The sequence below is a fragment of the Mycolicibacterium nivoides genome (assembly GCF_003855255.1).
In the GTDB taxonomy this organism is placed as follows: domain Bacteria; phylum Actinomycetota; class Actinomycetes; order Mycobacteriales; family Mycobacteriaceae; genus Mycobacterium; species Mycobacterium nivoides.
The window spans coordinates 5694396-5752066 of the sequence record NZ_CP034072.1; the positions used below are offsets into that span (position 1 = coordinate 5694396).

The 57671-nt window shown below is 66.7% G+C and carries 50 protein-coding genes, 1 tRNA gene and 1 pseudogene (1 of these 52 only partly in view); 26 read left to right on the forward strand and 26 right to left on the reverse strand.

The window, feature by feature from the left end; all coding sequences use genetic code 11:
* The 4 genes from EH231_RS34475 to EH231_RS27920 form a co-directional block, all read right to left on the reverse strand.
* A partial coding sequence (locus EH231_RS34475; RefSeq protein ID WP_420891936.1) for a DUF7159 family protein occupies window positions 1-961 on the reverse strand: 961 nt, incomplete at its 3' end.
* 221 nt (window positions 962-1182) lie between these two features.
* Window positions 1183-2526, reverse strand: coding sequence for an ammonium transporter (locus EH231_RS27910; RefSeq protein ID WP_090424067.1), 1344 nt, complete (start codon window positions 2524-2526; stop codon window positions 1183-1185).
* Between the two features lie 183 nt (window positions 2527-2709).
* The gene (gene dcd, locus EH231_RS27915) at window positions 2710-3279 is read right to left on the reverse strand and encodes a dCTP deaminase (protein WP_039313451.1); all 570 of its coding nucleotides are present in this window, start codon (window positions 3277-3279) and stop codon (window positions 2710-2712) included.
* A 16-nt stretch (window positions 3280-3295) separates the two neighbouring features.
* The gene (locus tag EH231_RS27920; RefSeq protein WP_090424066.1) at window positions 3296-4282 is read right to left on the reverse strand and encodes a DUF7159 family protein; all 987 of its coding nucleotides are present in this window, start codon (window positions 4280-4282) and stop codon (window positions 3296-3298) included.
* 361 nt (window positions 4283-4643) lie between these two features.
* On the opposite strand from EH231_RS27920, the gene EH231_RS27925 reads away from it, so the two are divergent.
* From EH231_RS27925 to EH231_RS27940, 4 genes are all read left to right on the forward strand, one after another.
* Window positions 4644-4717 (forward strand) — tRNA-Gly (locus EH231_RS27925).
* 237 nt (window positions 4718-4954) lie between these two features.
* Window positions 4955-5203, forward strand: a complete 249-nt coding sequence (locus tag EH231_RS27930; RefSeq protein WP_090424065.1) for a hypothetical protein — start codon at window positions 4955-4957, stop codon at window positions 5201-5203.
* 257 nt (window positions 5204-5460) lie between these two features.
* Window positions 5461-6591 carry a TIGR03857 family LLM class F420-dependent oxidoreductase gene (locus EH231_RS27935; RefSeq protein ID WP_090424064.1) on the forward strand — a complete coding sequence of 377 codons (1131 nt, stop codon included), beginning with the start codon at window positions 5461-5463 and terminating at the stop codon, window positions 6589-6591.
* A 53-nt stretch (window positions 6592-6644) separates the two neighbouring features.
* Window positions 6645-7283 carry a TetR/AcrR family transcriptional regulator gene (locus EH231_RS27940; RefSeq protein ID WP_090424063.1) on the forward strand — a complete coding sequence of 213 codons (639 nt, stop codon included), beginning with the start codon at window positions 6645-6647 and terminating at the stop codon, window positions 7281-7283.
* Window positions 7284-7327: 44 nt separating this feature from the next.
* Here the strand turns inward: EH231_RS27940 and EH231_RS27945 are convergent, their stop codons facing one another.
* Window positions 7328-7960 (reverse strand): rhomboid-like protein, encoded by a 633-nt coding sequence (locus EH231_RS27945; protein ID WP_234941051.1) that lies wholly within the window; start codon window positions 7958-7960, stop codon window positions 7328-7330.
* Between the two features lie 219 nt (window positions 7961-8179).
* Here EH231_RS27945 and EH231_RS27950 point away from each other — a divergent pair, with 219 nt between their 5' ends.
* The 5 genes and pseudogenes from EH231_RS27950 to EH231_RS27970 all read left to right on the forward strand — a co-directional run bounded on the left by EH231_RS27950 (window position 8180) and on the right by EH231_RS27970 (window position 18850).
* The gene (locus tag EH231_RS27950) at window positions 8180-8665 is read left to right on the forward strand and encodes a MarR family winged helix-turn-helix transcriptional regulator (protein WP_090424061.1); all 486 of its coding nucleotides are present in this window, start codon (window positions 8180-8182) and stop codon (window positions 8663-8665) included.
* A 24-nt stretch (window positions 8666-8689) separates the two neighbouring features.
* Window positions 8690-8992, forward strand: a pseudogene (locus tag EH231_RS27955) (arylsulfatase); the annotation flags it as partial.
* A 56-nt stretch (window positions 8993-9048) separates the two neighbouring features.
* Complete coding sequence (locus EH231_RS27960; RefSeq protein WP_090424060.1) at window positions 9049-9672, forward strand: maleylpyruvate isomerase family mycothiol-dependent enzyme; 624 nt, start codon at window positions 9049-9051, stop codon at window positions 9670-9672.
* A gap of 64 nt (window positions 9673-9736) precedes the next feature.
* A complete protein-coding gene (locus EH231_RS27965) occupies window positions 9737-14335 on the forward strand; it encodes a LysM peptidoglycan-binding domain-containing protein (protein ID WP_124713781.1) in 4599 nt (1532 codons plus the stop codon).
* Window positions 14336-14338: 3 nt separating this feature from the next.
* Entirely contained in the window at window positions 14339-18850 is a 4512-nt protein-coding gene (locus EH231_RS27970; protein WP_090424058.1) for a hypothetical protein, read from the forward strand.
* Window positions 18851-18862: 12 nt separating this feature from the next.
* On the opposite strand, the gene EH231_RS27975 is transcribed toward EH231_RS27970, so the two are convergent.
* The 3 genes from EH231_RS27975 to EH231_RS27985 form a co-directional block, all read right to left on the reverse strand.
* The gene (locus tag EH231_RS27975; RefSeq protein ID WP_090424803.1) at window positions 18863-20686 is read right to left on the reverse strand and encodes an ABC transporter ATP-binding protein; all 1824 of its coding nucleotides are present in this window, start codon (window positions 20684-20686) and stop codon (window positions 18863-18865) included.
* A gap of 23 nt (window positions 20687-20709) precedes the next feature.
* Window positions 20710-21624 (reverse strand): hypothetical protein, encoded by a 915-nt coding sequence (locus EH231_RS27980; RefSeq protein ID WP_090424057.1) that lies wholly within the window; start codon window positions 21622-21624, stop codon window positions 20710-20712.
* Window positions 21625-21687: 63 nt separating this feature from the next.
* The gene (locus tag EH231_RS27985; RefSeq protein WP_090424056.1) at window positions 21688-22371 is read right to left on the reverse strand and encodes a VldE C-terminal domain-containing protein; all 684 of its coding nucleotides are present in this window, start codon (window positions 22369-22371) and stop codon (window positions 21688-21690) included.
* Window positions 22372-22642: 271 nt separating this feature from the next.
* Here EH231_RS27985 and EH231_RS27990 point away from each other — a divergent pair, with 271 nt between their 5' ends.
* Complete coding sequence (locus EH231_RS27990; RefSeq protein ID WP_090424055.1) at window positions 22643-23497, forward strand: helix-turn-helix transcriptional regulator; 855 nt, start codon at window positions 22643-22645, stop codon at window positions 23495-23497.
* A 132-nt stretch (window positions 23498-23629) separates the two neighbouring features.
* Window positions 23630-24832 (forward strand): hypothetical protein, encoded by a 1203-nt coding sequence (locus tag EH231_RS27995; RefSeq protein WP_124713782.1) that lies wholly within the window; start codon window positions 23630-23632, stop codon window positions 24830-24832.
* Window positions 24833-24895: 63 nt separating this feature from the next.
* Here the strand turns inward: EH231_RS27995 and EH231_RS28000 are convergent, their stop codons facing one another.
* Complete coding sequence (locus EH231_RS28000; protein WP_090424053.1) at window positions 24896-25612, reverse strand: GntR family transcriptional regulator; 717 nt, start codon at window positions 25610-25612, stop codon at window positions 24896-24898.
* A gap of 177 nt (window positions 25613-25789) precedes the next feature.
* Between EH231_RS28000 and EH231_RS28005 the strand changes: the two genes are divergently transcribed.
* The 4 genes from EH231_RS28005 to EH231_RS28020 are packed head-to-tail and all read left to right on the forward strand — an operon-like array spanning window position 25790 to window position 30170.
* Entirely contained in the window at window positions 25790-26770 is a 981-nt protein-coding gene (locus tag EH231_RS28005; protein ID WP_090424052.1) for a phosphate/phosphite/phosphonate ABC transporter substrate-binding protein, read from the forward strand.
* 6 nt (window positions 26771-26776) lie between these two features.
* A complete protein-coding gene (gene phnC / locus EH231_RS28010; protein ID WP_090424051.1) occupies window positions 26777-27589 on the forward strand; it encodes a phosphonate ABC transporter ATP-binding protein in 813 nt (270 codons plus the stop codon).
* On the forward strand, window positions 27586-29181 hold the full coding sequence (phnE, locus tag EH231_RS28015; protein WP_090424050.1) for a phosphonate ABC transporter, permease protein PhnE: 1596 nt from the start codon (window positions 27586-27588) through the stop codon (window positions 29179-29181). Before phnC ends, phnE begins: the two co-directional genes overlap by 4 nt.
* Complete coding sequence (locus EH231_RS28020; RefSeq protein ID WP_090424049.1) at window positions 29157-30170, forward strand: zinc-binding dehydrogenase; 1014 nt, start codon at window positions 29157-29159, stop codon at window positions 30168-30170. The genes phnE and EH231_RS28020 overlap by 25 nt, the downstream gene beginning before the upstream one ends.
* 74 nt (window positions 30171-30244) lie before the next feature.
* Here EH231_RS28020 and EH231_RS28025 read toward each other — a convergent pair whose 3' ends face one another.
* The 3 genes from EH231_RS28025 to EH231_RS28035 form a co-directional block, all read right to left on the reverse strand.
* Entirely contained in the window at window positions 30245-31000 is a 756-nt protein-coding gene (locus EH231_RS28025) for a glycoside hydrolase family 16 protein (RefSeq protein ID WP_164481263.1), read from the reverse strand.
* Between the two features lie 87 nt (window positions 31001-31087).
* Entirely contained in the window at window positions 31088-31528 is a 441-nt protein-coding gene (locus EH231_RS28030; protein WP_090424048.1) for a cupin domain-containing protein, read from the reverse strand.
* A gap of 49 nt (window positions 31529-31577) precedes the next feature.
* On the reverse strand, window positions 31578-33416 hold the full coding sequence (locus EH231_RS28035) for an Hsp70 family protein (protein ID WP_090424047.1): 1839 nt from the start codon (window positions 33414-33416) through the stop codon (window positions 31578-31580).
* A gap of 450 nt (window positions 33417-33866) precedes the next feature.
* Between EH231_RS28035 and EH231_RS28040 the strand changes: the two genes are divergently transcribed.
* Window positions 33867-34325: a nuclear transport factor 2 family protein gene (locus EH231_RS28040; protein ID WP_170856150.1), complete on the forward strand. Its 459-nt coding sequence runs from the start codon at window positions 33867-33869 to the stop codon at window positions 34323-34325.
* A gap of 3 nt (window positions 34326-34328) precedes the next feature.
* On the opposite strand, the gene EH231_RS28045 is transcribed toward EH231_RS28040, so the two are convergent.
* The gene (locus EH231_RS28045; RefSeq protein WP_090424045.1) at window positions 34329-34982 is read right to left on the reverse strand and encodes a L,D-transpeptidase family protein; all 654 of its coding nucleotides are present in this window, start codon (window positions 34980-34982) and stop codon (window positions 34329-34331) included.
* Between the two features lie 78 nt (window positions 34983-35060).
* Between EH231_RS28045 and EH231_RS28050 the strand changes: the two genes are divergently transcribed.
* Window positions 35061-36524 (forward strand): bifunctional phosphatase PAP2/diacylglycerol kinase family protein, encoded by a 1464-nt coding sequence (locus EH231_RS28050; RefSeq protein WP_090424044.1) that lies wholly within the window; start codon window positions 35061-35063, stop codon window positions 36522-36524.
* Here EH231_RS28050 and EH231_RS28055 read toward each other — a convergent pair.
* A complete protein-coding gene (locus tag EH231_RS28055; protein ID WP_241177817.1) occupies window positions 36478-37152 on the reverse strand; it encodes a phosphatase PAP2 family protein in 675 nt (224 codons plus the stop codon). The genes EH231_RS28050 and EH231_RS28055 overlap by 47 nt on opposite strands.
* A gap of 58 nt (window positions 37153-37210) precedes the next feature.
* Here EH231_RS28055 and EH231_RS28060 point away from each other — a divergent pair, with 58 nt between their 5' ends.
* From EH231_RS28060 to EH231_RS28070, 3 genes are read left to right on the forward strand one after another with little or no spacing between them, the layout of a single operon-like run.
* A complete protein-coding gene (locus EH231_RS28060) occupies window positions 37211-37693 on the forward strand; it encodes a hypothetical protein (protein ID WP_090424042.1) in 483 nt (160 codons plus the stop codon).
* A gap of 52 nt (window positions 37694-37745) precedes the next feature.
* Complete coding sequence (locus EH231_RS28065) at window positions 37746-38741, forward strand: AurF N-oxygenase family protein (RefSeq protein WP_090424041.1); 996 nt, start codon at window positions 37746-37748, stop codon at window positions 38739-38741.
* Complete coding sequence (locus tag EH231_RS28070; RefSeq protein WP_090424040.1) at window positions 38741-40171, forward strand: FAD-dependent oxidoreductase; 1431 nt, start codon at window positions 38741-38743, stop codon at window positions 40169-40171. Before EH231_RS28065 ends, EH231_RS28070 begins: the two co-directional genes overlap by 1 nt.
* Here the strand turns inward: EH231_RS28070 and EH231_RS28075 are convergent.
* Window positions 40147-40881: a TetR/AcrR family transcriptional regulator gene (locus EH231_RS28075; protein WP_090424801.1), complete on the reverse strand. Its 735-nt coding sequence runs from the start codon at window positions 40879-40881 to the stop codon at window positions 40147-40149. The genes EH231_RS28070 and EH231_RS28075 overlap by 25 nt on opposite strands.
* Before the next feature lie 113 nt (window positions 40882-40994).
* Here EH231_RS28075 and EH231_RS28080 point away from each other — a divergent pair, with 113 nt between their 5' ends.
* The 4 genes from EH231_RS28080 to cysC all read left to right on the forward strand — a co-directional run bounded on the left by EH231_RS28080 (window position 40995) and on the right by cysC (window position 46017).
* Window positions 40995-42365 (forward strand): sulfatase family protein, encoded by a 1371-nt coding sequence (locus EH231_RS28080; protein WP_090424039.1) that lies wholly within the window; start codon window positions 40995-40997, stop codon window positions 42363-42365.
* Window positions 42366-42443: 78 nt separating this feature from the next.
* Window positions 42444-43247, forward strand: a complete 804-nt coding sequence (gene stf0, locus EH231_RS28085; RefSeq protein WP_090424038.1) for a trehalose 2-sulfotransferase — start codon at window positions 42444-42446, stop codon at window positions 43245-43247.
* Window positions 43244-44158: a sulfate adenylyltransferase subunit CysD gene (gene cysD / locus EH231_RS28090; RefSeq protein WP_090424037.1), complete on the forward strand. Its 915-nt coding sequence runs from the start codon at window positions 43244-43246 to the stop codon at window positions 44156-44158. The genes stf0 and cysD overlap by 4 nt, the downstream gene beginning before the upstream one ends.
* The gene (gene cysC, locus EH231_RS28095) at window positions 44158-46017 is read left to right on the forward strand and encodes a sulfate adenylyltransferase subunit CysN (protein WP_090424036.1); all 1860 of its coding nucleotides are present in this window, start codon (window positions 44158-44160) and stop codon (window positions 46015-46017) included. Before cysD ends, cysC begins: the two co-directional genes overlap by 1 nt.
* Here the strand turns inward: cysC and EH231_RS28100 are convergent.
* Window positions 46001-46807 (reverse strand): alpha/beta fold hydrolase, encoded by an 807-nt coding sequence (locus tag EH231_RS28100; RefSeq protein ID WP_090424035.1) that lies wholly within the window; start codon window positions 46805-46807, stop codon window positions 46001-46003. The genes cysC and EH231_RS28100 overlap by 17 nt on opposite strands.
* A gap of 53 nt (window positions 46808-46860) precedes the next feature.
* A complete protein-coding gene (locus EH231_RS28105) occupies window positions 46861-47628 on the reverse strand; it encodes a trans-aconitate 2-methyltransferase (protein ID WP_090424800.1) in 768 nt (255 codons plus the stop codon).
* Between the two features lie 47 nt (window positions 47629-47675).
* Between EH231_RS28105 and EH231_RS28110 the strand changes: the two genes are divergently transcribed.
* Complete coding sequence (locus EH231_RS28110) at window positions 47676-48554, forward strand: amidohydrolase family protein (protein WP_090424034.1); 879 nt, start codon at window positions 47676-47678, stop codon at window positions 48552-48554.
* A 23-nt stretch (window positions 48555-48577) separates the two neighbouring features.
* A complete protein-coding gene (locus EH231_RS28115) occupies window positions 48578-49768 on the forward strand; it encodes an alpha/beta hydrolase family protein (protein ID WP_124713783.1) in 1191 nt (396 codons plus the stop codon).
* Here the strand turns inward: EH231_RS28115 and eccE are convergent.
* The 9 genes from eccE to eccCa form a co-directional block, all read right to left on the reverse strand.
* Window positions 49724-50644 (reverse strand): type VII secretion protein EccE, encoded by a 921-nt coding sequence (gene eccE, locus EH231_RS28120; RefSeq protein ID WP_090424032.1) that lies wholly within the window; start codon window positions 50642-50644, stop codon window positions 49724-49726. The genes EH231_RS28115 and eccE overlap by 45 nt on opposite strands.
* Complete coding sequence (mycP, locus tag EH231_RS28125; protein ID WP_090424031.1) at window positions 50641-52014, reverse strand: type VII secretion-associated serine protease mycosin; 1374 nt, start codon at window positions 52012-52014, stop codon at window positions 50641-50643. The genes eccE and mycP overlap by 4 nt, the downstream gene beginning before the upstream one ends.
* Before the next feature lie 7 nt (window positions 52015-52021).
* Window positions 52022-53437, reverse strand: a complete 1416-nt coding sequence (eccD, locus tag EH231_RS28130; protein ID WP_090424030.1) for a type VII secretion integral membrane protein EccD — start codon at window positions 53435-53437, stop codon at window positions 52022-52024.
* A gap of 2 nt (window positions 53438-53439) precedes the next feature.
* The gene (locus tag EH231_RS28135; protein WP_090424029.1) at window positions 53440-54354 is read right to left on the reverse strand and encodes an ESX secretion-associated protein EspG; all 915 of its coding nucleotides are present in this window, start codon (window positions 54352-54354) and stop codon (window positions 53440-53442) included.
* A gap of 16 nt (window positions 54355-54370) precedes the next feature.
* Window positions 54371-54658 (reverse strand): WXG100 family type VII secretion target, encoded by a 288-nt coding sequence (locus tag EH231_RS28140; protein WP_019342950.1) that lies wholly within the window; start codon window positions 54656-54658, stop codon window positions 54371-54373.
* 29 nt (window positions 54659-54687) lie between these two features.
* Window positions 54688-54981, reverse strand: a complete 294-nt coding sequence (gene esxG / locus EH231_RS28145; RefSeq protein WP_029106090.1) for a type VII secretion system protein EsxG — start codon at window positions 54979-54981, stop codon at window positions 54688-54690.
* A gap of 61 nt (window positions 54982-55042) precedes the next feature.
* The gene (locus EH231_RS28150; protein ID WP_090424028.1) at window positions 55043-56623 is read right to left on the reverse strand and encodes a PPE family protein; all 1581 of its coding nucleotides are present in this window, start codon (window positions 56621-56623) and stop codon (window positions 55043-55045) included.
* 1 nt (window position 56624) lies between these two features.
* On the reverse strand, window positions 56625-56936 hold the full coding sequence (locus tag EH231_RS28155) for a PE family protein (protein ID WP_090424027.1): 312 nt from the start codon (window positions 56934-56936) through the stop codon (window positions 56625-56627).
* Window positions 56936-57671 carry the end of a type VII secretion protein EccCa gene (eccCa, locus tag EH231_RS28160; RefSeq protein ID WP_090424026.1) on the reverse strand. Its footprint extends 3251 nt past the window's final position, so 736 of the gene's 3987 nt are visible here — the last part of the coding sequence; its start codon lies beyond the right edge, outside the window; the stop codon is at window positions 56936-56938. The genes EH231_RS28155 and eccCa overlap by 1 nt, the downstream gene beginning before the upstream one ends.

Consider the following 57671-nt stretch of genomic DNA (forward strand, 5'->3'; position numbering starts at 1 on the left):
CCGGAGCGGGCCGCTGATCGACCGTCGGCCGGATGCTCACCGCGAGCGAAATAACCAGGGCCACAACGCCAACCACGAACACCGAGGTCAACGCGGAACCGACCAGCAGGAACGGTTTGCGTTCCTCGTCCAGCGGCATCTCGTCGGCGACGAGGTCCACCCCGTCGATCGAATCGGCACCGACCGGGGCCATCTCGGTGGCCAGACCGGCCAACCCGTAGGCGCTGCCGGCGGTGGTGCCGTCGGGATCTTGCGAATAAGCCAGGCCGACCGTGGTGGCCTCGAACGCCGGAGCATTGGCCGACGCGAGTGCCGCGCCGCGGGCCAGCGCCATCTCGGGCTCGTCCGGGGCATTGATCGGTAGCGACACCAGGTTTTCCAGATGCGCCTTGACCGAGGCGACGTCCACTCCGGAGCCGAGGACGAACATGCCGTCCGGCGCGGATTCGGCGGCGTCCACCGCGGCGGCCATATCGGTGAGCACGGCCATGGCGTCGGCGCTGTGCAGGGACCGGCCCAGCACCTTGACCACCGATCCGTCGTCGGTCTTCACCACCGACAGCGTCGCGGTGTCACGGTCGATGAACAGCAATGCCGTGGTGTCATAACCGACCGCGCGACCGACCGCCTGGGCCAGCGCTGCGGCGGCGTGCCCTTCGGAGACCAGCATGACGTCGTCGATGCCGTGCGCGGACAGCGTGTCGCGCAGGGCGGCCGCGTCCGAATGGTCGGTCCAGGTGACGCCGATCGACTTCAGATGGTGCCCACCGGTGGTGGCGCTTTCCTGGGTTCCGAGGATGGCGGCGACGACCTGATCGGCCGCACTGATGGTTGCCGAATCATCAACAGAGGTGACGTCGAAGACGTCATGATCGACGGTAACTCCGTCGGCTTTCTCCCCCTCGACCAGCACCATGCGGACTGTCGTAGGTGCCATCGCCACACCCAATACGATGTCCACCAAGCCCTCCAATGTGTTTGCTACACAGCGTTTGTCGCCATTACGCACACATCCCGCACGAGCCGACAACTAGAACCTTCATCGGTGCAACCTGTTCGATCGTTACACCCGTGCGCATTAGCTACCGCGCTGAGATTCCGGTCGGACCGCGACGGCATGGTGCGTGCCGGCGCCGGTTAGTTAGACCCTACTCGGCATTACGACAAACGGCGCCGGCCGGTTCATCCCGCGCTGTCCTCCTCGGCCGGATCCGGGCGCTGTTCACGGTCTCCGAACTGGCCCAACTGCCCCAGCGTGCCGCCGAACAATCCGGGTCGGCGCGGAGGCATATGCCCGTGCACACCTTCGGCGTACGCGGACTCTGCGTGCTGGGTGAAGTCGACGCCGGTGGTCTCGTCCTCGGGGCTGAGCCGGAATCCCATGAACCGGTCGATGGCTTTGGCCAACAGGTAGGACATCGTGAAGGCGTAGGCGGCCACCACGACGGCGGCCAGCAGCTGCTTGCCGAGCTGGGTCAGCCCGCCGCCGTAGAAGAGGCCCTGCGGACCCGCGGTCATCACCTCGGTGGCCAGGAATCCGATCAGCAGCACACCGACCACACCGCCGACGAAGTGCACGCCGACCACATCGAGCGAGTCGTCGTATCCGAACCGGAACTTCAGGCCGATCGCAAAGGAACACACAACGCCGGCGGCCAGGCCGACCACGACCGCGCCGAGGGTGTTGACGGTGCCGCACGACGGGGTGATCGCCACCAGGCCGGCCACCACGCCCGAGGCGGCGCCGAAGGTGGTGGGCTTGCCGTCGCGGACCTGCTCGACCGTGAGCCAGCCCAGCATGCCGAGGCAGCCCGCGACCAGGGTGTTCAGGAAGATCGCCGCGGCGGTGCCGTTGGCCGCGAGCGCCGAGCCCGCGTTGAAGCCGAACCAGCCGAACCACAGCAGGCCGACGCCGAGCAGCACGAAGGGCAGGTTGTGCGGGCGCATCGCGTCCTGCTTGAAGCCGATGCGGGGGCCCAGCACCAGCGCCAGCGCCAGGGCCGAGGAGCCGGAGACGATCTCGACGACGAGGCCGCCGGCGTAGTCGAGCACGCCGAGGCCGGCCAGCCAGCCGCCCGGACCCCAGACCCAGTGCGCGACGACGGCGTACACCGCGACGGCCCACAGCGGGACGAACAGCATCCAGGCGGCGAATTTGGCCCGGTCCGCGATGGCCCCGCTGACCAGAGCGGCAGTGATGATCGCGAAGGTCAGCTGGAACGTGGCGAACAACAGCTCGGGCACCGCGCCGTGGGCGGTGCTCGGGGTGATGCCGAGCATGCCGAAGTGCTGCAGGCCGCCGATCAGACCGCCGCCGGCGTCATCCGAGAACGCCAGGGTGTAGCCGACCAGCAGCCAGGCCACCGTGACCAGCGGGATCGAGATGAAGCTCATCATGATCATGTTGAGCACGCCGGTGGTGCGGACCATGCCGCCGTAGAAGATGGCGAGGCCGGGGGTCATCAGCAGGACCAGCGCGGTACTGGCGAGCAGCCAGGCAGTGGCGGCCGGATCGATTTCGGGCACGTCGAGCTCCTTTGGTCTCGACGAGAATGTCGGGCGCGCGTTTCAGCCAAGCGGCGAGCGTGTTTCAGCCGTGTTTCCGACTTCTCACCCGCTGCTCACGCGCTCTTACGCACCGAAGGTAGGCCCTATGTACATAGAAGGGCCGAAACTCGTACACAAGGCCCACGGTGGGCGGCGTAGGCCCTACGACTTGATGAAGTTCAAATGCGAGCGCGAAGGTGTCGGACCGCGCTGGCCCTGGTACTTCGAGCCGACCTTGTCGCTGCCGTACGGGTGCTCGGCCGGGCTGGTCAGCCGCAGCAGGCACAGCTGACCGATCTTCATGCCCGGCCACAGCGTGATGGGCAGGTTGGCGACGTTGGAGAGCTCCAGGGTGATGTGCCCGGAGAAGCCCGGGTCGATGAACCCGGCCGTCGAGTGCGTCAACAATCCGAGACGGCCCAAGGAGGACTTGCCTTCAAGGCGCCCGGCCAGGTCGTCGGGCAGCGTGCACACCTCGAGCGTCGAGCCGAGCACGAACTCGCCCGGGTGCAGCACGAACGGCTCACCCTCCGCGGGTTCGACCAGGCTGGTCAGCTCGTCCTGCTGTTTGGCCGGGTCGATGTGGGTGTAGCGGGTGTTGTTGAAGACCCGGAACAGGGTGTCCAGGCGAACGTCGACGCTCGACGGCTGCACCAGGGCATCGTCGAAGGGCTCGATGGCCAGGCGTTTCGCAGCGATCTCGGCCCGGATGTCTCGATCGGAGAGCAGCACCCGACGAGCGTATCGGTTAGCGACGGACCACCTGCGGCAACGGCGGCAAGGCGGTGTCGGCGTCGGGCGCCAAGGATTTCCCGGCCGCCCTCCCAACCAGTGGCACCACCTTGCGCACGACGGTGTGGATCGGCGGCTCGGGCGGTGAGACCGGCGCGGCATGTTCCACCGGGGTCGACGCCTGCGGCGGCGAGTTGCCAGTTCCCCCGCGCATTGTCAGCGCCAGGAACACCGAACCCGCCACGATCAGCACCGCTGTCGCCACGACCATCGCCAAGGTGTGCGTCAGAGGGTCACGCTTGACTGCCGGCGCGGTCTCGTCGCGACGGTCGGCGCTGGCGAGCAGCGCACCGCGGGCAAGCAGCAGGGCGGCATCATCGCCGAGCACCACGGACCGCGCCATCACCGAATTAACCTCCTCGACAAGGCTTTCCGCTTCCGGAGCCGATCCCGCGATCGCGACCTCGGCGATCGATTCGGGGAAGCTGTCGCACAGGCCGCGCAGGGCCAACACCGCGGTGGCCGCGTCGGGTCCGTCGAGACGGCGGCTACGCAACCGGCGGGTGCCGTCCTCGCCCTCAGCACCGATCGCGGCCAGCATCGTGACCTCCGGTTCCACCACGCACAGCGCGATCGAGTCGCAGTCCGCGATGTGGGCGGTGTACTCGGCGGCCGCTTCGAGCGCATCAGCGCTGGAGGCCACCTCGACGTTGGTGATGCCCTGCTCTTTGAGAGCGTCCAGGAGCTGTCTGGCCTCGCCGGCCACCGCGTCGGTCCAGGTCAAGGCGATGCGGGCGACGGTGTACCCGTTGGCTGGGGCGGCGGCGCGGGTGTCGATCACCGCGTTGACGATGTGCTCGCGGAAGTCGGAGCGCTCGACGCTGACGCGGTTGTCCGGGTCGAGCGAATCGTGGTCGATCACCGAGCCGTCGCCGTGGGTGCCCTCGATCAGGAGAAGCCGGGCGTCGTGCGAGGTCATGGCGATACCGATGACAACATCCATGGGTTGAATCCCTTGATTGATTCGGCCCGGGCTGCGGGCCTGCTCGCTCCATTCAGCACCGGATGGAGCCCACGAGAACCGACGGTAGAGAGCGCACCTGAGAACTTCCGGGCGAGGTTTTACGCGACTCTCAGGGTGGCGCGTGAACGGCAATCGTGTTCTGGGGTGGAATGTTTCGCCACAGCGCCCGACGCACCCAGTCGGCACTGGGCAACCGCGACCACCTGCGCCGGCAATCTTCGCCGCCCGGCGGTCTCCACTGTGCGGCTGCTGCGGCGTCAATTTCTTAGACTCGCCGGGGCGATGCCCGCACCGCCTTGCCCACAACCCGGGCCGAGTTGCTATCCTTCGTCAGCACCATGCCGATGTAGTTCAATGGCAGAACATCAGCTTCCCAAGCTGAATACGCGGGTTCGATTCCCGTCATCGGCTCCACACATGCAGATCAGCGATGTTTCGCGAATTGCCGACAAAATCCAATCGGCAAAATCCCGTACTTTCCCAGTAAATTCGATCCGCAGATCGTGGTGCCGGCCCATTTCTCCAGCACAGCATGGGTATCCGGCCCCGCCGTCACCAAGCAAGTCTGGCGCGCGATCATCGGCAACGACATGGACCACACGAGTAGCATTACTACTTGTCGGGGGCCATCATCGGCCGGAGGTACCGATCATGTCCTACGCGACCCGCTTACTCGTGGTTATTGCCGCAGCAATACTGACGCTGGGCTTCAGCACCACCGTCGCCAATGCCGACCCGCCAGCACCCGGCACCGCATGCGGTCCCGACAAGGTGATCACGTCCGTCAACACCTGCGAGCCGCTCAACTCATCGTGCACGGGGTATGACGGCATGGTGATTGGGCGGGTGGCCGCTGACGGCCGTTGCGTGATTCCGGGGCTCGACGGCACCCGGTGGTAGGCCGGACCAGTAGCGGGCGAGTCGTCACGGACCGTCGATGATTGCAACTGCTTAAGCATCAGAAGGCCACGAGAGTGGTTGCAGCACAATACTTCAACGAACGACAGCGGACGGCATTCTTCACCGTCGTGCACGCGCTTGATCTTGCCAGTGCCCGGCTCACACTGCCGCACCCTCCCATTCATTGAGAACCCTCATTGACAATGATCGTCGCCGTGGATGACAGTGCTAGGCACCGACGCAATGAAAGGCACGTAATGACCACTGCCCCGCAGGTCACGGAATCATCGAGTAGCGAGAGCCAGCTCGATCAGCTCAACGAGCTCGGCTACTACGCCGTGACCCGGCACCCCGCGGATGTCCGGGTGGTGCTGCCCGAGGCCCGTACGGCCGACGCGCTCGGACTGGGCTCCTGCCACATCGGCGAACGCTTCACCGTGAAAGACCCGGCGGTTCTCTCAGGCGCGGTGGCGGGCTGCAGCACCACCCTGGGTATCGCGCCGTCGACCAACTACCACACGCGGCATCCCACGGTCACCGCGACGATCGGCTCGACGATGCATGCCCTGACCGAGGGCCGCTTCGCCATGGCGTTCGGTCGCGGGATGGGTGCGTACTGGAACGCGATCGGTCTGCCGGTGGTGACAGAGGCCCGGCTGCGCGACTTCTTCGGCGTCCTGCGCCGGCTCTGGGCCGGGGAGATGATCCTCAACCACGATGGCCCGGCCGGGAAGTGGCCGTTCCTGCGCCACGCCAGTGGCCTGCCCGACGGACCGCCTATCGGTTTGGTCGCGGTCGGCCCCAAGACGATGGAACTCGCCGGGGAGATCGCCGATTTCGTTGTGCTCCATACCTTCTTCTCCGACGAGGCGACGACGTCCTCGGTAGCGGCGGTTCGCCGGGGTGCGGAACGAGCGGGCCGGGATCCCGACAGCGTCCGTATCTGGGCGTGTCTGGCGACGGTCTGCGACACGCTGTCGGAGGAGGATCAGTTGCGTCGCGGTGTCGGGCGACTGGCGACCTACCTGCAGGCGTACGCGGACGTGTTGGTGTCGGCCAATGGCTGGGATCCTGCCGTCTGGGAGCGAATCAAGCAGAGCGAACTGTTCACCGATGCGGCCACGGCCGGACCGATCGACGCCAGTGCCTCATTCGAGACGTTGCAGCGCATCGCCGAGTTGATTCCGGCCGAATGGTTGGACTCGGTGGCCAAGGGATCGCCGAAGGAGTGCGCGAAAACCATTGCCCGGCAGTATGACCTGGGTACCCACTCGGTCATCATGCACGGGGCGAGCCCGCAGGAACTCGAACCCGTCGTGCAGGCCTACCGGGCCAACCGGCCCACGCTGAGGCGCGCGGTCGCCGCGAACCCCGGGAGGTTTGCCTGAACGCCCACGAATCCCCGCAGGCCGCGCGCGCTCAAGAACAATGGCGTGCCGCGGTGCCCTCTACGGTCCAGTCGGCCGCAGGCACCCGGCTGAACAAGCGCGGCCTCGAGACCCGGGCACGCCTGCTCGATGTCGCCATCCGCTGTCTGGCCGACAGCGGTGGCGAACCGGTGTCCGCAAATCGCGTCGCTAAAGATGCTGGTGTCACCTGGGGCACCGTGCAGCACCAGTTCGGCGACCTGGACGGTCTGTGGGTCGCGGTGATCACCGAGATCCATTCCCGCAGTTGGGCATCCAATGCCGACGCACTACCGGCCCGCAGCGGAACACTGCGGGAGCGGGTGGCCGCAGCCATCGACTCGGTCTGGACCTACCTGGACACCACCGAGGGGCGGGCGCTCACAGCACTGCGCACCTCGCTGCCGCCGCGCCGTTCCGATGTCAGCTCCGAATACCCGCAGACGGCAGCGGCTTTCGCGGCGCGCGAACTCGATTGGATTCAGGGCTTTGACTATCTGATGGACGGGCTCGACCTCGATCCGGACCAGTTGCACCGGGTGCGGTGCCTGCTTCCCGCCGCGATCCGCGGCCTGAGCAACGAGCGTGAAGTGGGCTTCACCTCGGATCTCGAGATCGCCCGCGCCACGTTGACCGACGCGGTGGTGGCGTTGCTGTCCCAGTCCAGCGCATAGGACGCCGTGCCGGTTTCTACGCCAGGGCAGTTGATCGGCCCAAGTCACGGCCCTGCGGTAGAAAACGACGAAGCCGGACGCCTCCGCGTGAGCGGATAGCAGCACAGGCCGATCAGCAACGCCGACATATGCCCGATCGCGGTGAAGTTGATATTGCTGACCAGGGCAGCCCCGAAGTAGATGAACGCCGCGCCGAGGTAGACCCACCGCCAGGGCCGCACGATGCGATAAGCCAGCACGCCGCCCACCCCGACGAGGAAGTAGCTCACCCCGACGTCGCGGACGTGGACGAGCCGTTCGGGTGCGAGGTGATCGTGGATCGCCAGATACAGCAGGCCTTCGCTGATGTAGGTGGCCAGCACATGGGCGATCAAACCTACTGTCAGCCAACGTATTTGACCGAGCCAGCGTTCGGCCGGCGCCAGAATGAGACTGAACAGCACGAGATATGGCGTCCAGTAGCGGCCGTCGATCCAGAACAAGCTGGTGACCAGCACGTAGAGCGGGTCGGTCCCCAGGTGGTGGATGTTCGTCGAGCTCTCGACCAACAGGTCGTGCAGCTGCCGCCCATGCGTCTGACGCTGGATGATCGTGGTGACCAGCAGGACGGCCAGCCACGCATAGGTCAGCGGGGCGCTGCGAACGTATCGCCACACCGCCGCCGGCCATGACTTCAGGCGCACGGTCCCCAGTATGGGCGCGACGGCTGGACGATGGCCGAGATTGTGCCGGGCCGGAATCCGCCCGCATCAGCACGGTAGCGAATCACCTTGAGATACCGCCTTTTTGCTCGCAGATGTATCCAAAATTGACGGGCACTGGCACGCAGCGCGAATATTCGATGCCGAGGAAAGGACTCCCAACCACCAGGGCCCTTCACATGGAATACTCGCTGGATGGGCAGCGCGGCGCAGCACGAGGTGACCCGAACTCCTGTCGACGAACTGTCGGCATTCGAAGTGGGAACCCGAGATCTGGTGGGCGTGGCGCTGCGCAGTGTGGGCCAACTCGAGATCTCACTCCCGCAGTTCCGGCTGCTGCTGGTTCTGCAGGAGCGCGGGAAGTCGACGTCGACCGAGTGCGCCCAAGCGCTCGGCGTGGTCGGCTCGACGGTGACCCGGCTGGCCGATCGGTTGGATGCCTCCGGTCATCTGGTCCGCGGTGACGACCCTTCGAACCGCAGCGTCGTCACGCTGGCGCTGACCGACCGCGGCCGCAAACTGGTCCGCCAGGTGACCACCCGACGCCGGCGCGAGCTGAGCCGAGTGCTCGACCGCCTCGACCCGACCGAGCGCGCGGCGTGCGCATCGGCGTTGCGGAGTTTCCACGAGCTGCTCATCGACGACGACGGCGACGACCTGAACCGTCCGATCCCGCTGTAGGAATCTCACCCGGATCGAGCTAACTACCCCGACACCACGCCGGTGCCCGAGGGCGTGGCGGCCAACATCCGCGGCCGGTCCTGCAAGATCATCGCCGATGTCGACCTGGCAAAGGATGCGCAGGGAGTGCTGTTCGCGCACGGTTCACGCTTCGGCGGGCACGCCCTGTTCGTCAAGGACAACAAGCTGCACTACGTCTCCAACTTCCTCGGTATCAAGCCCGAGCAGGTGTTCGTGTCCGGCCCGCTGCCCGAGGGCAAGCATGCGCTGGGCATGGAGTTCAAACGCGAAGGAGCACCGGTGCTGGGCCAGAGTGCTGTCTCGACGGTGTACGACATGGGCACGACTATCTTGATCAGGGAACCCTGACGATAGGAGCGGCCGTGGACTCCGACACGATCTGGCGCAACGTCGATGAACAGCGCGGACAGCTCGCCGATCTCCTCGACACTCTCGAACCGCAACAGTGGTCGACACCGTCACTGTGCGCGGGCTGGACGGTGCGTGAGGTCGCCATCCACATCACGCAGTCCCACGCGACCGTCGGTGAGATGTTGCCGGCCGCGTTCAAGTCGGGCTTCCGGTTCGACGCCATGGTCCGCCGGGCAGCGCAGGACGATCCCGCCGAGCCGGCCGCCATCACGGCGCGGCTGCGCGCCATGGCAGGGTCGCGGAAGCGGCCGCCGCTGACCAAGGAAGTCGATCCGCTGTTGGACATCCTGATCCACACCCAGGACATCTGCATCCCACTCGGGATCGACCGGCCGATGCCCGTCGACGCGGCCGTCGCGGTCGCGGAACGGCTGTGGCACATGAAGTTTCCATTCGCCCCGCAACGCGACCTGCCGGGCTATCGCTTCGTGGCGACGGATGCCGATTTCGCCGTGGGCCCCGAGTGGGGTGGGCGCCGGGAGGCGCCGATTCATGATCTCGTGCTGATGTTCGCACGGCGGCGCGACGTGCCCGATGCCGAACCTGAGGTCGACGGCGAGCCCGAGGCCGATTAGCCGGACGAGAATCGAGTAGTCCTCTACTCACGTAATTCGACCGCCTCGGTGTGACGCTCTGTGCATGGCGACATCAGTCGGCTGGGATCGGGATCAGGTGGCAGGGCCGGGCGCCGCCTCACCGGACAGCGATATCACCGCAGTATCCCGGTTCCGCGACAACATGGAGGTCTGGTGGACCGGGCCGGATAACGTTGTGCACGGCGGCTTCTGGTACGACGACGGCCAAGATTGGAAGGGCCCGTATGCCCTGCCCGGGCCGGTCGGCTCGACACCTGCCGGCGGACTCGCGGCGGCATCGCGGATCAACACCAGCATGGAGGCGTGGTGGATCGGCGCGGATACCTCGGTCCGCGGCGCGTTCTGGTACGACGACGGCAAGGGGTGGCGCGCGTACCACGATCCGGTGGCCCTCCCTACCGCGGCGGCCCCCACCAGCGGCATGGCCGCCTTGTCGCGCATCGACACCAGCATGGAGATCTGGTGGATCGGGATCAACGGTTCGGTCCAGGGCGCCTTCTGGTACAAGGGCCAGCACAACGATGCGTGGCAACGCTACGAGCTCGCACCCCTCGGCAAGGCCGCCCAGACCAGCGGCATCGCGGCTGCCTCGCGGATCGACACCGCGATGGAGATCTGGTGGGTGGGCCCGAAGGGCTCGGTTGAAGGCGGCTACTACTACGCCACCGACACCAAGCCCTGGCAGACGTACACCCTCGCGCCGGAAGGCAGTGCGTCGCAGACGCACAGCATCGCCGCGGTAGCGCGCAGACCCAAGAGTATGGACGTCGTCTGGATCACCCGCGATGGCGGCGTCGCGGGCGCCTTTTGGAATGAGGGCGACGACTGGGCCCCGTACCCCGACGCCATCGCGGAGGCGGGCAGCGCCTCGACAACCGGCGGTCTGGCCGCCGTCTCTCGCACCGAGTCCAGCATCGAGGCGTGGTGGATCGGGACCGACGGCTCGGTGCAGGGGGCAGCCTGGAACGAGGGTGTGGGCTGGCGCCGCTATGACGACCCGGTATCAGGGCCCGGCACGGCGTCGAAAACCAGCGGCCTCGCCGCGATGTCACGAACCGAAGCCACCACCGAGGTGTGGTGGATCGCCGACGACGGCTCCGTTCAACTCGCGGTCCGGGACGAAACCAGCGGCCCGTTCTCCTTCCGCATCCTGCGCCCGGACGACCTGGTGCACCTGGAGATCGACGTCGTCGGCTGCCGGTTGAGCACCGCCTCGAGTGTTGTACCGACGCCGACTCCGGTGGCTGACACCTACGTGGTGAAAGCCGGAGATAGCCTGTGGGACCTCGCACGACGGTTCTACAACGACCCGTTCAAGTACCACCTGATCGCCAAGGCCAACCATCTCGTCAACCCGAACCTGATCTTCGTCGACCAGCGGTTGACGATCCCCCGGCTGACTCCACCGCCACCACCCCGCTCGCAGATCGTCGCGGTCGAAAAGGACGCGCACATGATCGTGCACTTCGGGGTACAGAACATCTTCGAGGAATGGTTCCCCAAGACCTCGTTCCCGAACGATGACCAACAGCCGTCTGCGGTATCGCGGGCTCGTGCCGCCAACTCGTCACGGGTGGTGTTCGAACTACCCCCAAAGACCCGCATCGACTACACGGCCTCGGGCGTTCTGGCCGCACTGAGCACCTTTGGATTGCGGGTGGCACCGCTCGCGCTACCGCGCGCCACAGCGACGGATGCACGCCCCGACTCCGCGAAGGGTGCGAACGGAGTCCCGACTGCACCCAAACCGGATCAGACCGCGATCGAAGCGCCGTACCGACTTGTGTTATCGCCCAACCAGAAGTACGGCGGGTTCACGCATTCAGCGGAGGCTCACACCGCCGAGGGCGACACGTCGCGAGTTGAGCTCTGGCATACCCGCCTCGGAGTCCGCACTACGAAGGACAACGCCTTCGTCCGTATCGACGAGGACGACGCCGAACACCGGACGGTGCGACCGATCTGGACCCGCGACCGGGACACGAACCCGGTGCCGCCTGCCACCGGCTTCAACGGGTCGCTGGCACCGGATGATCGCGGCCTCATCGTGGCCCAGAGCGCCGACGCACAGGAGGTCGAGCCCGAGCCCTTCGCCGTCAACCGGCTGTATCTGAGTTCGCTTGGCGCCTGGTTGGATTGGCGGGTTACCTGGGACGAGTCGCTCTATCCCAACAGGCCCAAGCTCAGCGCATACCGGCATCTGGCTACACAGGGCCGCGATCAGTATGTGCGCGTCGAGAAGCCCATCTATCTCTTCCCGTTCGGACATCGCGCCACGATGATCACCATCACCGAGCGCAAGATCAAACTGAAAACCGCGGACCCGGCGGCCTACCTGTACCAACGCACGTACATCGTGCTGCGCGAGCGCACCCGCCGCTACGACGACGCCAACGGCACAGTCAGGCCCCCGACCAATCTGCCGTTCGTGTCGGTATCGATCGACCCCGCGGTGTCACCTGACCTCGACGAGATCAGCGCGCCCGCGCTGCCGTTCGTCCCGGCAGTCGGCGGGAAGTCGTTCGGTTGGAAGATCACCGGAGTCGACCATGCCGGGCGCCAGATCACGATGACGACGGCGTTGGTCGCTGTGCCCCGCAACGGCACGGCATTTGGAAAGGCACTCGAGACCTGGCAGAACAAGGTCGTCAAGGAAACGCAATTTCCGGAGCTGGTCCACCCGATTGACGTGGGCGGTGCGGAAGTGGCTTTTGCACCGGAGACCAACCGCGGCGATACCACGTCGCGCGTGCAGTACATCGAGTTCTCCGGTAGCGCGACCGACGACACCAGCACACCGTCAATGCTCAAGGCCCACATCGCGATTCCATCGCTCACGACCCTCAACGGCGGCAGCAAGCCGATCGGCGTGACGTATCGCAAAGAGTATGTCGACAACGGCTTCCCGGCCAACCAGTCGGAGATCTTCCTGAACCTGGACCCGGCCGACACGACCAAACTCGACTTCTCCGGCGGCAGCGACAAGGGTGGCGGGTTCATCGAACCCAGCACCGCGATCACGGCGCTGTCACGCAAACACGGAGCGGTCGGCGACAACGGCACCAACACCGTGGGCCCCGGGATCGACCAGGGAACGTTCGATCCGGCGAAGTTCATCGGCAACGCAGGGCCGAAACTGTTCGGTCTGCTCAGTCTGGTGGACATCCTGCAGACCGGCCGACCGCTGGACGAGGCGCCCAAGCTCATCGCCAACCAGCTCGGCTTCGCCGCCTCTGTGCCCGCCGAATACGCCAACCTGCAACTCGCCCTGCAGAAATCCGTCAAGACTCTCCAGTCCGACGTCGGCAATCCGGGCACCCCGGATGCCCTCAAGCAACGATCCCAGGCTCTTCTCGCTCAGGCCAACAGCGCCCTGCAGGCGCTGAACGGACACACGCCGGATCACCTGGTGCAGGCCATTGCCCAGGCGGACATGGGTAAGGCCGTCACGGAGGCCAACGCGATCCTCAGCACGCTCACCAAGACCAGAGACCTGGCAGGTAGCCCGGATCTCGCGGCCTTCCTGCGCTCGATGGTCCAACGGTCCCTGCAGTCACTGGAATCGGTTCTGAAAATTGCCCAGTCCGCCGACAACCTCCGCAAGGCACTGAAGACAGCCAGCGAGGGCGGCGTGGTCCGCTACGACTGGTTTCCGCAGATCAAGGGCTGGCCGGGCCAAAACGACGGCGACCACATCTTCCACCCCAACGACGTGAATGGCCTGGCGATCTCGGTCGAGGTACGCACACCCAAAGACGGCAAACCGCAATCGGATATCAGCGCACAGCTTCGCGACTTCGAACTGAGACTGCTACCTTCCGACGATCCCCTGATCACGATGAGGTTCGGCCGGCTGGGATTCCGGGTGGCCACCGGTGGCAAGCCGGAGGTCGACGTCCTGTTCACCAACATGACGTTCGGCGGCGTGCTGTCCTTCATCGAGAAGCTGCGCCAGGTCATTCCGTTCGACGGGTTCGCCGACCCGCCCTACGTGGATGTCACCCCCGAAGCCGCCCGGGCCGGGTTCGACCTGGCACTGCCCAGCCTGGCGATCGGGGTGTTCAGCTTGGAGAACATCCGACTGGGCGCCGACTGCCGGGTGCCGTTCCTCGGCGAGGCCGTCACCGTCGGCTTCTTCTTCTGCACCAAGGAGGCCCCGTTCCGGCTCACCGTACTGGCGATCGGCGGTGGCGGCTGGGTCGGAATCCGGTTGGCTCCGAAGGGCCTGGTGCTGCTTGAGATGGGTCTGGAGGCCGGCGCCTCGCTGAGTGTCGACCTGGGCGTCGCCTCGGGCTCGGTGTCGGTGATGATCGGTGTCTACCTGCGTCTGGAAGATGACGAGGGGAAGCTGACCGCGTATTTCCGGATTCGCGGCGAGGTGGAGGTACTCGGCATCGCCTCGGCATCCATCACGCTCGAACTGTCCATGACCTACAACACCAAGACCGGCAAGCTGACCGGGCGGGCCAGCCTCGTGGTCGAGATCGAGGTCGCGTTCTTCTCCGCGTCGGTCGAGATCACCTGTGAACGCACAATCGCCACCCGCGACGGTGATCCCGCACTGATCGACATCATGCCGCCCGACGAGGGTGGGCAGGACATGTGGGAGAACTACTACACCTCGTTCGCGATCGGAGCGTAGACCATGGCGACCACCACCACCCGCGTGATGACCACGGTGCTCCCGTACTCGGTCGATCCGAACGGCACATTCCATGTGTCCGTGTTGTTCTCGCACCGGCTCGCCGGAAGCACCAAGCTGTCCGACTATCCGGCAATGGTCAACTGGGTGAAGTCCCTCGAGACAGCGACTTTCACGCTGCACACCGATGCCCTGGATCCGGTGCGGTGCAAGCCGTTACCTGGCGGCAGGGACGAAAGTGTTTGGCTGAAGGCATTTCCGGCCGACACCACCACTGTCGCCGATTTTCCGAATCCCACGGTCACGCAGAATGACTGGAAGAGCTACCCGGCCCACCGCACCCCGGATCATGCCTTCGATGCCCACAACGCATCGGCGTGCGCCTCTCCGGTCAGCAGGCCGGCGGCCACCACTGCCCCGCTGGCCGCGGAGCTGCTGACCACCTTCGGTGACATCACCGAACTGCGCGGGTTGATCACTGCATTGCTGACCTACCGCCGCAACCGGGACGACGAGCTCGACGACTTGGAGGACGCGCGGACCCGGACGGTGCAGGGGGCGCTGTCACCGATCAAGCCGGCACCCGACGCCGGCCCACCCGCCGGCGGCGGCGGGGGTGGCGGAGGTGGCGGGCCACATCTCGGCATCCAGGAGGCCGAGGCGTCGATCACCCCACGCAGGTCGCCGATCGACCTGCTGCTCTCGACCGAGAACATCGACAACCACATCACGAATTACATTGCACAGCTGGATGACAGCACCGCCAACACTCCGATCAAGAAGATGCTGCGCGACGTGCACGCCGCCGTCGGATACTACGACCGGCCCGAAGAGCAGCCACACGATTCCGACAACCTGGAATCCGCCGACGTGGCACCGCCCCGCACACCCCACCCCGATCCGGACTTCCATGAGCGGGCCGCAGCAGCCTGCAGCGTAAAGACTCTGGCCCGAGCACTCGGCCTGGTGGTCGATCTCGAGGTCCACAAGGATGATCTGGCGAAACTGGCTACAGCAACCAGGATCTGGTGCGACGTCAAAGTCGCACAGACCGAGAAGTATGTCTCCCCCGTCACCCTGTGCACCACGTCGGGCACGCAGTTCCTCGCGCAGGCCATGGAGCCCGATCGCTGGGCCGGCGGCCGGTTGCGACTGGGAGACGAGGACCGCTACCGGGTGGTGGATCTGGACCCCGACGCGGGCGGCATGTCCGTGGAGCAGATGCTGCGCAGCGTGCTGCGGGCGCTGGCGATCGAGGCCAACGGCGACGGTGGCTCTTTCTCTCCGCCGAGCGTGCGGGCCACGGGATTCGCGGTCGCCGAGATCAATCGCCCGGCCCGGCTCAAGGATCAGCTCGACAACAGTCCCAGCGGTGAGCCCGCAATCGATCAGGCTGGTGCGCAGCCCGGCCCCGACCTCAAATTCGAACACTTGCTGCGCGGCACCCGACTGGAGGTGTGGGACGACCTCACCAAGAGCTGGCACAGTCTGCATGAGCGCTCGGTCGTCGCGTCGTTCGGCAAGAACGAGATCTTCAAGTCCAACGAGGATGTCGGGCACCTACAGAACCCGCCGTTGAGCCAGGTGCCGGGCGATCGGGCCAACAATCCCTTCTACGTTCACGAGGTGCTGGCCGGTTGGGACGGTTGGAGTTTGTCGGCGCCACGCCCGGGAAAGCTGGTGATTCACAATCCTTCCGATCATGCGGAGCCGGGCAAGGAGCGAATCACCGACCAGCCGGAATCGACCGCGAAACCGGGGCTCGGGGTGCGGTCGAACGCCAAGCACGCGTCGCTCCCGGCGTTGCGGTACGGCTCCAGGTACTCGTTCCGCATCGCGGGAGTCGACCTCGCCGGCAACAGCGTGCCGATGAACAAGGACCTGCCTCCTCAGGTGTCGCAGGGCCAGATCCAGGCCGCGCAGGCACATCTCGACGGTGTACGCGCGAAGACCACAGCCCGGGACAACGCGAGTGTCACCGCGGACCTGCGGGCACAGGGCAAACTGCGGGCCCCGACGCTGGGCACCGGCAGCGGGGTGCGCGCCGACACCGAACGTGCGATGGCGTCGGTGCTCGAGAGCGCGTCGTCGATACGGACCCGCCCGGAGTTGGACACCTCACCGGAGGACCTGGCACTACTGATCGCCGATGCCGACGCCGCGACCATCACCGTGCCCAAACCGTTCCTGCGCTGGGATCCGATCACCGCGCCGACCTTCGTACCCCGCGCGGCCTACGTGACCGGTGAGTCCCTGCAGCGCATGGTGATCCGCACCGGATTGACGGGAACGCCCGGTGTGACCGAGCGCCACATCGTTCCGCCGAAAGGCAGCGAGCTCGAAGCCGAGCAGGACGGGCGCCTGGACCGGCTGATGCGCGAAGGCAAGGTGGCGCAGGCCTATGCGATCGCACTCAAGGAACGCGGCAGCCTGTTCTACAAGGAAGTCCAGGACATCCACAATCCGAAGGGCAAGATCATCCAGCCGGGCATCAAGCTGCTTTCGATGCCCAACGTCACCGATGGCAAGACGCTGGAGCAGATCCAGGATCCTGAGGTGCAGCCAGCCGCCGGACAGTACATCGTGCACGACGTCGACAACCTGCTGGTGCCCTACCTTCCGGATCCGATGACCGACGGTGTGACACTGATGTTCTACGAGGCCGGCGCCGATCACAAGTTCACCAATCCTCGGGTACTGCAGTCGGTCACGCTCAAGTACGCGGGCGACTGGCCGTTGCTGCAGCCGCTGCGCCTCGTGCTGCACAACGCACCCCGACTGGACGCCGAGCAGGACGGCAACATCATCCACATCGGTCTGCCGCCCGGTGAACAGGTCGCGGTCAAGGTGTCCTCAACACTCGACGACGCCCATCTGAAGAAGATGGGGCTGTGGGTCACCAGCCCGATCAATGATCCCGATGTTCCCGAAGCCGATCGCGAGGTGTTGGCGGCGGCAGCCCGCGACGGTTGGCTGTGGTGGCTCACCCCGGATGAGGACCTGCGCCTCGTGCACGCCACGGCCCGGCCGGCGATACCGCCGACGATCTCACGGCTCATCGCCGAACCCCGGTCGGCCAATGTCGTCGCCGCCAATCTGGACGGTGTGCTCGACGTCCACGGGGCCAGCACCGACAAGGTCGAGCTGCGTGCGGAATGGACCCAACAGATCGACGATCCGAACGCACCGGAACCAGTCGCCCGGACCACGCGAGAAGTGGTCGTCAAGCACACCATCAAGGAGAACGAACGCTTCTCGCTGCTGACGTTCAACCCCAGCGCCGCCAAACACATCGGTACCCGTGACGCCGAGGTACCGGTCAGGCGCGCCGTCCACACCCTGCCGGATACCAAGGCGCGTAAGGTGACCTATCGGTTGCACGGATCGTCGCGGTATCGGGAGTTCTTCGTTCCGGACGAGCTACCGGAGATTGACGACCCCGGGTCGCTGGGCAACCCGGTCGAGGTCAGCATTCCAAGTTCGGCAATCCCGGCGCCACCGGTGGTCCATGACGTGATTCCGATGTTCCTGTGGGAGCATGCAACTGAACCCGAGCACCCGTTCGCGATTCGGCGCAGCCGTCGCAGCGGGGTCCGGATCTGGCTGGACCGGCCGTGGTTTTCCAGTGGCGACGGCGAGATGCTGGCGATCATCGCAACCGGCGATCCGGAGCTGGCGAAAGACAAGACCGACAGTGTCAGCCTGTGGGCCCGCGACCCGATCCTGGTCAGCTCCAAGATCGCCAATTCCTATGAGGTGCCGGTGCTCACGGCCTGGCAGCAGCGGGCGGTTCAATTGAACCTTGAGCCCGAGAGCCTTCCGGGTCGGCCCGAACTGCATGTGGTGAAGCCCGGCAGCCCGACTGCCGGCGACAAGGTGATCAACGCCTACGCCTACACCCCGGAGTTCGACGCCGGCCGCCGCCGCTGGTTCGTCGACGCCGTGTTCGAATCGGCCGGTGCCAACTGGCCGTTCCTGCGCCTGGCCGTCGCCCGCTATCAACCGAATTCGATTCCCGGGATGGAATTCTCCCAGGTGGTGGCGACCGACTTCGTCCAGCTGCCGCCCGAGCGGATCGGCACGCTGAGCCGGCCGGACAAAGATCACGTCCGGATCAGCATCACCGGCATCAGCTCGGTGACCAACGCACCCGGACTCACGCTGCCGGCGACCCGCCCTGACAAGCCCGAGCAGCTCACACCTCTGCTGACCGCGTCGCACCGCGTGGTGGCGACGTTGCAGACTCGCGGCAAGACGTCGGGCTCGGATCTGGAGTGGAAGAGCGGAGCCGAGGTGCCGTGCGAGCTGGCCGGCATCGACGCGAAGACCTTCAAGGCGACCTGGACGGCCGAGTTGGCGTTGGAGCCCCCGGAACAACTGCTGACCCCCGGCAGCGCCGACGACCTGCGGGTACAGATCGAGGAGTACGAAATCCTTTCTGCCGATGAGACACCCGGAACAGCGGGCCTCACCCCTGTCGAACGGTTGGTCTACGCCGACCACTTCTACCTGTAGCCGGGTCGCCCGTCAGCCCCCGTTCTGCACCTCGTGCAGCCGTTTGTACAGGCCATCCTGGGCCATCAACGTCAGATGATCGCCGCTCTGTGAAATGCGCCCGTCTTCGAGGACCAGGATCCGGTCGGCCACCGCGGCGATGAAATCCAGATCATGGCTGACCACCACGCAGGTGCGGTCCTTGGCGTAGCCACGGATCACTCCGATCATCCGGGCCCGCTCGTCGACGTCGAGGTTCTCGGTCGGCTCGTCGAGCAGCAGCACCTCGGGCCGGCGCAACAGGCAGCGCGCCAGGGCGATCAACCGCTTCTGCCCGCCGGAGGGGATCTGGACGTCTACCACCGTGTCATAGCCGTCGTGCATCTTGGTGGTGATGACCGAATGGATGTGGGCTTGGGTGCAGGCTTCCTCGATGTCCGCGTCGGTGGCCTCCGACCGAGCCAACCGGATGTTCTCCCGGATGGTGTCCTTGGTGAAGAACGGGAACTGAGCGAGTTTGGACACCTGTTCGCGCAGCGACTCGATGGTGACGGTCGAAATATCATTGCCGTCCAACAGGATCCGGCCATGTTGAGGATCCCGGAACCGCAGCATCAGGTTGAACACCGTCGACTTGCCCGATCCGATACCGCCGACCAGTCCTACTGTCTCCCCCTCGGCGATCGAGAACGACAGCCCATCGACGATGTTCCGACCGGGCGTGTAGCCGAACGTCACGTCCTCGAAAATCAGGTTCCCATGCACCTCGCCCAGCGCTACGGCGTCCTCGGCTTCGCGCACCGAAGGCTTCGTGTCCAGCAGTTCGTAGGTGGACGTCACATTCGGCGCCAGGGACTGGTATGTGGTGTACGCCCCCAGAACCCGTTGTGCGGCACTGAACATCACCGGAACCACACCCGCGAAGACCAAAAGCCCCGCGAACGTCAGTCCGAAGTGCGTGCTGAGTCCCACACCGACCAACAACACGATGACCGTGCTGAGGGCCACGAAGATCTGTGAACCGTTGACGGTGGCCTGCATCCAGACCACCGAGGCCGCCGACCCCTTCGCGGCTTCCTCGGACACCGCATGAAATCGCTTGCTGCGGACCGGTTGTGCATTGAACATCTGGATCTCGGCGATCCCGCTGATCGTCTGCTCAACCTCGGCGGCCATCGCCCGCTCAGCATTCATCACGCGCCGCATCACCGCCTGTACCTGGCGGCCGACGAACCTGAGGGTGATCAGAGCCAGTGGTGTCAGCACCAGTGCAGCCACCGTCATCTGCCACGAGATGGCCAGCAGGTAGCTGATAACCACCACCAACACCACCACATCGATCAGTGGCGGCAGCAGACAGTCGGTGAGAAGCCGTTGCACTCCAGCGGATTCCGTCATCACCCGGTGCATCAACTCCCCGCTGCGCGAGGTGAGGAAGAAGTCCAGGGACAGCGACTGCAGGTGGTCGTGGACGCGCTGCCGGATGTCGACCAACAGGATCCGCTCGACCCTCGCGCCGATCCCGGCGTTGATGAAGTACATGAGCTGGGTCATGATCAGCGAGCCCGCCCACACCACCAGCAGCACCACGAACGGCACCGGCCCGGCGAGCGATTTCAGCAGCCCGTCCTCGCGGGCCACCAGTGGGCCACTCAGATCCCATACGCCGCTGAGGTTTCCGCTGTTCCCGGCATCGGCGATGACCTGCACCATCGGCCCGAAGGCGGCCACCGTGACGTAGGGCAGCGCGGATGCGATCACCCCGATCACCACCAGCAGGGCCAGCACGCCCCGGACCGCGCGCAGCATGCGCAGGCTGCGCCACACCACATGCAGCGACGACGCCACGTCGGCCACGCGCACCCCCTTTTCCGCGAAGGCTAACCCTCGGACGAGTCGCTGTCTCGCGGAACGTCCGGCAGCCCGGGTGGCGCATCGTCATCGAAGAAATGCCGGATCGCGGTGAACCCGCCGTGCCGGTACGCCTCGTAGGCCCAGATCGCGGCAATGATCGGCACCGGGCCGAATGCCACCCACCATCGCGCCGAGGGCGGCACCAGTTCGGCGATCACCTGAGAGCTGGGTTGATCGTCGACGACGGCGGGCAACCATTCGTGCAACAGGATGGTCAGCATCCGGGTTGCCTCGAACGGGCCCGCGACGGTGGCCAGCACCCAGCTCAGGGACGCGATGATCAGCGCCCACGGCCAGGCCAGCAACAGCGACTGATCGTCGACGATGTCGGCGGCCGAGCGGATCGATTCGGCGACGAACGCGAAACCCAACGCCACCAACAGCACACCAATCTGGGCGGCCAGCAGATCGTCGAGTACCGAGTTCGCCAGTTCATCGCCGCTGCGCGTCGGCAGACCGAACGCCAGCGAGAGCAGACCGGCCAGCAGGGCAAGCAACATCAGCGCCGAGGTGGAGTCGTCGATGCGCATGAAGGAGTCGGTCAGGATGCGCATCACCAGGCGCGACGAGGACGACGGCCTGGTGCGGTAGAGGATCATCACCACCAGTCCGGAGATGAAGATCGAGATCAGCCAGGCCACCACGGCCGCGCAGATGATCACGAGCGCGAGTGAACCGATGACGGGGACGAGTTGCTCGTTCGCGGTCTCCCCGTTGCGGACCACCAGCAGGGGCACCACGCCGATGGCCACCACTCCCAGGGCGCGTACCAGGATCGGCAGGGTGAATCCGGCGATGTCACCGGCATCGAGGTCAGGATCGGTGCGGCGGATCGCGGCGATCTCGGCGCTCATCACAGATCGCGCCCGGCGGAACGACATTCTGCGCGCCACGATGCGAATCTAAACGGCGCAATGCTCCCCGGTCTTGGGGACACGCACGACTCAGCGCAGGTAGAGCTCGCCGCCGGTCGGGTAGCCGCCACCCTTGGTAGTCAGGTGGACGTGGTCGTAGTGGCCGTAGCCGCCGGACTTCGCCCCGCCGTCGGGCGTGTAGTACGTACCCCGCCAGATGGCGTCCTGCAGGGCGAACCGGTCGGCGTTCTTCAGTGCGTACGCGACGATGCGGTTGCCGAGGTCGATGCCGTGCGCACTGCTCGGGTTGGGGATCATCACGTCGAGGGCCAAGCCGTTGGGGTGCCAGCGCAGTGCGTCCGGACGAACGCCGCCGATGTCGCGGATCTCGGGGAAGTCGGCGCTGACGGCCCGGGACGCGAGGATGGTTTTGACCTGCAGGCCGCGCTCCGGGGCGTCACCGATGGGCAGCAGCTGCGGGATGTTGATGACGCGCCAGCGAGAGGCCGTTGCAGGCGGCGCCTGCCCTGCGCTCAGGCTCACGGTCTGTGCGACAACCGTCGACGTGGACGCCGACGGCGCGGCCACGATCTCCATGCAGCACGGCGTCTCGGGGGCCGGCGCAGGCGCGGCGACAGGTTTGACGGTGTCGGAAAACGGGGATGCAGGAGCAGCGCTGCCGCCGGCGAAGAACGCAGCGACCGGCGCAATGATCGCAGCCGCTACAGCCGGCAGTTTGCGCTGGCTGGGGCTAGCTAATGCGTGTCGGCCCACACGGGCACCATACGGGCACTTCTCACGGGTCGCAGCAACCACTCCCCCGTTCTGAGAGTTTCCTTAACTGACTGTCAAGCACATTTGCGGCGTGTTTTTGCAGGTCAAAGGTCACGAATTGGTCACGGGCGCACGGTGTTCTTAAGGGCGCCTTTCAGCGTGGTGACGGGTGCATAAATTCAAAAACACCGCCACGGCGCGCCACCCGTCGCTACGCTCCTCTCCAGATTTACGCGGTCGCAAGTCGCCCAGGAGGTTGTTTCGTGTGGCGATGAAGCTGTGGAACGACGACCGGCCGCTCACCCGGCGCGTCGTGTTGGGCGAAAGAGCCGTAACCACCCGCGGCATGTCGCTGCGATTCGCCACTGAGCAGATCGACACCACGACCGACTGGTGTTGTTTCGATGGCTCCCGCCATCTGGTCTTCGTGCACCGCGCCGGACGCCTGCGGTCGATGGAGACCGATCTGGACTGGGGCCCCTCGGGCCGAGCGCTGCCGAGCGTGGGTGACATGTGGGTGGTGCCGGCCGGCGACAAGTGCGCGTCGTTGGTCGAAGGCGACACCGCCGAATACTGCGAGATCGCCATTCCGGATCACCTACTCGGCGAGACGACGTTGATTCCGCGCGTCAAGCATCACGACCCACTGGTCCATCAGATGGTGGAACGTATCTACGACGTTGCCGAACGTGATGACGCGCTCGCGCGCCTACTCACGGAGTCGATCGGGGAAACCCTGAGACTTTTGATAACCGACAACTATGCCGAGGCGGTGCAGCGGCGCACGGAGTACCGGGCCAACATACTGGATTCTGCTACCCGCGCGAGAATCGTCGAGTTCCTCGAGGACAGCATGGACTCAGAGATCAGCCTCGAAACGCTTGCGCGGCATGCAAAGATGTCGGTGGGCGGCTTTATCAAAGCGTTCCGCGCAGCGTTTCACACCACGCCATACCAGTACTTATTGGACCTTCGGATCGACCGCGCCAAGACGTTGCTACTGAACACACCGCGCACCGTCACCGAGATCAGCGCGATCGTGGGGTTCTCGACACCGAATCATTTTGCCACCGCGTTCCGGCATCGCGTGGGAGTGTCGCCCAGTACCTACCGCAATCTCCGCTGACGCACGGCGCGCGGGCGCCCGGGTCAACTATTCAAACGCGAAAAATAATGCGAATGTCGTTCGGCGACTTTCCAGATACCTTCGCGCCGTCAGCAACAGCTGACGTCCCCGCTGTTCGCGAAGGAGACCGAGTTGACGCTCGCTCTACGCCCCTATGTGACCGCCGGCGTCGCCCTCGTCGGCGCCAGCATTATCGCAGCCACACCGGTTGCTGCGCCCCCACCAACAATCCAGGCCCATGCAGTCCAGCTCACCGCAGCTATCGACAACCCCATCGAGGTCTTCGCCCCGGTGTTCACCGCGGCAACCACTGTCGTCCAGAACGCCGTCCAAGCCGAACTCGACGATCCGTTCCCCATCGTCAACGGACTGGTCGGAAAGTTGTTGGCGGACGGCAAGACGCTCGGCGACATGGCCAATGCACTCGGCCAGTCTTACTCAGGGCTGTTGACCGCCCTCCCGGGAGCACTCACCACCTACGCTCAAAAGATCGCAGCCGGCGATTTCACCGGAGCGGTTGGCGCGTTCATGCCCATTGCCATCGGACCGTTCTTCACCACGTTCACCCAGCTTCTGAAGTTCCAAGGCTTCGTGCAATCGCAGTTCGAGGTCGCCGGGAAGTTGACCAATGCCGCCATCATGGGCGCCTGGTCACTCGGCCCCGGGCAGCTCTTGTCGGTGTACGGCGTCATCGGCGCGGTGACGGGCACCCTGGACGAACTCGTGAAGGCAGTGCCGACCGGTGATCCCGCCCAGATCGTCAACGTCGTCCAGCACGGCATCGCCAACATCGCGACCAAGGCACTCGGCGCCGTCGATATGTGGAGGTTCTCCTTCGACTCCACGCGCCAACAGTTCCGCGACATCCTCAACCCACCGCCGCCTGACCCCGAAGAGCTCACGACCATGGTGACCTCGAAGGTGCCTGCGCTGTCACTGCCCACTGTCGAGGCTCCCGCAATCGAGGCGCCTATCGCTGAACATGTGAGCGAAACCGCAAGCGGCACAACAGTGAGCGATCCGGCAGCGTCATCGGCGACAGACGCAACCGAAGCAGATCCGGCCGCAGTCGACTCTGACACTTCAGTGGAAACAGTCAAACCCGCCGTGCGCGAGAGTCTCGTCGCCGTTCCCGGAAAGCTCGGCACCCTCGGCAAGGCCAACAGGCCTGCGGCGAAGGTGGCCTCCGATGTTCGCGACGGAATTTCTGCCACCGTCAACAAGATTGGCGAGAACGTCAAGAAGGCATTCGCCAAGCCCGAGAAGGCGCCAGCGAGCGCGTCCACCGGTGCCGATAAGAGTTCCGGTACCGGAAACTCGGGGGATGCCAAGTAGCACAGACACAATCGACCCTCGCTTGGCGGCCGGGCGAGGGTCGATTGCTCTGCCCATCCGGCTCTATGGCGCGGTCATCACCGCGGTGAAAGTCATCCGGTCACCCCGATACAGGGAGCGCCGCTGCTCGATCGGAATTCCGTCCTGGTCATACGACACACGGTTGAGCAGAAACATGGGTGTCCGACTGTCCACGGTGAGCAGTGCCGATTCCCGTGCATCCGGCAGTGCCGTCTCGATGGTGTCGACAGTCCGCTCGAAATGAATGCCCCGGCTGCGGATCTCAGCGTAGAGCGACTCGCGGTAGTCGAAAGCCTCCCGTAAACCCGGGTATCGCGCGGCCGGCAGCTTGGTGGTCTCCAGGCCCACCCGGATGCCGTCGGTGGTCAGGACGCGTTCGAGCTGCAGGATGGGTGCGCCCACCTCGATGGCGAGCTGTCCCGCCAGGACGTCGTCGGCGACGAGGTCGCTCCAGCCGACCAGGATGCGTCCGCCGCTGCGGCCCTGCTCTTTGGCGGCCTCGGTGTAGGAACCCATGGACAAGGGCTGCAGGATCTTGGGCGCCGCGACGATGGTGGTTCTGCCACGACGTTCAATACGTCCGGCCAACAACAACTCTCGCAACGCCTGCCGGACTGTCTCACGGGCGACGTCGAATCGCTCGGCAATCTCCCGCTCCGCGGGGAAGGGGTCTCCGACCTCCAGGTCGTCGAGCAGTCGCTCCAGTTGCGCGCGGACAACCTGGTGCTTGAGAACCCGGGGTTCTGCACTCGCGGACACCCGCTCACAGTACCAAGCCTTGGTATAGACCAAGACTTGCCGTGTTGTTAACCTCCTCGCCAACTTGGATGCACCCGCTGGTATAGACCAACACACAGGGTGTGGGGCATGGCAGTGGCACCCCTCCGTCGGCGCACTGCCCGTCAACCGACCCCGCCCCGAAAGGTCCCGCGCGCCATGAAGTTCCGCACTCCGCGTTCCTCTGCTCGCATCGCTGCCGTGGCAGCCGCCTGTACCGCGCTCGTGTTGTCCGGCTGTTCCGGCTCCGATTCCCAGTCCGACGCCAGGACCGCCCAGGGCTTCCCGCAGACCCTCACCCTGGCCGCGATTCCGGCCGAGAACTCCACTGACCTCAAGGCCAGCTACCAGCCGCTGATCAAGCTGCTGGAGAAGGAGACCGGCGCCAAGGTGGAGTTCGTGCAGGCCTCCGACTATGCGGGGGTGGTCGAGGGCATCATCGCCAACAACGTCGACCTCGCCTTCTTCGGGCCGTTCGCCTACGTCGTCGCCGGTGTCAACGGAGCCAAGATCACCCCGGTCGGGGCGGTGATCCAGGATCAGGGCGCCAAGCCCGGCTACCAGTCCTACGGTCTGACCCGCAGTGGTGAGGCGAACATCAACGGCCTCAAGGACTTTGCCGGCAAGAAGGTCTGCTTCGTGGACCCGAGCTCGACGTCGGGATTCCTGTACCCGACCGCCGGGCTGATCGAAGCCGGAGTGATCAAGTCCGGCTCCGAGGGCGACCTGTCCGCGGCGATGTCCCCGATCTTCGCCGGGGGCCACGATTCCTCCGCGCTGGCGATCGCGAACGGCGACTGCGATGCCGGCTTCGCGTTCGACACCATGGTGGACAAGACCATGATCGCCAAGGGCGACCTCAAACCCGGTCAGCTCAAGACGGTGTGGAAGTCGGAGACGATCGCCGGGTCGGTGTTCGCGGCCAACGACTCGCTGGGCAGCGAAGCCATCGGCAAGCTCAAGACCCTCTTCGCCGACAAGGTCAACGTGCCCAACCTTGAGGCAGAAGGTTTCTGCCAAGGCGACGCCTGCCGGATCACCGACGAGCGCGCCTGGGGCTTCGTGCCGGTCGAGGATTCGGACTACAGCGGCGTGCGCCACGTCTGCGACGTCACCGGCTCCGAGAAGTGCAAGGGCTGAAGCCCGATGAGCACCAGCGGACCCCACCACCCCGTCGCGGGCGATGATCTCGTCGTCATCGCCCGCGACGTCACCAAACGATTCGGCGACACCCTGGCCCTGGACCACGTCAGTCTCGAGGTGCGGCGCAGCGAGATGCTGGTGCTGCTCGGCCTGTCCGGGTCCGGCAAGTCCACCCTGCTGCGCTGCCTCAACGGGCTGCACCCCGTGACGTCGGGCAGCGTCGAGGTCGGCGGCACCCATGTCGACACCGCATCGGCCAAACAGCTACGCGCACTGCGCCGCAACGTGGGGTTCGTGTTCCAGCACTTCAATCTCGTCGGGCGGTTGAGCTGCCTGGAGAACGTCCTGATCGGCGGCCTCGGCCAGCTGCGCCTCCCCCGCTACGGCGCGCTGACCTACCCCACGGCGATGCGCGCCGAAGCCCTGACCTATCTGGACCGGGTCGGCCTGGCCGACTACGCCGAGCGGCGCGCCGACACCCTCTCCGGCGGCCAACAGCAGCGGGTCGCGATCGCCCGCACGCTGATGCAGAAGCCCGGCCTGCTGCTGGCCGACGAGCCCGTCGCCTCGCTGGATCCCGAGAACGCCGGCGTCGTCATGGATCTGCTGTTCCGGGTGTGTATCGAGGAGAAGCTGACCGTGGTGTGCACGCTGCACCAGGTGGACCTGGCGTTGGGCTGGGCGCACCGTCTGGTCGGTCTGCGCAACGGCCAGAAGATCCTGGACCGGCCTGCGGTCGGGATGTCCCGCGACGACGTCATGGAGATCTACCAACGCGTCGACCCCGCAGCGCATTCGGCGGCCCGGCCGTCGTGAGCACCGACCTCACCGAGCGCCCGGCCCCGTCCGCCCCGCCGGTCCCTGAGCGCAGGCCGCTGCCCGGCCTGTTGCACCTGGTCGCGGTCGCCGCTGTGCTGGCGACGATCGTCGCCGCCTGGTCGATCGACTTCGCCCCCGCCACGCTTCTGGACGGGTTCGACGAAGTCGTCGCGCTGCTGGAGCGGATGATCCCGCCGCGACTGGACGATCCGGGGCGCATCGGCGGACTGGCGGTCGAGACCCTGCTGATGGCCGTGCTGGGGACGGTACTCGCGGCGATAGCCTCCGTGCCGCTGGCCTTCCTGGCCGCCCGCAACACCACACCGCATCCGGCCGTACAGACCGTGGCGCGGGCGATCATCACGTTCTGCCGAGCCATGCCGGACCTGCTGTTCGCCGTGCTGTTCGTCCGTGCCCTCGGAATCGGCGTACTCCCGGGCATTCTCGCGCTGGCCATCCATTCCATCGGCATGCTCGGCAAGGTGTTCGCCGATGCCATCGAGCAGACCGACCCGGGCCCACGTGAGGCGGTGCGCAGCACTGGTGTCGGCTATTTCCGCGAGATGCTCAACGCCGTCGTCCCTCAGGTCGTGCCGTCCTGGATCGCCACCTTCATCTACCGCATCGACATCAACCTGCGGATGTCGGTGGTGCTCGGCTTCGTCGGCGCCGGAGGCATCGGCTTCGCATTGCAGGATGCCTTGCGGGGTCTGATCTATCCGCGCGCACTGGGCATCGCCTGCGTCATCCTCGCGATCATCGCCGCCATGGAACTGCTGTCCATCGTCATCCGCCGGATGCTGCTCGATTCCGCGCAATCGAACCCGGCCCGGGAGCGCGCTGCGCGGTTCGTGTTGGGCGGGGCCCTGATCGGGGTCTGCGTGGCGGCGTTGGTGGTACTCAAGATCAATCCGGTGTCCCTGATCACCTGGGTGGGGCCTGCCGTTGAAGTGTTCGCGCGGATGATCCCGCCCAACTTCTCGGCTCTCGGCAGCGAATTGCTCGCCGCCGCAGGTCAAACCGTCGCGATCGGTGTGGTGTCGACGGCCATCGGTGTCGTGCTGTCGATCCCGGTCGGCATCCTGGCCGCCCGCAACGTCACTCCCCATCCCGCGGTCTACTGGGGGGCCCGTGGCTGGATCCTGTTGGTGCGGTCCGTGCCCGAACTGATCCTGGCCGTGGTGTTCGTCGCGGCATTGGGGCTGGGACCGGTCGCCGGCACCTGTGCACTGGCCATCGGATCGATCGGCTTCCTGGCCAAACTGGTCGCCGACGCCGTCGAGGAGATCGATCCCGGACCGCTGGAGGCCGTCCGGTCGGTCGGGGGCGGCTGGTGGAAGACGTTGTTCGCCGCGGTGATTCCGCAAGCCATGCCCGCGATGGTCGGATCCAGCCTGTACCTGTTCGACGTGAACGTGCGAACCTCCACCATCCTGGGCATCGTCGGCGCGGGCGGTGTCGGCTACCTGCTGTTCGAATCGATCCGCACGCTGAACTTCGATGTTGCCGGCGCCATCGTCATCGTCATCTTCGTCATCGTCTACGCCATCGAAAGGTTGTCCGGATGGATCCGATCCCAGCTCGTGTGACGGCCGCCGCGGTCTGGACGGGCTCCGGCGTCGACGTACGCACGGTGCCGATCCCCGACCTCGGTCCGGGGGAGGTGCTGGTCCGGGTGCGGTTGGCCACGGTCTGCGGCAGCGACCTGCACACCGTCACCGGCCGACGCAGCGCGGCCTGCCCGTCAGTCCTGGGCCATGAGGCCGTCGGCGATGTCGTCGCCGTCGGCGCGGGAGCGGATATCCCAGTCGGCCAACGCATTATCTGGTCGGTGACAGTGGTCTGCGGCGTGTGCAACCGCTGCCGGTCCGGCCTGAGCGCCAAGTGTCTGTCCGTACGCAAGGTGGGCCACGAGCCGTTCGACGGGGACTGGCCGTTGTCCGGTTCCTATGCCGCACACCTGGTTCTGCCTCGCGGAACCACGATCGCCGTTGTCCCCGAGACGCTTTCCGATGCGGTCGCCGCGCCGGCCGCGTGCGCGACGGCGACGGTGATGGCCACCTTGGAAGCCGCCGGTGAACTGACTGGTCGACACGTACTCATCAACGGAGCGGGCATGCTGGGCCTGACCGCGGTCGCGGCGTGCACAGCGGCTGGAGCCGACGTCCAGGTCGTCGACCGCAACGCCGACCGCATGGCGCTGGTGCCGGACTTCGGCGGCCGCGCGTCCGACGGAGGGCCGGTCGATGTCGCCATCGACTACACCGGTTCTTCCGCGGCGGTCAGTGCCGCGCTGGGCCGTCTCGACATCGGCGGCACCCTGGTGCTAGCGGGTTCGGTCACCCCTGGGCCGGCATTGGCGGTTGATCCGGAAACCGTTGTGCGGCAATGGCTGACCATCACCGGCGTCCACAACTACGAGCCCCGGCACCTGCATCAGGCCGTCGACTTCCTCGACCGCACCCGCGAGCAGTATCCGTGGGAAGCACTCGTCGTCTCCCCGGTGCCGCTCAAGCAGATCGCGTCGGCGTTACGCTCTCCGCCTTCGGGCAAGCTCCGGACAGCAATCTGTCCCTAAACGCCGAAACTACGGGTTCTGACGTGAAATCACTGAAAACACGACATAACCCGTAGTCTCGGCGCGAAAGAAAATCAGCCCTGGAAGACGCGGATCCAGTCGACCAGCATCTCGGCCGGGTAGTTGCCGCCACTCGGATCGCGGCCGCCCGAGCCACCGACGGCGATGTTGAACACCGGAACCAGCGTGTAGCCCGGGTCATTGAAAGGCCAGTCGTCCAACGAGTTCGCCGGAACCGTGAAGAAAGGTTCCATGCCGGGGGCATAGTCCTTCCAGAAGTACATGCCTGTCGGCGTCCACGACATCCGCCAGGTGTGCCACCCGCTGTCGATGGGGTGCGGGTCGGTGGCGAACGATTCACCGTCCAGACGGGCGTGCACCGTGCTGCCTGAGGGCCAGTCACGGTTGCCGTACCACTCCACCAGGTCGACCTCGCCGCCGCGGACGGGATCGTCGTTGAGGAGCCAGAACGCGGGCCAGGCGCCGTCGGTCAGGCAGTTGAGCTTGACCCGGGCCTCCCAGGTCGTGCCGATGCCACCGCGCCAGTTTCCGACGACCTTGGCGCTGGCGTACTTCTCCTGGATGGTGGTGCCCGGGCCGCGCGTCGCACGGATCACCAGGTTGCCCTTGCCGTCCTGGAACGCGTGCTCGGTATCGGTGACGTAGCGGCCCATGTTGAACGGCTTGTCCCACTCGACCGGATTCTTGATGGTCTCGCGCTCGGGCACCAGGTGCCACCACGCCGGGTCCGGCGGGGAGCCGGCCGGGCCGGGCAATGCAGCCGCTGCCACCCCCAGACCCATCATGAACATCACACTGCGACGATCCATCTCAGGCACAGCAGAACCTTAACCGAACTCTTACCCCGATACCGGACCCCTGCCCAAAGTTTCGCGGTATCAGATGTGTTTCCGCAGCTAGGGACACAGGGCTGGCGCGTCGTCACGCACCGGGGCGTCGGCGGGCAGGGTGTAGGTCACCACGACATCGGCGTCGGTGGTTCCCTCATTGGTCACCCGATGGGGCACCCCGGCCGGAACGACCACCGCCTGGCCCGCCGTGTACTCCACGGGTGCACAGTCGGCCGCGGTTTGCACTACCACCGCACCCTCGTTGATCACCGACTGTTCGGGACCGGAATGGGCATGCCAACCGCTGCCGGCTCCGGGTTTGAGCAACAGGCTCTGCACATACAACGTGGTGGGCTGTCCTGCGGTGACCACCCAGATCGGCGCAGTGGTGGTGCCTTTACCGAGATCGGTGCGCACCACGTCGCCTTCGGCGGGGGTTGCTGCAGCCGGAGCGGCCGACACACAGGCGGTGATGACGCCGACGACGACGGCATGGATGCGGTTCATGGTGCCTCCCGATTGTTGATCGAAAGGTAGCCCGCTCAAGCGTATTTCGTCACGGATAAGGCTGGAACGGATTCTGCGGCTGCTGCTGGTACGGGTACTGCGGCTGCTGCGGATAGGGGTTTTGTGTCTCTCCCCGGTTGGGCACCTGGATCGGAATCGGCACCGGGACGAACGGCACCGTGACGTACGTCGTCGTCATCGGGTTCGTCGTCGTGGTGGTCGTGGTCGGCGTCGTCGTGGTGGTCGTCGGCGGCGTCGTGGTGGTCGTTGTCGTTGTCGTCGTGGTGGTCGTGACGGGAGGAGGCGTGGTTGTCTGCGTGACGACACGCGTCTCCGTCACCGGCGGTGGCGGCGCCTGCGTCACCGTGACCGGCGGCGGCGCCTGGGTGACGGGCTCGGGCGCGGGTGGCGGCTCGACAGGGGCCGGCGGTGGGGCTTCGACCGGGCTGGGCGCCAGCTCCTGCGGAGGCAGCGGCTTGGGCTCGGGCGGCTTGACCTCCGAACTCGGCGCGGTGCCCGTCGCACTGGTCAGCGCGTACGTGACCCCACCGATGGCGACGACGACCAGCGCCGCGGCCACCGCGAAAACGGTCAGCGGCAACCGCTGCCAGCCCCCGCCCGGCTGTTCGATCGGACCCGTCGGGGGCACGTACTGCACGGCCGGACGCGCCGCGGTCTCGCTGCCGTAGGAGTCCACCAGGTCGGGCCCGGTGTAGGGCACCACGTCGTCGCCCGCGTCATCTTCAGACCAGGCCAACGCGCGGAACGTGGAGGAACCCTCTGAACCCTCTGCGCCGGAAGGGATTCCGGCCGTCGGTGCCACGGCCGCCACACCCAGGGTGGGCGCCATACCGGTCTGCGCATCGGCATCGGCGAGGTAGGCAGCCGACAAGGCCGCACCGATCGCGGCGTCCAGCGCGGGCTGCGGAGTGGTCACCACCACGGCCTGCGAATGCTCCGAAAGCTGTTGGGTGACCAGGGGAATGCTGGCACCGCCGCCGATGGTCACCACCGCCGAGACCGCCGGCCAGCCGATCCCGTTGCGCTCCAACGCTTTTTCCAGCTCGCCCAGCACACCGGCGAGCGGAGCCCGCATCAGCGACTCGAGTTCTGTGCGGGTCACCCGCACAGTGGCCGAGTAACCCGGCAGTTCGACCCCGAGATCGGTCGCGGTGTCCGCCGACAAGCGTTCCTTGGCCTGACGGCATTCCTCACGCAACCGGGCCAGCGACCCGACCGCCGCGGTGCCTGCCGGATCGATGCCGCCGGCCTGCGCGACACCCTCGAGCACATGTGTCAGCAGCGCCTGGTCGATCTGGTCACCGGAGAAATCGGGATAGCGGGTGGTCTCGTCGATCGGCTCGAACGCCGACGCGGCGTCGGCCAGCGTGATGCTGGTACCGCCGCCACCGAAGTCCAGTAGCGCCACCACGCCGTTGGCCGGCAGGCCCGGGTTGGCGCGCAGGGCGGCCAGTGAGGCGACGGCGTCGGGGACGAGTCGCGGTGGCCTCCCGTCGCGGGAGAAGCTGGGATTCGTGCGCAGCGCATTGCGCAGGGCACGCAGTGTGGGCGCTCCCCAGTGCGCGGGCACGGCGATGGCCATCTGATCGGAGGGTCCGCCGGCGAGCTCCACCATCGCATCGAGGGCCTCGACCAGCAGGGTGTCAGCAGGATAGGACGCGCCGTCAGGAGCCACGAGGGGCACGGGATCGCCGACCCGCTCGACAAATCCGCTCAAGGTGACACCTGAACCGGATTCGGGCATGCCGACTTGCGGCGTCCGGTCTGTCGACAAGGTCAACACCGAACGCCGGCTGACAGGTTGATTGCCGACACGCGCCGCAACCAAGTTGGTGGTCCCGATCGACAACCCCAACGGGCCGCTCATAACGCACGCCACGATAGCCGCAGCAGAGCCCCCGGGCTGTCCGACACTCCGCAACGGCCAGGCCAAGCACGTTCCGCCGGTGCACTTTTGATCACATGAGCAACGCTAATGCGGCACACAGGAACAGCGATGGTCACCGTCGATACAGACTAGATGGACGGCCTGGCAACCATTTGGCGGCGAGTGCGCAGAGTCGGGCAGATGTACCCCAGCCCCTGCGACGAATGTGTAGCTCCTCGCGCCGAAACCGCATCTCGGCCGCAAAATTCTACACATTCGTCGCAGTGTCCGGGAGGGTACTTACACCCACGGCGCCGTCGCCCAAAGCTCTTTGACATCAACGCCTCTAAGCGCGGCCGGACTTGGCCGCTCCGCCGCAACACCCTTCACGTTCCTCACAGTGGACACAGAGGGTATTGCACCCGCACGCGGTGTGCTCAAATGTCGGGCATGGGTGACATCGACGACATCAAGCAAGTCAAATACCGGTACCTACGTGCCCTCGATACCAAGCACTGGGACGAGTTCGCCGACACCCTCACCGAGGACATCGCCGGCGACTACGGGCAGTCCATGGGCAAGACGCTGCATTTCACCGACCGCGACTCACTGGTCGAGTACATGAAGAGCTCGTTGGGCCCCGAGGTCATCACCGAGCATCGCGTCGCGCACCCGGAGATCGAGGTGAACGGCGACGAGGCGACCGCCACCTGGTACCTCCAGGACCGGGTGATCGTCCCCAGCATGAATTTCATGCTGTTCGGCTCGGCGTTCTATCACGACCGCTACCGGAAGACCGCCGACGGCTGGAAGATCAGCGGCACCGGATACGACCGCACCTACGACGCCACGCTGTCGTTGGAGGGACTCAACTTCAAGCTGGAACCCGGTACCGCCCTTAATATCTGACGGCTACTTCGCGACGGCGATCACGGCGCCTGGCCGTAGCCACTGCATGATCTTCACCAAGGTGGCGTCATCGATCGCGACGCAGCCCGCCGTGGGCCCGCCATCGGTGGTGTGCACGAAGAACGCGCCGCCGTTGCCGGGCACCCTGGCCTTGTTGACGCCCATCACCACAGCGTGCTTGTACTGGGGAATCTGCAGGTTCTCCGTCCCGCTGCTCGGGTCGGTGTTGAACGGGCACTGCGCCTTCTGACACACCTGCATGGTGTTGTAGGTCGGGCTCTTCATGTCGCCGTCCCACCAGTGGTCGGGGCCGACCTGGACGTACTGCAGGCCACCACCCGGATTGGGTGCGGTACCGAACGCGAAGTCGAGGGTGAAAACGCCCATGGGCGTCTTCATTTCACCGTCATGGGTCTCCGGGGCCATGCCATTGGCGCCGATGTGGGCCGGTATCCCGGCGCCGATCGGCTGCCATCCTGCGGGCCCGCGTTGCCAGACATCCATCTTGGCCTTCGAACCACCCACGCCGACAACCGAAATCACCTGGGTGGCGTTGCCGACCGAGGGGGCGAACCAGGGTGGGTCGACGGCACCCGCGGTGGGTGCGCATGCCAGTGCCAACACCCCGGCACACAGCAGGGCAAGCAGTCGGCGCATCCGTCCATCGTCGTCGCCGTCCCTCTCGTCCGGATAAAGCTTGAAGCACGATCCGGTCGCGACGGTTACGTTGGCGCCATGGACGTGCGCGCGATCGGCAAGGGACTGGGAACGCTGGACCGCGAGGTCTTCGAGGCGGTGGCCGAGTCACCGAGCCCGCTACTGGACGCCGTGATGCCCAGGCTGACCAGGGCTGCAGACCATTCCAAGCTGTGGTTTGGCATCGCGGTCGCAATGGGCGCGCTGGGCAGCACGTCGGTGCGGCGCGGGGTCGCGCGCGGTGTGGTCAGCCTGGCGGTGACGAGCCTGCTGACCAATCAGGTGGCCAAGCGGATCTGGCAGCGGCCCCGGCCGGATCACCGCCTGATCCCGGTGGCGCGGCGGATCCGGCGGATGCCGACATCGCATTCACTGCCGTCGGGCCACTCTGCGAGCGCGGCGGCCTTCGCGGTGGGGGTCGGCCTGGAGTCCCCGGCGGCCGGCCTGCCGTTGGCGCTGCTGGCCGGCCTGGTCGGGTTGTCCCGGGTCGCCACCGGTGCGCACTATCCCGGTGACGTGTTCGCCGGATTCGGCATCGGCGCCGCGATCGCGGTCCTCGGCGCCCGCGTCGTACCCACCGTCCCCGCTGCCACACTGCCGAAGTCCGATCCACTACGGTTCCCCACCGAGCCCCGGCCGGACGGCGCCGGCGTCGCACTGGTGATCAACCCGGCCTCCGGCGACGGGACCGGCGCGCGAATCATCGATGAGGTCCGAAAGGCCTTGCCACACGCGGAGATCATCGAACTCGGCGATGACGATGACATCGAGGAGGTGTTGCGGGAGACCGCCGCCCGTACCGACGTGCTCGCGGTGGGGGGCGGCGACGGCACGGTGGCATGCGCGGCAGGCATCGCCGTCGACGCGGGTGTTCCGCTTGCGGTGTTCCCCGGCGGGACGTTCAACCACTTCGCCAAGGACATCGGCTGCGAATCGGTGGCCCAGACAGTCAAGGCGATCACCGAAGGCTCCGCGGCCTATGTCGACCTGGTCTGCCTCAATGAGGAACGCATGGTGATCAACACCGCCAGCATCGGCGCCTACCCGAAGTACGTGCGCACGCGGGAGAGGCTCGAGCACCGGATGGGCAAGCGGTTGGCCGGGATGTACGCGCTGTACCTCACGCTGCGCCGGGAAGCGCCGGTCCGGATCAGCTACGACAACAAGACCCTGGAGACCGAGTTGTTCTTCCTGGGCAACTCGACGTACTTCCCGTCCGGATTCGCGCCGTCTCAGCGCCCACGCCTCGACGACGGGCTGATCGACGTGCGGATCCTTGAGACCGGGCGACGCTTCAGCCGCCTGCGCATCGCGACGGCTGTCGCCCTGGGCCGGCTCGAACGCAGCCCGCTGTATCACGAGCTACAGGTGCCGCAGTTCCGATTCGTCGCCGTCGACGGGCCCACCACCGTGGCCCATGACGGCGAGGTCGGCGAGGCGCTCAGCGAGGCCAGTTTCAGCGTGCGTTACCGGGCGCTGCCGGTGTTTCGTCCACTGCCGTGACGGTTGCCGGATACGGCGGGCACAGCAGGTAGACCGCCACGAACCAGGCGTAACCCAGTGCCCAGCCCGCCACCACATCCGAGGGGTGGTGGACGTTGAGCACGACCCGCCCCACCCCGATGGCGACGACCACGAGCACCCCGGCCGCCACCCACCAGCCCCGCAGTCGCGGGTGAAGCGTCGGCCACGCGACGACCGACACGGCCAGCACCGAGACCATCACGCCCAGCGCGTGCCCAGACGGGAACGAGGTCGAGAGCGCGTGGACCAGTGCGGTGGCCGGGCGCGGACGGTCCACCAGAAACTTGGCCAGCTCGGTCGTCACCGCACTGAGCTCAACCGTCAAGAGCAGGAACAGCGCGATGCGCCGTCGCCGCCGTACCAATGCGACCACGATCATCACCAGGCCCACCAACCGGAACGCAAACGGGCCGAGCGCCGTGCAGAACACGTCCCATGCCGTCACCCAGGCGGGGTGCGCCGCGCCGTACCGGTACGGGCCTGCCAGCCCGGCGTCGTCCAGGTCGGCCAGCCAAGTCCACTGCATCGCGTAGCCGATCCACAGCGCCGCGAACACCGCGACAGCCACTACCGCGCTCACGATCAGCCACCTGGCCCCGGTTTTCACCAGATCATCTCTACCAGCTCCAACCGATTTGCCATGTTTGCGCGCTACCGTCGAAGACATGGCACTGATCCTGCGAAAGCTGATGCACATCGGCGCTCTTCCGGAGGGTCTGCGGGCCGAAGCCGAAGCCGAAGGCATCCTCTTTCTCGCCGAATACGTCCCGGTGACCAGGCGCTTCACGGGAACGATCCCGGGCAAACGGTCTACGGGCAGCGTCGCAAGCTACGCCGGTGCGCTGGTCCTGACGAACTACCGCGCGCTCGCCACCATGTCCACCCTGCCCATGCTTGCCGGTCGCAGCATCGACCAGCCGTGGTCGGCGCCCCAGATCGGTGCGATGCACGCCGAGCTCGACCCGTCCGGGCTCACGCTCACGGCCGATGTGGCCGAGATCGACCGGCGCTGCCACGGCCATTTGTCACTGCACTACAAGACCGCGATACCGGACGAGGTCCTGTCACAACTGCCACGCCGAACCATGGCCTTCGATGTGGGGGCGGAATACGTGTTCCGCGCGGTCGGGGTGCCGTACCACCCGTAGGTCCGCGCAATTCGCTATTTACCGGGACCCGAAGTCTCGGTAAATTGTCGCCATGGCTTCCACCTCGTCCGACGCCGCACCTCTGGATGCGGACTACCAGGATCTGTTGCAGACGCTGTCCGAAGGTTCCGTGCGCCGCCGCTTCGACCCCTACCTGGACATCGCGTGGGACTCCCCCGATTTGGCCATCGACCTCGACGATCCTCGCTGGGTGCTGTCACCGAACGTCGACCCGCTCGGCGCCACCGCGTGGTACCAGTCCCAGCCGCTGGCCCGGCAGATCGAGATCGGCCGCTGGCGGACCCTCAACTCGGTCAAGGTCGGCGCCGCCTTCGAGAGCATCCTCATCCGCGGGTTGATGGCGTTCATCATGAAGCTGCCCAACAACTCCCCCGAGTTCCGCTACGCGTTGCACGAGATGACCGAGGAGTGCAACCACATCCAGATGTTCCAGGAGCTGGTCAACCGCAGCGGTGTAGACGTGCCGGGCATGCGGCCGCTGTTCCGCCGGTTGTCGCCGTACATCGGCCTGGTCGGCCAGTACTCCCCCACCGCGTTCATGGCGGGCATCCTGGCCGGTGAGGAGCCGATCGATCATTTCCAAAAGGGCCTGATCCGCGAGGGCGCCAACATTCCGCCCGCGGTGCTGCGGACCATGCAGATCCACATCGCCGAAGAGGCACGCCACATCTCGTGGGCGCACGAATTCCTCAAAACCCATCTGCCGGAACGGTCGTGGCGGATGAAGGCGTTCGCGAGCGTCGCATTCCCGCTGACGCTGCGCTGGCTGGCACACGAGATCGTGGCTCCCCCGAAGTCGTTCGGCGAGGAGTTCGGGATCCCGCGCGCGGTGATCAAGGATGCGTTCTGGCGCAGCCCGCACTCACGCAAGATCTTGTCCGGCTACTTCGGCGAAATGCGTTCCCTCAGCGAGGAACTCGGCTTGATGAACCGAGTCGGCCGGTGGGTGTGGAAACGCTGCGGAATCGACGGCGAGGCCGCCCGCTACCGCGGTGTGCCGGACCGCGAAGCGGTTGCCCTCGCCTGATGCCCCACGTCATCACGCAGTCCTGCTGCAGCGACGCGTCGTGCGTCTACGCCTGCCCGGTCAACTGCATCCACCCCACACCCGACGAACCCGACTTCCACACCGCGCAGATGCTCTACGTCGACCCTGTCGAGTGCGTCGACTGCGGGGCGTGTGTGACGGCATGCCCGGTGGACGCGATCAAACCGCACACCAAGCTGACCGGCGCGGAGGACGTGTTCGCCACGATGAACGCCGATTTCTACGCCACGCCCCGGCCCAGGCCGATTCTGGCGCCGGTGGTCCCTCCGCTCGAGGTTCGTACCGGCGCTGACCTGCGCGTCGCGATCGTCGGATCCGGACCGGCCGCGATGTACGCCGCCGAAGAGGTGTTGACCATTCCCGGTGCCCGGGTCCGGATCTACGAACGGCTCACCCGGCCATACGGTTTGGCCCGTTTCGGGGTGGCACCCGATCATCGACGAACCCGCGGGGTGACCCGCCAGTTCGACCACATCGCCGCCGACCCACGTCTGGAGATGCGGCTCGGTGTCGAGATCGGCAGCCACGTCACCCATGACGACCTGCTGAATGAGCATCACGCCGTCATCTACGCCGTCGGTGCCTCGACGGACCGGCGCCTCGACATCCCGGGCATCGAGCTGCCCGGCGTCACCTCGGCCACCGAGTTCGTCGCCTGGTACAACGACCATCCTGATCACACCGGCCGGTCCTTCGACCTATCCCACCGTCGCGCGGTCATTGTCGGCAACGGCAACGTCGCCCTCGACGTGGCTCGCATCCTCACCATCGACCCGGACCTACTGGCGGACACCGAGATCGCGCCGCACGCACTGAAAGCTCTGCGCGACAGTGCGATCGAAGAGGTGGTCGTGGTGGGCCGGCGCGGGATCGAGCAGTCCGCGTTCACGGTCCCCGAACTGGTCGGACTGTGCTCGACACCGGGTGTCGACGTCGTCGTCCGTGACGAGGACCTGCGCACCCTGCCCGCGTCGGACCCCAGGTCCGCGATCTTGCGCGCGGGGCCACACGGAACGGGCAATCGCCGGATCGTGCTCGAGTACCTGTTGTCGCCGACCGCGATCCTCGGCCAGTGCGCGGCGACCGGCGTGGAATTCGTCCACAACGAACTCGTCGCCGCGCCCGACGGTTCGACCCGGGTGAAATCGACTGGGCTGCAACAGGTCATCGAGGCCGGCCTGGTGCTGACCTCGATCGGGTATCGCGGTATGCCTGTGCCGGGGCTGCCGTTCGACGACGACACTGCCACGGTGCCGAATGACGGCGGCCGGGTGCCGGGCGTCCCGGGCGCGTTCGTCACCGGGTGGATCAAGCGCGGGCCGACCGGTTTCATCGGGACCAACAAGTCCTGTGCGCAGGAGACCGTCCGCAGCCTGATAGCCGATTACAACGGTGGGCTGCTGGCCTGACGGTTCGTCAGCGCGGCGATCACCGACGTCAACTCGTCATCGCGGTTGATCTCCAGCCCGCTCGCGCGCGCCGCACCGTCCAGGACATACCAGGCGAAATCGGCCAGGTGAGTCACGAGTTCTTCCCGTGACCGCTCCGGCGCCGCACCGCGGGTCCACGCCGACAAGGTGGCTTCCACCATCGTCACCACCGCGAACGGGACTGTCTTGAACGCGCTGTCGTCCACCCCGATGGTCTGCGCGATCGTGGCGATGATCCCCTCGGACTGCCTGGTCATGCGGAGCTTGAGCTCGCTGACCGCGTCCAATGAGCCATCGCTGTCGAAGGTCGGCCCACGCCGGACGAACTCGTCGAGCCGCGGGTGGTCGAGCATCCAGTCGGCCACCGCCGCCACGGTGCGGGTCAGGATGTCGCGCAATGAGCCGTTGCTGACGTCGAGGTTGGTGTCGAGAACCGCCGCGAAGTCGTCGAACACATACGACCGGACACGTCGCTCGAGCTCTTCTTTGCCGGCGAACTGGCGATATACCACCGACTTCGCCACCCCGGCACGATCCGCGATACGCACCATCGAGATCTCGGCGCCCGGTGGATTCTCCTCGATCAACGCGACCGCTGCCTGCAGGATCTGGGCCCGCCGCTCGGTGTTGTGCTGCTCCCAGCGGGCCTCATAGCCGCTGACCGCAGCAGGTTCGGTGGCGGTCGGCATGGCCTCCACCCTACCGACGACGCGGCGACGAATAAGTAGCTCTCGGTGATCCAAACGGTTGCGGAAGGAAGGTTCAGGCTGTTCGGTCGTAGAGTAGACGGAAAGGATGTGACGTGACGGAGCCGCAACGGCAGAACCTGCTGGTCGTGCACTGGCATGACCTCGGCCGCTATCTCGGCGTGTACGGCCACCCGGATGTGGCCAGCCCACATCTCGATCGGCTCGCCGCCGAGGGGATCCTGTTCACCCGCGCACACGCCACCGCGCCGCTGTGCTCACCGTCCCGGGGTTCGCTGTTCACCGGCCGGTACCCGCAGAGCAACGGCCTGGTGGGCCTGGCCCACCACGGTTGGGAGTACCGCGCCGGAGTGCGCACCCTCCCCCACCTTCTCGCCGAATCAGGTTGGCACACCGCACTGTTCGGGATGCAACACGAGACGTCGTACCCGGCGAACCTCGGTTACGCCGAGTTCGACGTATCGAATTCGTTCTGCGAGTACGTCGTCGAGCAGGCCACCGCGTGGCTGGCCGATGCTCCGCAACAACCATTCCTGCTGACCGCCGGATTCTTCGAGACGCACCGCCCGTATCCCCATGACCGGTACGAACCGGCCGATTCGGTGTCCGTCGAAGTTCCCGACTACCTGCCCGACACCAGGGACGTGCGCGACGATCTCGCCGAGTTCTACGGGTCGATCGCGGTAGCTGACGCGAAGGTCGGCGAACTGCTCGACGCCTTGGCCGCCGCCGGCCTCGACGAGAGTACGTGGGTGGTCTTCATGACCGACCACGGGCCGGCGCTGCCCCGGGCCAAGTCGACGTTGTACGACGCGGGCACCGGCATCGCGCTCATCGTGCGTCCACCGCGGGGTTCTGCCGTTGCGCCGCGCCGCTATGACGAGTTGTTCAGTGGGGTCGATCTGCTGCCCACCCTGCTGGAGTTGCTCGGCGTCGATATCCCCGGCGACGTTGAGGGGCTGTCACACGCCAGCAACCTCACGGCAACCTCAGAAGAAACGGATGAAGTCCGTTCCGAGGTGTACACCACAAAGACCTATCACGATTCTTTCGACCCCATTCGTGCGATCCGCACAAAGGAATACAGCTATATCGAGAATTACGCGGCACGGCCATTGTTGGACCTGCCGTGGGATATCGCCGACAGCCCACCCGGACGGGTGCTCGGCGACCGGGTCCTCGCGCCGCGGCCCGAACGCGAACTGTATGACCTCGTCGCCGACCCGACCGAGCGCAACAACCTGCTCGGACCCGACGCCACCGACAAGGACGAGGCAATCGCGGAGAACCTCGCCCTATTGCTGAACGACTGGCGCCAGAAGACCCTCGACGTCATACCCTCTGAATTCGCGGGTACCCGCATTTCGGAGCGTTATACCCAGACATATCTGAGCATCCACGGCCGTCCCGCCACCAGCCGATCCGCCATCGCCGCCGACCGCGGCATCACCGATACCCATCAATAGTTTTCATCTCGGTGAATAAAAACTCTTGACGCTTCTTCGAATAGGCGCCGCAAATCAATGATGGTTAGAGTCTCGCCCATGTCAGATCATCCGACTGCCTACCTGGTGCTCGCTTCCCAGCGCAGCGGCAGCACCTTGCTGGTGGAATCCCTGCGCGCCACCGGTATGGCCGGCGAGCCCCAGGAGTTCTTCCAGTACCTGCCGACCACCAGCATGTCGCCGCAGCCCCGGGAATGGTTCGCCGGCGTCGAGGACGAGTCGATCCTGCGCCTGCTCGATCCGCTGGTCGAAGGAAAGCCGGACCTGGCCCCGTCGGAGATCTGGCGCGACTACATCCGCACGGTCGGCCGAACCCCCAACGGGGTGTGGGGCGGCAAGCTGATGTGGAACCAGACCCCGTTGCTGCTGGAGCGCGCCGAGGGCCTTCCCGAGCGTTCCGGGCCCGGTTTGCTCTCCGCGATCCGCGACGTCATCGGCAGCGACCCGGTGCTGATCCACGTCTACCGTCCCGACGTTGTGTCTCAGGCGGTTTCGTTCTGGCGCGCGGTGCAGACCAGGGTCTGGCGTGGCCGGCCCGATCCGGTACGGGATGCGCGCGCCGAGTACCACGCCGGCGCCATCGCGTACGTGATCAAGATGCTGCAGGCCCAGGAGGAGGGATGGCGCTCCTGGTTCGCCGAGGAGAACATCTCCCCCATCGACGTGCCGTATCCCTACCTGTGGCGCAACCTCACGAACGTGGTGGCCACAGTGCTGGAAGCGCTCGGCCTGGATCCGCGACTGGCACCGCAGCCGGTGCTGGAACGCCAGGCCGACCAGCGGTCCGACGAATGGGTGGATCGCTACCGCAGTGACGCCGAGAAGGAGGGGTTGCCGGTATGACGGTCACTGATCTTTTGCATGTCGACGAACTGCGCCTGCTGGAAGCCGAGGCGGTGCACATCATCCGCGAGGTGGTCGCCGAATTGCAGCGCCCGGTGCTGCTGTTCTCCGCGGGCAAGGACTCCATCGTCCTGCTGCGCCTGGCCGAGAAGGCTTTCCGCCCTTCACCGTTGCCGTTCCCGGTGCTGCACGTGGACACCGGGCACAACTTCCCGGAAGTCATCGAGTTCCGGGACCGCCGCACCACCGGCGTCGGACACAAGCTGCTCGTCGGGTCGGTGCAGGAGACGATCGACAGTGGACGGGTCGCCGATCCGGGCCCGGGAGCCTCCCGTAACCGGCAGCAGACCCGCACGCTGCTCGACGCACTGGAGGCCGGCGGATTCGACGCGGCGTTCGGCGGCGCCCGCCGCGACGAGGAGCGGGCACGTGCCAAGGAACGCATCCTGAGTTTCCGTGACGAGTTCGGTCAGTGGGATCCGCGGGCCCAGCGCCCCGAACCGTGGTCGCTGTACAACGGCCGGATCCGCAAGGGCGAGCAAGTACGGGTGTTCCCGCTGTCGAACTGGACCGAGCTGGACATCTGGCGCTATATCGAACTGGAAAACCTTGAGCTGCCGTCGATCTACTTCGCCCACGAACGCGAGGTCTTCGAACGTGACGGCATCCTGCTCGCGGTCTCGGAGTACGCCCAGCCGGCCGGTTCTGAGCGGGCCGCCGTCGAGTGGGTGCGCTACCGCACGGTCGGCGATCTCACCATCACCGGAGCCGTCCGGTCGGAAGCCACCACCATCGACCGGGTGATCACCGAGATCTCGGCGGCCACCGTCTCCGAGCGCGGCGAGACCCGCGCCGATGACCGGACGTCCGTCGCCGCGATGGAAGACCGGAAACGGGAGGGCTACTTCTGATGTCTACTCGTCAACTGCTGCGCATCACCACCGCCGGTTCGGTCGATGACGGCAAGAGCACCCTGATCGGCCGCCTGCTGCACGACACCGACAGCCTGCCGCTGGATCATCTTGAGGCCGTGACCGATTCGGACGGTGTGGCCGACCTGGCGGCACTGTCCGACGGCTTGCGCGCCGAGCGGGAACAGGGCATCACCATCGATGTGGCCTACCGGTTCTTCTCCACCGCGACCCGCAGCTACATCCTGGCCGACACCCCAGGGCACGAGCGGTACACCCGCAACATGTTCACCGGCGCCTCCAATGCGCACGTGGCCATCCTGCTGGTGGATGCCCGGGCCGGAGTGCTGCGCCAGACCCGGCGCCATGCCCGTATCGCAAAACTGTTGGGCATCAAGCACTTCGTCGCCACCGTGAACAAGATCGATCTGGTCGACTTCGACAAAGGCCGGTTCGCCGAGGTCGAGCGTGAGCTGCAACAGGTCGCCGACCGGCTCGGCGGGCTCGATCTCACCGTCATCCCGATCGCCGCCAAGCTCGGTGACAACGTGGTGCACCGCTCGCAGAACACCCCCTGGTACGACGGGCCCACCCTGCTCGAGTACCTCGAAGGAATCGAGCTGTCGGCGCCGCATGCCGATCCGGCGAACCTGAGGCTGGCCGTGCAGTGGGTGTCCCGGCCGACCGCGGAACAACGCCGCCGTTACACCGGCCGGCTGTCCGCGGGCACGCTCGCGGTCGGTGACCCCGTCGTGAGCCTGCCGGCCGGCACCCGCTCGATCGTGACGGCCGTGGACACCCTCGATGACGACCGGTCGGTAGGCGTTGCACCACTGTCGGTTTCGATCGAATTGGCCGACGACATCGACGTCGGGCGCGGTGACGTCTTCATCAGCGGCTCCGAGGACACGGTGCCGCCCGTGCTGGCCCGCGAGATCGACGCGACGGTGTGCTGGTTCTTCGACAACCCGCTGCGCGCGGGCGACCGGCTGGCCCTCAAACAGGGCACCCGTACGGTGCGGGCGACAGTGCAGGAGTTGCACACCAAGCTCGACCCCGAGACCCTCGACGAGGTCGAGTCCCCGGTTGAGCTGGCGCTCAACGACATCGGCTCGGTCACGTTGCGCACCAGCTCGGTGCTGGTGGCCGACAATTACGCCGACAACCGCGACAACGGTGCGTTCATCCTGATCGACGAGGTGTCCAACGACACAGTCGGCGCCGGAATCATCCTGCAGGCGCGTGAGCTCAAGCCCAGCGGGCACAACCGGTCCGACATCAAATGGCATCCGTCGTCGCTGGACCGCGACTACCGCTGGAACAGCACCGGACAGCGCGGCGCCACCATCTGGTTCACCGGCCTGCCCGCCTCGGGCAAGTCCACGCTGGCGGTGGCCGTCGAGCGGGCCCTGGTCGAATCGGGGCAGGTGGCCTACCTGCTCGACGGGGACAACCTGCGGCACGGACTGTCCGATGATCTCGGCTTCTCGGCCGGTGACCGCACCGAGAACATCCGCCGCGTCGGGCATTTGACCCGGCTGCTGGCCGATGCGGGTGTGGTGGCGCTGGCCTCGTTGGTATCGCCGCTGAAGTCCGACCGCGAGACCGCGCGGGCCCTCAACGACGCCGCCAAGCTGCCGTTCATCGAGGTGCACGTCGCTACGTCACTGGCCGAGTGCGAGCGCCGGGATCCCAAGGGGCTCTACGCGCGGGCCCGGTCCGGTGAGCTCAAGGGACTCACCGGCGTCGATGCCCCCTACGAGGCGCCCGAGAACCCCGATCTGGTGCTCGACACCACCGGTGCCGTCATCGACGACCTGGTCCAGCAGGTCATCGACTTGCTCAACACCCGCCGCTAACCAGTGATTTGATGACGCGGTCGGCGTGGGTGACGTACAGCCCGTGTGCAGCACCAGGGATCTCGATGAGCTCCGCATCGGGCAACAGCGCGACCGTCCGGCGCCCGGTCAGCTCGATGGGCGTCGACGCATCGGCATCGCCCTGGATCACCAGAACGGGCAGGTCGAGGCGGGCAAGCTCGGCGCGGTAGTCGGTGTGGGCGCCCATCCGCTGGGTGGCGACGACAGTCGCCACGGGCAGATCGGCGACCTGGTCCACGGTCCACTCGACCACCTCGGGCGACACCGCGTGATCCCCGAAGAAGGGCGCCGCGTTGTCGACACACCATTGCCGCACATCGCGTTCCAGCTCGGCGGTCATCCCTTCGAGGATGGCCTCGTCGACGCCGTCCGGGTTGTCTTCGGTCTTGACCACCATCGGGAGCTGGGGCGCCACGAGCACCGCACGATTCACCCGGCGCACCCCGTGTCGACTGAGATAGCGCACGATCTCGCCGCATCCCAGGGAGTGCCCCACCAACGTGGCGCCATCGAGCTCCAGGTGATCGAACAGTGCGGCCAGGTCGTCGGCCAGCAGATCCACCGTCCACTCGCCGGCGTAGGCGCCGGAACTTCCGTGGCCGCGCCGGTCGTAACTGACACAGCGAAAACCGTTGTGCACCAGGTGTTCGATGACCTGGTCCCACTGTCCCGAATTGAGTCCCCACGAATGGGTGAAGACCAGGACCGGCCCGGACCCGGCGTCGGCGTAGTGGATGTCGGTGCGATCCGCGGTCGTGAATGTCGGCATACGGCAATGCTGGCCGAGCCCGGTCCGAAAATCGATTACGTCGTAGGTAATGACTACCGCGTGACTTGGGCGACCACGAACACGCGACGGAACGGGAAGAACGTGATGCCGTCATCCCGCTTCGGGTATGCCTCGGCCAGCATCGGGATGATCGCCTGGCGGTATCGCTCCCACAGCTCTTCGTTCAGCCGGCCTTTCACCTGGGTCAGGGCCGTCCCCGTGATCCAGTCCAGAACCGGTGTCTCACCGGCCAATTGGTGTACATAGGTGGTCTCCCAGGCGTCCACCACGCAGCCCGCATCGGTCAGCAGTCCGGCGTATTCGGCGGGCGTGTCCACCTGCCCCACGTCGCGCCAGGGCATATCACGCAGCGGCTCGATGAACGGCTCGCGCCGGGCCAGCGCACGCACCGCGTGGTGCGAGGGCGCATCGAAGTTGCCCGGCACCTGGAAGGCGATCCAGGCCCCGGCCGGCAGCTGCCCGGCCCAGCGCACCACGAGTTCGCGATGCGAGGGCACCCACTGCAATGCCGCGTTGGAGACCACCACGTCGGTGTCGGGCTGCGGTTTCCAATCCTCGATCGCACCGGCGTGTGCCTCGAGCCCGCGGGCCTGGGCGGCGGCCACCATCTCCGGAGAGCTGTCCCAGGCCTCCAGCGTGGCGCCGGGCCAACGCAGCAGCAGCGTCTCGGTCAGGTTGCCCGGTCCACACCCCAGGTCGACCACCCGTCGCGGTGCGTTTGCCGCAACGCGCGTGAGCAGGTCGTAGAACGGCCGGGCCCGATGGTCGGCGAAGGTCAGATAGGTCTCGGGATTCCACACCCACCCGATCATCCCCTCCCGGGGCCGGCGGTGCATGATCGTCGACGATGGATGAATCGAAAAAGGTCCGCGCAATCTGGACTGAGCTGGGCCTGCCCGGCATCGTCGACGTGCACACCCACTTCATGCCCAAGAACGTCATGGACAAGGTGTGGCAGTACTTCGACAGCCAGGGTCCACTGATCGGCCGGGCATGGCCCATCACGTACCGCGCCGACGAGGCACAGCGGGTCGCCACGCTGCGGGAGTTCGGCATCAGACGATTTTCCTCGCTGATCTACCCGCACAAGCCCGACATGGCGGCCTGGCTGAACCAGTGGGCGCGAGGCTTCGCGCAGGACACCCCGGACTGCCTGGCCACCGCCACGTTCTTCCCCGAAGAGCCCGCCGCGGGGTACGTCGCCGACGCCATCGCCGCAGGTACCCAGGTGTTCAAGGCACACATCCAGGTGGGCAACTACGAACCCAACGATCCGCTGCTCGACCAGGTCTGGGGGCAGATCGAAGACGCCGGCGTCCCAGTGGTCATCCACTGCGGTTCCGGACCGGCGCCCGGAGACTTCACCGGCCCGGACCCGATCGTCCGACTGCTGAGCCGCTACCCGCGTCTGGCACTGATCATCGCGCACATGGGAATGCCCGAGTACTCCGCGTTCCTCGATCTCGCCGAGCGCTACGACAACGTGCGCCTGGACACCACGATGGCGTTCACCCCGTTCGTCGAGGAGATGATGCCGTTTCCCGCCGACGAAGTGAGCCGGGTGAAAGACCTGGGTGAACACATCCTGTTCGGCAGCGACTTCCCGAACATCCCGTACGGGTACGCCGAGGCCGTGCATCACCTGATCGACCTGCCGGGAGTGGACGACACCTGGCGGCGCAACGTTCTGCACGACAACGCGGCGAAGTTGTTCAGGCTGAGCTGAGCAGTTAGCTAGCATCGGGAATTGTGGACCCGGACCCGGTCGAACCCCCGATCCCTGTTCCCGACGTCCCCGGCGGCGATGCCGGTGCGCGCGGTCTGCCTGCGCGTGGCGACCTGACCCTGCGGCAGCGCGCCATCGTCGACGCCTCCGCGATCGCCGACATCGCGTTACGGACCGGGGTCGCCTCGATCGTGGCCACCTCGATGGTGCCGACCACGCTGGCGTCGATGCTGCATCCGTCGGCGTCTCGGACCGAGCACGACCACATGCGGTTCTACGCCGAGCTGGCCACCGCGCAAGATCCCGCGGTGTCGTTCCCCGCGCCCACCCGGCCGCCGCGGGTGTCCACCCGCCGGGCCAGTCCGGTCGCCGAGATGATCGCACACGGCCGGGTCGAGAACATCCGGTTCGACAGCAGCTTCACCGCGGTCAACCCTGCCCTGCGCGACCTGTGCAGCGGGTTCACCCTCAACAACGTTGTGCGGGCCCAGCATTGGCGCCACAGTGACGGACCGCATCCCACGCTGTGTGTAATCCACGGGTTCATGGGGTCGCCGTATCTGGCGAACGGCCTGTTCCTGTCATTGCCGTGGTTCTACCGCTCGGGGTACGACGTGCTGTTGTACACCCTGCCGTTTCACGGTCGCCGCGCCGAACGGTTCTCACCGTTCAGCGGTTACGGATTCTTCTCCCACGGATTCGCCGGCTTCTCCGAGGCCATGGCCCAGGCTGTGCACGACTTCCGTTCGTTGATCGACTATCTGGAGTCCACCGGTGTCGATCGGGTTGCCCTGACCGGAATCTCCCTGGGTGGCTTCACCTCGGCACTGCTGGCCGGCGTGGACGACCGGATTCAGGCCGTGGTCCCCAATGTCCCCGTGGTGACACCGGATCGCACGGTCGACGAGTGGTTCCCGGCCAACAAGCTGGTGGCCCTGCAAAGGCTCGTGGCCAGAACCGACCGCTCACTGACGGAAGCGGCGGCACGGTTCGCCTCGCCGCTGAACTACCGCCCACTGGTGCCCAAGGAGCGACGGCTGATCATCACCGGCCTCGGTGACCGGCTGGCCCCGCCCCAGCAGGCCGAAATGCTGTGGGAACACTGGGATCGCTGCGCGTTCCACTGGTTCCCCGGCAACCACCTACTGCATGTGAGCCAGCCGGACTACCTACGCCGGATGACCCGCTTCCTGCAGGACTTCATGTTCGACTGACGCCTGCGGCAGCACCTGCGGCAGCGCGGCGGGGGTGCCTTCCAGACGGTTCGAAGACAACGGGTTGAGCGCTGCCAGCGCGGGGCGATGCCGGCCACCGGCCGGTTTCAGGCCGGCCAACGGAGCCTTACGTGACGGCCGGTCCCCGGTGCGGAACGCCGCTCCCACCGTCAACTGCGGCTGTGCCGGAGATCCGGTGAACTCCAGTGCGGTCCAGGTTTCCTGGGCCGGCACCGCGCCGATCTCGGCCAGCACAGTTTCCAGCTTGTCGCCGACGCTGACGCGGTAGGCCGCCACGAATCCGGAGTCGTCCTTGACGCCGCGCCAGGTTTCCTTGCCCGGGTCGGGCAGCGGGGCATCCACCCCGTCGACGAGCGTGACCGTCCAGCCCTGCTCCCGCAGATGATCGGCGAGCCGACGCCCGACGATCTCGGTGGTGTCCCGCAACGGGATTCGCGAGGACCGCGCGCGCAACGCGTCGATATTGTCGACGGCGGCAACGGTCAGGCTGATCCAGCTACGTCGCACGCCATCGGCATCGCGGTGGGTCACCCGGACCTTGTCGCAGCGGATGCCATACCTGTCCAGGTAGCTGACCACGACCGGAAGCTGCGCCGGGTCCGCGGGATCCACGCGCAGCACGACGGTCTCGGCGTCCGGCTTCTCGGCCGGCCCGTTCTTGGCGAGGTTGCGCCGCAACACCGCGATGTACCTGGCGATCCGAGTGGTCAGGAACAACCCGCCCCACCAGGCCAGCAACAGCACCGTCGCTGCGACGGAGACGCCGAGCACCCACCGTTCGGTGTTGGTCTGCCACGGCCGGGCCAGGACCGCCGCGACGATGAACAGGGACGCCAACGCGAGTCGGGCGGTCATGAATGGTCCTTCCGTCGGTATGCGCTGAACGCAACGGCAATTGCCGCCAGCGCAAGTGCTCCGGTGCCGGCGAATGCGACGATTCGCCCGGTGTTGTCACGCGGGGCCGGTTCTGCCGGTGCGGCAATGGGTTTGCCTGCAGGCTCCGCCGGTCCGTCCAACGGCATGCCGGCGACGTCCCAGGTGAGCGCGGCCACCGGATCGACACCGCCGGCGCCGATCACGTTCGACGGCGAACGGGCCGCGCCCTGCGCCGTCGTGGTCAGTCGGTGCACCACCTGACGCGCGTTCAGATCGGGAAACTTGCTGCGCACCAAGGCCGCAACGCCGGACACGTACGCCGTGGCGTAGCTGGTGCCGTTCAGCGGGACCAGCTTGTCCTGATTGGTGGGCATGGCATTGGAGAGTCCACCGCCGGGCGCGTTGCTCACCGACGCGATGTTCTCTCCCGGCGCGGCGATGCCGACCCACGGGCCGGCCATGGTGAATCCGGAAGGCTGGCCGGTCGCGTTCAGCGACCCGACGGACAGCACGTAGGGCTGCCACCACGAAGGAATGGACACCGACGAGACTCCGCCCCAGTTGCGCGGATCGTTCGGAGCCCCGGCAAGCGGATTGGAGCCGCACGCCGATCCGGTGGAGACCCCGCCCTGGGTGTTGCCCGCGGCCGCGACGATCACCGCGTCCTTCTCGACCGCCGCGTAACGCAGCGCCGCACCGAGTTCGGTCTGGTCGATGTGTTTGTCGGCGGGCACGCAGGTCACCACGGAGATGTTGATGACGCGCGCACCCATGTCGGCCGCGCGCACCACCGCCCGGGCCAGGCTGGCCACGTCGGCCGCCGCTCGCGCCTCGACGGCGTCGGCGCCGGGGGTGCGCGGGGCGAACCGCGGCGAGTTCTGCCGAATCGAGATCAGCCGGGCTTCCGGCGCCACACCGGAGAACCCGTCGGGCCCCGGCTGCCCGGCGATGAGGCCTGCCACCGAGGTGCCATGGCCGTCACAGTCGGTCAGCCCGTCGGTGGATTCGATGAAGTCACCGCCACCTTCGACATGGGGCAGCCGGGGTCCCGGCTGCACCCCGGTGTCGATGACTGCGACGGTCTGCCCTTGTCCGCGGCTCTGCTTCCATGCACCGGACAGGTTGAGCGCCAATTGATTCGGGTTGACGGACCCCGGATCGGTGCCCGGCAGCACCTCGGTGGTGGCGCACGCCGAACGCTGCGCCATCGCTTCAACCGGGCCGGCACTGCCGGCCGGCGGGGCGACCGTTGGGTCGACCTCGGGCGGGCTGATTGCACCCGCCGACGGGGAGCCGACCAACAGCACCAGACCGGCCGTGGCCAGGACACCCAGGCTCTTGTGGATCACCGATTCATCACCTGTCGAGAACGAGGCTGAACAGCCCGATGACGAAGGCCATCACCGGGATCAGCGAGGCATCGAGACCGGTGGCCAGGAAGCCGACCAGCCGCCGCATCGGCAGCGAGTACGTGTCCGGGGACGCGGCCCGCGGATTCAGCGCGGCGACCACCCACACCACGACCAGGGCGGCCAGCACGGCCAGCGCCCACCACGCGGCCTGGTAGCGACCATCGATTGCGAAGGCCACCAACAAGGCAACGGTCACCAGGTAGGGATGGCCCAGCAACCATGCCTTGCACGAGGCCGAGTCCCAGACACGGGCCCGCAGTGCGGCACCGAGCGCAGCGGCCGCCACGACATACCAGGCCCACGGCGACGCGGTCGGCGAACTGACCAGGGCCAGCGACCCGGCCACGCCCAGCAGCACGCCGGCGGCGATCACGCCGGTCTGATGCGACTGACTCACCCGAACCCGGCGCGGCAGGTCGGCCAGCACCGAAAGCGGATGTGCCGACGGGGACGGATCGCCCGGAGCCGGGATGACCGGCAGCGGGAATCGGGCCCACATCGCGGACAGTTGGGCAGCCTGAACGGTCACCACGAGGGCGATGAGGATCAACGCGCACCCGATCACCGTCGAGTTGATCTCCCACAGCGAGGCCGCACCCGCGACCAGCGACACGCCGACTCCGGCGACGGTGGTCGCGGTGAACACCGCAATGCCCCGGTCATCGGGCGAGCTGGCCATGCTGATCAGGGACCAAGCGGCCACTCCGGCCGCGGCCAGCAGGACGCTGGGTGCACCGAACTCGCCTGGCACACCGAGGCCGAACACCGCCGCGACAGGAACCAGAGCGGTGACGGCCAGGGCCGTGGCCAGGACCGGTGACCGGCCTCTGGTCGACAGCGCGGCCAGCACGGTGGCGATGGCGATGCCGCCTGCGACGAACAGTCCGAGCAGTTCACCGGTCACCACACGGTGGGCGACGGCCAGGCCGGTACCCACCAGGACCAGCCCGATCAGGGCCAGCGCTGCGTAGCGCGCAATGTTCGCGGCGCCCCACGGACGCTGGCGGGCAGCCGAGAAGATCACGGCGGCGTCGGCGATGTCCTCGACGATGCGCGGCGCAGCGGGCCCGGCGGGAACGGCTTGCAGCGCAAGCAGATCCCCGTCCACCACACCGACGGTGTCGAGCGTGGCATCCAGGCTGTACGGCGCTCCCCCGACCGGGGCCAGGCTGAGCCTGACCGGGTCCGGGGCGCTCGCGCCGTCGTCGCCCCCGACGGGGAGCACGATGCGCTGGACCGCGGGCAGGATCTCGCGCAACGGCAGCTCGGACGGCAGGGCCATCTCGGTCAGCCGGCCGCCGTCGTCTCCAGCGGCCAGCACGGCCACCCGAACGATCGGCATCACAGTGTTGTCGGACATTCCTATGCTTTCTGGGTTCTTCTCGTGGAGCGTGGATCTCGGTGGGGTAGAGCGTGGTCTTCGTTGACGGCTTCGCTGTCGAAGTCGCGGATGAGCGGCTGGTCGGGGAACCAGGAACCGCTGGGCAGCGAGGCCGTCAGCCGTTCGATCGCCATCGCGATCGCTTCGGCAGTGCCCGCCGTGAAGGTCGAAATCCATTCCCCGTCAAAAGCTTTTGACGGGGAGACCAGAATCCGGCCCTCGGGGGTGTCGATGATGCTGACCCCCACTTGGGTGGTGACCCGGTGGCCGTCGCGGTGCTCTCCGGCGACGATCTCGACGTAGGTACGCCGTCCGTCGAACACCGATTCCACGATCGGCCGGGCCGAGGCCGGGACACCGAGGAATCCCAGCACTTCGACCAGCGAGGTGCCGTTGCGGATCTGCTCGTCGGCGCGGGCACCGGCCGCGGCCGGGAGCGCGAACTCCTCGAACCGCGCCGGCCTGCGTTGCGACAGACCGGCGGTGAGCACCGGGACCAGGGCGTGGGGGTGGTGGATGTCCATCTCGGTGAACGTCACCAGTTGCGCGTTGCGCAACACCACGACAGTCCGGCCGGACGAACCACCCGATCGCGCCACGATCCCGCGCAGCAGATCCCCCGGGCCGGAGACAAACCGCAGGTCAAGCCATTGGGCCGCCCGGCAAGCCAGCCGAACCCATTGCGCCACCTGCGGATTGACCCCACCACTGGCGTCGAGCACGCCCATCCTGGTCAGCTCAGCGGTCTGCTCGGCGGCAAAGCCGAACCGCTGCGCCGGTTCGCTGTAGGGCGGCGTGATGGCCAGCACCCACGGGTAGGCTCCGGCGCCGAGTACCTCGGCGAGGTACCAGGCCTGATCGGTGGTGAGCTCGACCGCGTTAGCTCCAGTGCTCAACGCCGAGCCACCGACACTAGCCCCACTTGGCCCCTTCGGCGGCGTCACGCGCGCTCATCGACATGGTGTTCATCTCGTGGGTGGATGCCATCGCACGGTAGGCCCGGGTGAGCTCTTCCATGGCCTGGTTCCACTGTGCCTGCCAGGCCTGGTAGGTCATACCCGTGTCACCCTGCCAAGCGCTGCTCAGCGCGGCCTGCTCGGCGGCGATGTCGGCGCCCACGGCGTGCAGAGCACCCGAGTAGGTGTTCATCTCCCCGGCGTGAGCCAGCATGGCCGGGTAGTTGTACATGATCTGAGACATGAAAACTCCTGTATCCGTTGCTTGTTCGGCTAGACCGAGGTGTAGGTGCTGGCGGCGGCGGCATCCTGGGCGACGTAGGTGCCCGCGGCGTCGCCGAGGTTGAGCTGCGCGATGTCGAGCAGCGCGTTGACCTTGGCCGACACCTCGACGAACCGGGCGTGAGCGGCCTGGAACGCGGCGGAGGCCTCACCCATGTGGAAGGCCTGCGAAGACATCGCGGCCTGTTCGGCCTGCGCGATGGTGCTGCGCATCAGTGCGGCCTTGGCGCCGAAGGCGGCCTCGGAAGCGATCAGCTGGGGGATGTGAGCGTCCAACAGACTCATGGTTTTTCCTTTCGGATCGTTGGTGGTGGGTAGTGCATCCAGAAATGCAGTACGGGTCTGGTCAGCTGCGCGAACCCCCTTCCGGATCACCTGGGGCCTCGTTGGGGTCCCAGGAACCGGGCAGCATCGGCGAGACGGGGCTCTCGTCGAACCTCTCGCCTGACAAGGTGGTCAAACCGGCCGCGGCCGCATCGGATTTCGTTTCGGTACCGGTGAATCCCATGGTCCCTGAACCGCTCTCAGATGCGCGCACTCGCCGCTCCGGCTGGGGCGCGGGATCCGGATCCGGCTGTTCGTAGTCCATGTAGGCATCCGCATAGGCGTGGTCCTCCAGCGCCGCACCCCGCTTGCGCCGACGCTTCCGCCGTGCCGCCAGCGACGCTGCCACACCCGAGGCTGCCGCGGGAATTCCGGCCGCCGGCGCCGAGGCACTGGACTTGCCGCCCACCGTCGGGCTGAAGCCCTCGTCGGGGTCGTTGCCCATCACCGCATACGGCGCGAACGCCGCGGCGGGGACCGGAGCCGGAGCTGCGACCGCACCGGCGCCGGCAGCGGGTGCGCCCGCGGGAGCGGCGGGTGCACCGGCGCCGACGCCTGCCGGGCCCAGGCCCGCCATCGGCAACCCCTGATCGGCCCGCGCCGGAGCCACCGGAGTTTCGGCGTCGGCGGGAACATCTGCCGGCGGAGCGTCCGTGGGCAGCATGCCGAGAAATCCCAGGAAGGCAAGGCCGATCCCGAGCAGTGGCACCAGGAACGGCGACAGGGCGACACCGATCCAGGTGCCCCAGCCCACGGGCTGGAAGATCGCCTGGTAGAGCACGGCGCCCAGCAACGGTCCCCATTCGGTGAGGAAGCCGGCAGGATTCGTCAGCAGGGTTTCGATCATTTGCTGGATGATGCCGAGCGGATCATTCAGAAATCTGAGAATGTCTTCACTGCCGGGCAACGTCCTGACGTAATCGATCAGCCATTGGGGCAGATTCGGGTACTCGCTGTCCGCCGTCGCGTCGGCATTGGTCAACGCTGAACCGGAATCGGTCGCGGTGGCCTGCGCCATCATCTGCTGCGCATTGGCCGACGCGGTGCCTGCCTCCCCCACACCGGGTTTGAGCAGCATCGGCGACGGCGTGCTGGTCGGGGCCGCCATGACCGCGGCCCCCGAGACGGCCTGGTAGGTGGCCATCGTGGTGGCCGCCTGGATCCACATCCGCACGTAGTCGGCTTCGTTGACCGCGATCGGAATCATGTTGATACCGAAGAAGTTCGTGGCGATCAGGACGCCGTGCACGACGTGGTTCAGCGCCAGCTCGGGCAGGGTCGGCATGGTGGCCACCGCTGTGGTGTAGGCCGCGGCCGCCGTCTCGTGTTGCACAGCCACCGCGGCGCTGTTCGCACTCTGCTGGGCCAGCCACGTCAGGTAGGGACCGTGGGCGGCGACATACTGCTCCGAGCTCGGCCCTTCCCACGACCCGGCCTGCACCCCACCCAACACGCTGGTGAGTTCTGCTGCCGCCGAGGCGTATTCGGCGCTCAGCGACTGCCAGGCCCCCGCGGCGGCCAGCAACGGCCCGGCGCCCGGGCCGCTGGAAAGCAGCGTCGAGTGCACCTCGGGCGGTAAGGCCATCCAGATGGGGGCGGTCATGTCAGAGGCCGCGCGCGATCATGTAGGACGAGGCAGCCATCGCGTCGCCGGTGACATAGCTGGCACCGGACTCCGCGACGCCGGCACCCGAGCGGCCGAGTTCCTCCACGCCCTGGGCGGCCAGTGCCGAGTGCTGGGCACCGTGCGCGCTGAACCCGGTCGCGGTCTGCAACGACACCGCATCCGCGGCAGGCGGGATCACCGCCGAGACCAGGGGTGCGGCCGCGGCATGCGCGGCGGCCAGACGCGCAGTGAGCGCCTCCACTGCCGCACTCGCGGCGGTCAATCCTTCCGGAACTACCCGCAATGTCATCAGAATTCCTTTCTCCCGTTGTTCACGGACAGCGCCGTGTCATCGATGAGTGGGTTGACGAGCTGGACGAACTCGGGCGCGTCGCCGTCGCCGAGCAACATGCCGCGTCCCGCGGGGAACCGGGCGAACCGGTGCCCGCGGAGCTTGCCGCTGTCGGCGGCATTGCCGGACAGCATCAACGTGGTCGCTTGCAGATCATTGAGGCGACGCAGCAGCGGCGCCGTCATCACGGCGTGCGCCGATCCGGTGGCCCGGGCCGTCACGATGACGCGCAGACCCAGATCGGAAGCCTCGGCCAGCAGACCCACGATGTTGGTCCACGGGCGCTGACCCGCGAACGGCCCGCTGACGGCGGGTCCGTCGGGGATCTGGTCCACGTCGTCGATGATCAGGTAGTGGATGTGGCCGTCCGGACTCGTCCGCTGACGCCAGGCGCTGAGCTCCTGCGGGCTCAAACCGGCCGGCGGACGGCGCTTCTCGATGAGAGCCGACAGACCAAGCATCGCCGGCAGCACGCGGTCGATGTTGGCGGTGTACTCGTTGTCCGGGAACAACGGCTCCTCCACCAGATGCAGGCGCCGGTCGATCACCGTGAAGGCCACCTCGTCCGGCCGCGAGTTCTCGCGGATGGTCCGGATGATGTGACGCAGCAGCGTGGTCTTGCCCGACCTCGTATCGCCGAACACCGCGAGCAGCGGGTTGTTCTTGAAGTCGACCACGACCGGAGCCAGGTCC

Coding starts and splice junctions, on each gene's coding strand:
- EH231_RS27920 (WP_090424066.1), bottom strand. CDS start 4,282: ATGGATGTTGTCATCGGTATCGCCATGACCTCGCACGACGCCCGGCTT.
- EH231_RS27930 (WP_090424065.1), top strand. CDS start 4,955: ATGTCCTACGCGACCCGCTTACTCGTGGTTATTGCCGCAGCAATACTG.
- EH231_RS27935 (WP_090424064.1), top strand. CDS start 5,461: ATGACCACTGCCCCGCAGGTCACGGAATCATCGAGTAGCGAGAGCCAG.
- EH231_RS27950 (WP_090424061.1), top strand. CDS start 8,180: ATGGGCAGCGCGGCGCAGCACGAGGTGACCCGAACTCCTGTCGACGAA.
- EH231_RS27965 (WP_124713781.1), top strand. CDS start 9,737: ATGGCGACATCAGTCGGCTGGGATCGGGATCAGGTGGCAGGGCCGGGC.
- EH231_RS27970 (WP_090424058.1), top strand. CDS start 14,339: ATGGCGACCACCACCACCCGCGTGATGACCACGGTGCTCCCGTACTCG.
- EH231_RS27980 (WP_090424057.1), bottom strand. CDS start 21,624: ATGTCGTTCCGCCGGGCGCGATCTGTGATGAGCGCCGAGATCGCCGCG.
- EH231_RS27990 (WP_090424055.1), top strand. CDS start 22,643: ATGAAGCTGTGGAACGACGACCGGCCGCTCACCCGGCGCGTCGTGTTG.
- EH231_RS28005 (WP_090424052.1), top strand. CDS start 25,790: ATGAAGTTCCGCACTCCGCGTTCCTCTGCTCGCATCGCTGCCGTGGCA.
- phnC (WP_090424051.1), top strand. CDS start 26,777: ATGAGCACCAGCGGACCCCACCACCCCGTCGCGGGCGATGATCTCGTC.
- EH231_RS28020 (WP_090424049.1), top strand. CDS start 29,157: ATGGATCCGATCCCAGCTCGTGTGACGGCCGCCGCGGTCTGGACGGGC.
- EH231_RS28025 (WP_164481263.1), bottom strand. CDS start 31,000: ATGGATCGTCGCAGTGTGATGTTCATGATGGGTCTGGGGGTGGCAGCG.
- EH231_RS28030 (WP_090424048.1), bottom strand. CDS start 31,528: ATGAACCGCATCCATGCCGTCGTCGTCGGCGTCATCACCGCCTGTGTG.
- EH231_RS28035 (WP_090424047.1), bottom strand. CDS start 33,416: ATGAGCGGCCCGTTGGGGTTGTCGATCGGGACCACCAACTTGGTTGCG.
- EH231_RS28040 (WP_170856150.1), top strand. CDS start 33,867: ATGGGTGACATCGACGACATCAAGCAAGTCAAATACCGGTACCTACGT.
- EH231_RS28045 (WP_090424045.1), bottom strand. CDS start 34,982: ATGCGCCGACTGCTTGCCCTGCTGTGTGCCGGGGTGTTGGCACTGGCA.
- EH231_RS28050 (WP_090424044.1), top strand. CDS start 35,061: ATGGACGTGCGCGCGATCGGCAAGGGACTGGGAACGCTGGACCGCGAG.
- EH231_RS28060 (WP_090424042.1), top strand. CDS start 37,211: ATGGCACTGATCCTGCGAAAGCTGATGCACATCGGCGCTCTTCCGGAG.
- EH231_RS28065 (WP_090424041.1), top strand. CDS start 37,746: ATGGCTTCCACCTCGTCCGACGCCGCACCTCTGGATGCGGACTACCAG.
- EH231_RS28070 (WP_090424040.1), top strand. CDS start 38,741: ATGCCCCACGTCATCACGCAGTCCTGCTGCAGCGACGCGTCGTGCGTC.
- EH231_RS28075 (WP_090424801.1), bottom strand. CDS start 40,881: ATGCCGACCGCCACCGAACCTGCTGCGGTCAGCGGCTATGAGGCCCGC.
- stf0 (WP_090424038.1), top strand. CDS start 42,444: ATGTCAGATCATCCGACTGCCTACCTGGTGCTCGCTTCCCAGCGCAGC.
- cysD (WP_090424037.1), top strand. CDS start 43,244: ATGACGGTCACTGATCTTTTGCATGTCGACGAACTGCGCCTGCTGGAA.
- cysC (WP_090424036.1), top strand. CDS start 44,158: ATGTCTACTCGTCAACTGCTGCGCATCACCACCGCCGGTTCGGTCGAT.
- EH231_RS28100 (WP_090424035.1), bottom strand. CDS start 46,807: ATGCCGACATTCACGACCGCGGATCGCACCGACATCCACTACGCCGAC.
- EH231_RS28110 (WP_090424034.1), top strand. CDS start 47,676: ATGGATGAATCGAAAAAGGTCCGCGCAATCTGGACTGAGCTGGGCCTG.
- eccE (WP_090424032.1), bottom strand. CDS start 50,644: ATGACCGCCCGACTCGCGTTGGCGTCCCTGTTCATCGTCGCGGCGGTC.
- eccD (WP_090424030.1), bottom strand. CDS start 53,437: ATGTCCGACAACACTGTGATGCCGATCGTTCGGGTGGCCGTGCTGGCC.
- EH231_RS28140 (WP_019342950.1), bottom strand. CDS start 54,658: ATGTCTCAGATCATGTACAACTACCCGGCCATGCTGGCTCACGCCGGG.
- esxG (WP_029106090.1), bottom strand. CDS start 54,981: ATGAGTCTGTTGGACGCTCACATCCCCCAGCTGATCGCTTCCGAGGCC.
- EH231_RS28150 (WP_090424028.1), bottom strand. CDS start 56,623: ATGACCGCCCCCATCTGGATGGCCTTACCGCCCGAGGTGCACTCGACG.
- EH231_RS28155 (WP_090424027.1), bottom strand. CDS start 56,936: ATGACATTGCGGGTAGTTCCGGAAGGATTGACCGCCGCGAGTGCGGCA.